The sequence below is a fragment of the Streptomyces acidiscabies genome, assembly GCF_020010905.1.
In the GTDB taxonomy this organism is placed as follows: domain Bacteria; phylum Actinomycetota; class Actinomycetes; order Streptomycetales; family Streptomycetaceae; genus Streptomyces; species Streptomyces acidiscabies.
On sequence record NZ_JAGJBY010000002.1, the window covers coordinates 4,711,876 to 4,769,546 of the forward strand.

At 73.7% G+C, this 57,671-nt stretch carries 42 protein-coding genes and 2 pseudogenes (2 of these 44 only partly in view); 25 read left to right on the plus strand and 19 right to left on the minus strand.

Annotated elements, in window-relative coordinates; genetic code table 11:
* Nucleotides 1-575, minus strand: partial view of a DUF4389 domain-containing protein gene (locus J8M50_RS47105; RefSeq protein WP_010360442.1) — the 5' portion only. 109 nt of this gene lie to the left of the window's left edge; 575 of the gene's 684 nt are visible here — the first part of the coding sequence; it begins with the start codon at nt 573-575; the stop codon falls past the left edge of the window.
* 284 nt (nt 576-859) lie between these two features.
* Nucleotides 860-1,423 (minus strand): annotated as a pseudogene (locus J8M50_RS47110) (ATP-binding cassette domain-containing protein); the annotation flags it as partial.
* Between the two features lie 663 nt (nt 1,424-2,086).
* On the opposite strand from J8M50_RS47110, the gene J8M50_RS47115 reads away from it, so the two are divergent.
* On the plus strand, nt 2,087-4,348 hold the full coding sequence (locus tag J8M50_RS47115) for a PAS domain S-box protein (protein WP_079076179.1): 2,262 nt from the start codon (nt 2,087-2,089) through the stop codon (nt 4,346-4,348).
* Nucleotides 4,349-4,382: 34 nt separating this feature from the next.
* Here J8M50_RS47115 and J8M50_RS47120 read toward each other — a convergent pair whose 3' ends face one another.
* Complete coding sequence (locus tag J8M50_RS47120; protein ID WP_010360439.1) at nt 4,383-6,692, minus strand: heavy metal translocating P-type ATPase; 2,310 nt, start codon at nt 6,690-6,692, stop codon at nt 4,383-4,385.
* Between the two features lie 367 nt (nt 6,693-7,059).
* On the opposite strand from J8M50_RS47120, the gene J8M50_RS47125 reads away from it, so the two are divergent.
* From J8M50_RS47125 to hypE, 10 genes are read left to right on the plus strand one after another with little or no spacing between them, the layout of a single operon-like run.
* Nucleotides 7,060-7,566, plus strand: a complete 507-nt coding sequence (locus tag J8M50_RS47125; protein ID WP_040838715.1) for a hydrogenase maturation protease — start codon at nt 7,060-7,062, stop codon at nt 7,564-7,566.
* On the plus strand, nt 7,563-9,845 hold the full coding sequence (hypF, locus tag J8M50_RS47130) for a carbamoyltransferase HypF (RefSeq protein ID WP_010360437.1): 2,283 nt from the start codon (nt 7,563-7,565) through the stop codon (nt 9,843-9,845). Before J8M50_RS47125 ends, hypF begins: the two co-directional genes overlap by 4 nt.
* A gap of 7 nt (nt 9,846-9,852) precedes the next feature.
* Complete coding sequence (locus J8M50_RS50360; protein ID WP_010360436.1) at nt 9,853-10,245, plus strand: HypC/HybG/HupF family hydrogenase formation chaperone; 393 nt, start codon at nt 9,853-9,855, stop codon at nt 10,243-10,245.
* Nucleotides 10,242-11,381 (plus strand): 4Fe-4S dicluster domain-containing protein, encoded by a 1,140-nt coding sequence (locus J8M50_RS47140; protein ID WP_010360434.1) that lies wholly within the window; start codon nt 10,242-10,244, stop codon nt 11,379-11,381. Before J8M50_RS50360 ends, J8M50_RS47140 begins: the two co-directional genes overlap by 4 nt.
* Nucleotides 11,378-11,845 (plus strand): Crp/Fnr family transcriptional regulator, encoded by a 468-nt coding sequence (locus tag J8M50_RS47145; protein WP_010360433.1) that lies wholly within the window; start codon nt 11,378-11,380, stop codon nt 11,843-11,845. The genes J8M50_RS47140 and J8M50_RS47145 overlap by 4 nt, the downstream gene beginning before the upstream one ends.
* Entirely contained in the window at nt 11,842-12,648 is an 807-nt protein-coding gene (locus J8M50_RS47150) for an FAD/NAD(P)-binding protein (RefSeq protein WP_029184665.1), read from the plus strand. The genes J8M50_RS47145 and J8M50_RS47150 overlap by 4 nt, the downstream gene beginning before the upstream one ends.
* Nucleotide 12,649: 1 nt before the next feature.
* A complete protein-coding gene (locus tag J8M50_RS47155; protein ID WP_010360430.1) occupies nt 12,650-13,414 on the plus strand; it encodes an NADH-quinone oxidoreductase subunit B family protein in 765 nt (254 codons plus the stop codon).
* Nucleotides 13,411-14,754, plus strand: coding sequence for a Ni/Fe hydrogenase subunit alpha (locus tag J8M50_RS47160; protein WP_010360429.1), 1,344 nt, complete (start codon nt 13,411-13,413; stop codon nt 14,752-14,754). The genes J8M50_RS47155 and J8M50_RS47160 overlap by 4 nt, the downstream gene beginning before the upstream one ends.
* Nucleotides 14,751-15,848 (plus strand): hydrogenase formation protein HypD, encoded by a 1,098-nt coding sequence (hypD, locus tag J8M50_RS47165; RefSeq protein ID WP_010360428.1) that lies wholly within the window; start codon nt 14,751-14,753, stop codon nt 15,846-15,848. The genes J8M50_RS47160 and hypD overlap by 4 nt, the downstream gene beginning before the upstream one ends.
* Complete coding sequence (gene hypE, locus J8M50_RS47170; protein ID WP_010360427.1) at nt 15,845-16,876, plus strand: hydrogenase expression/formation protein HypE; 1,032 nt, start codon at nt 15,845-15,847, stop codon at nt 16,874-16,876. Before hypD ends, hypE begins: the two co-directional genes overlap by 4 nt.
* A gap of 47 nt (nt 16,877-16,923) precedes the next feature.
* Here hypE and J8M50_RS47175 read toward each other — a convergent pair whose 3' ends face one another.
* The 9 genes from J8M50_RS47175 to J8M50_RS47215 all read right to left on the minus strand — a co-directional run bounded on the left by J8M50_RS47175 (nt 16,924) and on the right by J8M50_RS47215 (nt 32,058).
* The gene (locus J8M50_RS47175; protein WP_010360426.1) at nt 16,924-18,162 is read right to left on the minus strand and encodes a TIGR02679 family protein; all 1,239 of its coding nucleotides are present in this window, start codon (nt 18,160-18,162) and stop codon (nt 16,924-16,926) included.
* Nucleotides 18,159-18,350 carry a hypothetical protein gene (locus J8M50_RS47180; RefSeq protein WP_141655668.1) on the minus strand — a complete coding sequence of 64 codons (192 nt, stop codon included), beginning with the start codon at nt 18,348-18,350 and terminating at the stop codon, nt 18,159-18,161. Before J8M50_RS47180 ends, J8M50_RS47175 begins: the two co-directional genes overlap by 4 nt.
* Nucleotides 18,347-22,435 (minus strand): TIGR02680 family protein, encoded by a 4,089-nt coding sequence (locus J8M50_RS47185; RefSeq protein ID WP_223786448.1) that lies wholly within the window; start codon nt 22,433-22,435, stop codon nt 18,347-18,349. The genes J8M50_RS47180 and J8M50_RS47185 overlap by 4 nt, the downstream gene beginning before the upstream one ends.
* Nucleotides 22,432-23,646: a TIGR02678 family protein gene (locus J8M50_RS47190; RefSeq protein WP_010359451.1), complete on the minus strand. Its 1,215-nt coding sequence runs from the start codon at nt 23,644-23,646 to the stop codon at nt 22,432-22,434. The genes J8M50_RS47185 and J8M50_RS47190 overlap by 4 nt, the downstream gene beginning before the upstream one ends.
* Nucleotides 23,643-25,184, minus strand: coding sequence for a TIGR02677 family protein (locus J8M50_RS47195; RefSeq protein ID WP_010359452.1), 1,542 nt, complete (start codon nt 25,182-25,184; stop codon nt 23,643-23,645). The genes J8M50_RS47190 and J8M50_RS47195 overlap by 4 nt, the downstream gene beginning before the upstream one ends.
* 69 nt (nt 25,185-25,253) lie before the next feature.
* Nucleotides 25,254-28,580, minus strand: a complete 3,327-nt coding sequence (locus J8M50_RS47200) for an SAV_2336 N-terminal domain-related protein (RefSeq protein WP_050987396.1) — start codon at nt 28,578-28,580, stop codon at nt 25,254-25,256.
* Between the two features lie 2 nt (nt 28,581-28,582).
* The gene (locus tag J8M50_RS47205) at nt 28,583-29,539 is read right to left on the minus strand and encodes an AAA family ATPase (RefSeq protein ID WP_010359455.1); all 957 of its coding nucleotides are present in this window, start codon (nt 29,537-29,539) and stop codon (nt 28,583-28,585) included.
* Entirely contained in the window at nt 29,536-31,674 is a 2,139-nt protein-coding gene (locus tag J8M50_RS47210; RefSeq protein ID WP_010359456.1) for a VMAP-C domain-containing protein, read from the minus strand. Before J8M50_RS47210 ends, J8M50_RS47205 begins: the two co-directional genes overlap by 4 nt.
* Nucleotides 31,675-31,677: 3 nt before the next feature.
* Nucleotides 31,678-32,058 (minus strand): CU044_2847 family protein, encoded by a 381-nt coding sequence (locus J8M50_RS47215; RefSeq protein WP_029184550.1) that lies wholly within the window; start codon nt 32,056-32,058, stop codon nt 31,678-31,680.
* Nucleotides 32,059-32,550: 492 nt separating this feature from the next.
* Here J8M50_RS47215 and pflB point away from each other — a divergent pair, with 492 nt between their 5' ends.
* Together pflB and pflA are read left to right on the plus strand one after the other, a co-directional pair.
* On the plus strand, nt 32,551-34,803 hold the full coding sequence (gene pflB, locus J8M50_RS47220) for a formate C-acetyltransferase (protein ID WP_010359460.1): 2,253 nt from the start codon (nt 32,551-32,553) through the stop codon (nt 34,801-34,803).
* On the plus strand, nt 34,800-35,534 hold the full coding sequence (pflA, locus tag J8M50_RS47225) for a pyruvate formate-lyase-activating protein (protein ID WP_010359461.1): 735 nt from the start codon (nt 34,800-34,802) through the stop codon (nt 35,532-35,534). The genes pflB and pflA overlap by 4 nt, the downstream gene beginning before the upstream one ends.
* Here pflA and J8M50_RS47230 read toward each other — a convergent pair.
* Nucleotides 35,528-37,216: a SulP family inorganic anion transporter gene (locus J8M50_RS47230; protein ID WP_010359462.1), complete on the minus strand. Its 1,689-nt coding sequence runs from the start codon at nt 37,214-37,216 to the stop codon at nt 35,528-35,530. The two genes, pflA and J8M50_RS47230, sit on opposite strands and share 7 nt — an antisense overlap.
* Before the next feature lie 197 nt (nt 37,217-37,413).
* On the opposite strand from J8M50_RS47230, the gene J8M50_RS47235 reads away from it, so the two are divergent.
* The 4 genes from J8M50_RS47235 to J8M50_RS47250 all read left to right on the plus strand — a co-directional run bounded on the left by J8M50_RS47235 (nt 37,414) and on the right by J8M50_RS47250 (nt 40,808).
* Entirely contained in the window at nt 37,414-38,001 is a 588-nt protein-coding gene (locus J8M50_RS47235; protein ID WP_010359463.1) for a DoxX family membrane protein, read from the plus strand.
* A gap of 71 nt (nt 38,002-38,072) precedes the next feature.
* Nucleotides 38,073-38,918 carry a universal stress protein gene (locus tag J8M50_RS47240; protein ID WP_010359464.1) on the plus strand — a complete coding sequence of 282 codons (846 nt, stop codon included), beginning with the start codon at nt 38,073-38,075 and terminating at the stop codon, nt 38,916-38,918.
* Between the two features lie 22 nt (nt 38,919-38,940).
* Nucleotides 38,941-39,963: a zinc-dependent alcohol dehydrogenase gene (locus J8M50_RS47245; protein WP_010359465.1), complete on the plus strand. Its 1,023-nt coding sequence runs from the start codon at nt 38,941-38,943 to the stop codon at nt 39,961-39,963.
* 5 nt (nt 39,964-39,968) lie between these two features.
* Nucleotides 39,969-40,808 carry a universal stress protein gene (locus J8M50_RS47250; protein ID WP_010359466.1) on the plus strand — a complete coding sequence of 280 codons (840 nt, stop codon included), beginning with the start codon at nt 39,969-39,971 and terminating at the stop codon, nt 40,806-40,808.
* 50 nt (nt 40,809-40,858) lie between these two features.
* On the opposite strand, the gene J8M50_RS47255 is transcribed toward J8M50_RS47250, so the two are convergent.
* The 3 genes from J8M50_RS47255 to J8M50_RS47265 form a co-directional block, all read right to left on the minus strand.
* Nucleotides 40,859-42,430, minus strand: a complete 1,572-nt coding sequence (locus J8M50_RS47255) for an oleate hydratase (RefSeq protein WP_010359467.1) — start codon at nt 42,428-42,430, stop codon at nt 40,859-40,861.
* 114 nt (nt 42,431-42,544) lie between these two features.
* On the minus strand, nt 42,545-42,934 hold the full coding sequence (locus J8M50_RS47260; RefSeq protein ID WP_010359468.1) for an FMN-binding protein: 390 nt from the start codon (nt 42,932-42,934) through the stop codon (nt 42,545-42,547).
* 43 nt (nt 42,935-42,977) lie between these two features.
* Nucleotides 42,978-44,315, minus strand: coding sequence for a ferredoxin reductase family protein (locus tag J8M50_RS47265; protein ID WP_010359469.1), 1,338 nt, complete (start codon nt 44,313-44,315; stop codon nt 42,978-42,980).
* A gap of 204 nt (nt 44,316-44,519) precedes the next feature.
* On the opposite strand from J8M50_RS47265, the gene J8M50_RS47270 reads away from it, so the two are divergent.
* From J8M50_RS47270 to J8M50_RS47280, 3 genes and pseudogenes are all read left to right on the plus strand, one after another.
* A complete protein-coding gene (locus tag J8M50_RS47270) occupies nt 44,520-45,269 on the plus strand; it encodes a response regulator transcription factor (RefSeq protein ID WP_010359470.1) in 750 nt (249 codons plus the stop codon).
* Nucleotides 45,266-46,723, plus strand: coding sequence for a sensor histidine kinase (locus tag J8M50_RS47275; RefSeq protein WP_010359471.1), 1,458 nt, complete (start codon nt 45,266-45,268; stop codon nt 46,721-46,723). Before J8M50_RS47270 ends, J8M50_RS47275 begins: the two co-directional genes overlap by 4 nt.
* 61 nt (nt 46,724-46,784) lie before the next feature.
* Nucleotides 46,785-47,459: pseudogene (locus J8M50_RS47280) on the plus strand (barstar family protein); the annotation flags it as partial.
* Nucleotides 47,460-47,600: 141 nt separating this feature from the next.
* On the opposite strand, the gene J8M50_RS47285 reads toward J8M50_RS47280, so the two are convergent.
* Complete coding sequence (locus J8M50_RS47285; protein ID WP_010359473.1) at nt 47,601-48,566, minus strand: glycoside hydrolase family 6 protein; 966 nt, start codon at nt 48,564-48,566, stop codon at nt 47,601-47,603.
* Between the two features lie 328 nt (nt 48,567-48,894).
* Here J8M50_RS47285 and J8M50_RS47290 point away from each other — a divergent pair, with 328 nt between their 5' ends.
* The 3 genes from J8M50_RS47290 (at nt 48,895) to J8M50_RS47300 (ending at nt 52,466) form a co-directional block, all read left to right on the plus strand.
* Entirely contained in the window at nt 48,895-49,908 is a 1,014-nt protein-coding gene (locus tag J8M50_RS47290) for a LacI family DNA-binding transcriptional regulator (RefSeq protein ID WP_010359474.1), read from the plus strand.
* A 235-nt stretch (nt 49,909-50,143) separates the two neighbouring features.
* Nucleotides 50,144-51,559, plus strand: a complete 1,416-nt coding sequence (locus J8M50_RS47295; protein WP_010359476.1) for a non-reducing end alpha-L-arabinofuranosidase family hydrolase — start codon at nt 50,144-50,146, stop codon at nt 51,557-51,559.
* A gap of 139 nt (nt 51,560-51,698) precedes the next feature.
* Nucleotides 51,699-52,466, plus strand: coding sequence for a class I SAM-dependent methyltransferase (locus tag J8M50_RS47300; RefSeq protein WP_040838370.1), 768 nt, complete (start codon nt 51,699-51,701; stop codon nt 52,464-52,466).
* Nucleotides 52,467-52,731: 265 nt separating this feature from the next.
* Here J8M50_RS47300 and J8M50_RS47305 read toward each other — a convergent pair whose 3' ends face one another.
* Nucleotides 52,732-53,580, minus strand: a complete 849-nt coding sequence (locus tag J8M50_RS47305; RefSeq protein WP_029184552.1) for an oxidoreductase — start codon at nt 53,578-53,580, stop codon at nt 52,732-52,734.
* 67 nt (nt 53,581-53,647) lie between these two features.
* Here J8M50_RS47305 and J8M50_RS47310 point away from each other — a divergent pair, with 67 nt between their 5' ends.
* Both J8M50_RS47310 and ppdK read left to right on the plus strand, forming a co-directional pair.
* A complete protein-coding gene (locus J8M50_RS47310; protein WP_029184553.1) occupies nt 53,648-54,313 on the plus strand; it encodes a helix-turn-helix domain-containing protein in 666 nt (221 codons plus the stop codon).
* A 281-nt stretch (nt 54,314-54,594) separates the two neighbouring features.
* On the plus strand, nt 54,595-57,252 hold the full coding sequence (gene ppdK / locus J8M50_RS47315) for a pyruvate, phosphate dikinase (RefSeq protein ID WP_010359481.1): 2,658 nt from the start codon (nt 54,595-54,597) through the stop codon (nt 57,250-57,252).
* A gap of 4 nt (nt 57,253-57,256) precedes the next feature.
* On the opposite strand, the gene J8M50_RS47320 is transcribed toward ppdK, so the two are convergent.
* Nucleotides 57,257-57,671 carry the 3' portion of an alpha/beta fold hydrolase gene (locus J8M50_RS47320; protein ID WP_010359483.1) on the minus strand. Its footprint extends 722 nt past the window's final position, so 415 of the gene's 1,137 nt are visible here — the last part of the coding sequence; its start codon lies beyond the right edge, outside the window; the stop codon is at nt 57,257-57,259.

Below are 57,671 nucleotides of genomic sequence, written 5' to 3' on the forward strand. Positions count from 1 at the left end.
CACCTGTTGAGGCCGGTCACCAGCTCGAAGATGCCGCGCGGATAGACACCGGTGAACAGGAGGGCGACCCCGGCGAAGAACACCAGGACCGAGATGAGGCCGCCCGAGGCCCACAGCACCCTCGGACCGCCGCACAGGAAGCCCAGGACCACGTAATGGGGAAGGGCGAGGAGCCACCACTTCACCAGGACCAGGCCGCGGGAGAGCTCCTTGGGGTAGGCCACCTCCAGGTGCGCGGGGTAGTCGGGGACATCGGCGAGCGTGAAGGGCGGGTAGCGGTCGGTGCCCAGGGCGGCGCCCGCGTAGTAGCCCACCCGCCAGCTCCAGCGCAGGACACCGGCGGTGAAGTCGAACAGGGCCCGCGGATAGCGGCCGGTGAACAGGACGGCGAAGAACGCCACCACGCTCACCAGGGCGCAGGCCACCCACAGCAGGACGAGGACGAGGTAGTGCGGGAGGGCCAGCAGCCACTTGACCAGCCACAGCCAGCGCGACAGCCGGGTGTCGAGGACGGCCGTGAGCCGGACCGGATGTACCGGAGGCGGGGCCGCTTGCGGGGATGCGTGCGATGTCATGGTTGTCGTTCTCCTCGGGATCGGGATCGGAACTGGATGAGAAACGGGACGAGGAACAGGTTCGGCGGACGGCGCGTCACGAGACGGCCCTGAGTCGCCGAGCCGGACGGCCACCCGGGGCCCGCGCGGCTGCGAGGGCGACACTCGCACGGTCACGTCACGCGCCTTCGGCCACGTCACGCGCCCACCGGCCGCTGACGGAAGGCGATCCGGCCCGGCGTCCGGCCGGCGACCTGGACGGCCTCCCGGCCCGACTCGGCCGTCGTGTGCAGGCAGGTGACCGCACCGGTGTCCTCCACGGCACCGACCACCACTCCCCGCCCCGGCGTCCCCAGGTCCTCGCGGGGCAGGACGGCGAACGGCTCGGACCGGACCCTCAGGGGGACCACCTGCTGCGGCTCGCCGTCCCTGAGGACCGCCACCCGGTCGCCCATGGTGAGGGCCTCGACCTGGTCGTGGGTGACATGGACGGTGGTCGTGCCGAGCGGCCGTCGCAGCGCCGCGATCTGGGTACGGGTCCGCACCCGCAGCTTGGCGTCCAGGTTGGACAGCGGCTCGTCCATGAGGACACCGGCCTCCTCGGCGACCCGGTGCCGGACGTCGGCCTTGCGCGGCTTGGCGATCCGCAGGGCGAAGCCCGTGTTGTCCGCGGCCGTCATGTGCGGATGGAGGGCGTGGTTCTGGAACACCATCGCGATGTCGCGGTCCTTCGGCGGCAGCCGGGTCATGTCCCGGTCACCGATGAGGACGGCACCGGAGTCGACGTCCTCCAGTTCGAGATCGTGGACGGCGGGCCGGTCCGTCTTCGGGAAGCGGCGGGTGACCTTGTCGAAGGCGGCCCTTGCCATGAGCCCTCCCTCTCCGTGCCGTGACCCGGGGCGCGGGCGTGCCCCGGGTCACGGCACGGCTCCAGTGTCGTACGCCCGGCCCGGCCGGCAGCAGAGGCCGGACGGCCCCTGCCCCCGGCCGAACGGCTCCCGAAACCTGCGGCCCTTCGCACCGTGCGTGGTCGGGGTGATGGTGCGGCAGGGGCGGAGGCCGGAGGGGGACGGCGGGGCCGCGGGCTGGGCGCGCCTGCTGTGGTGGCTCGTGCCGCGGGGCGAGCCACCGACCGACGGCGGCGTCCGGGTGTTCCGGGCCGCCGCCCCTCTCTGATCCCTGCGCGTCCACCTGCTGTCACCGCCGCTACAGGTGCGTGGACGAGCGTGGCGGGGTTCCTCGCGGCGCCGTCCCGCGGAAATCCTGGCGCGGACGGCCGGACCCGAGCCGCAGCAGTCGAGTGAGAGGACGACGCGGGTGTCGCTGGGAACGCGGAAGGCGGACACGCCTCGAAGCCCTCTCCCGCCCTGCCGGCCCGGTGCGGCGGATCTCCAGAAAACGATGCCCTGCCGAAGCGAAGCGGACAGGTTCGGCAGCCGGGGAACCAGTAGAGGGCATGCGGGAACGCGGGGCCCGCCGATGCGCTGTGATGGCCCGATTCACCGTAGATGTGCCAGCCGGTTGGGATCGACATGGACGACAAGGTCAGGACAGCGTCAGCGGGCGAGGAGCGGTTTCGGGGGCTGTTGGAGGCGGCGCCGGATGCGATGGTGATCGTGGATGACATGGGTCAGATCCGGCTGGTGAACGCGCAGACGGAGTCGTTGTTCGGGTATCGGCGGGCGGAACTGCTGGGTCAGCCGGTGGAGTTGTTGATTCCGGGGCGGTTTCGGGTGCAGCATGCCGGGCATCGGGAGGCGTATGCGGGGGCGCGGCAGGTGCGGCCGATGGGTGCGGGTCTGGAGTTGCACGGGCTGCGCAAGGACGGTACCGAGTTCCCGGTCGAGATCAGTCTCAGTCCGCTGGAGACCGCCGACGGGCTTCTGGTCTCCGCCGCCGTCCGCGACGTCAGCGACCGCAAAGCCGCCGAACAGCGGTTTCGGGGGCTGTTGGAGGCGGCGCCGGATGCGATGGTGATCGTGGATGACATGGGTCAGATCCGGCTGGTGAACGCGCAGACGGAGTCGTTGTTCGGGTATCGGCGGGCGGAACTGCTGGGTCAGCCGGTGGAGTTGTTGATTCCGGGGCGGTTTCGGGTGCAGCATGCCGGGCATCGGGAGGCGTATGCGGGGGCGCGGCAGGTGCGGCCGATGGGTGCGGGTCTGGAGTTGCACGGGCTGCGCAAGGACGGTACCGAGTTCCCGGTCGAGATCAGTCTCAGTCCGCTGGAGACCGCCGACGGGCTTCTGGTCTCCGCCGCCGTCCGCGACGTCAGCGACCGCAAAGCCGCCGAACAGCACATCAACCAGCTCGCCGCCCTGGTCGAGTCCTCCCAGGACGCGATCCTCGCCAAGACCCTCGACGGATACATCACCTACTGGAACGCCGCCGCCCAGCGGCTCTACGGCTACAGCGCCGAGGAGGCACTCGGCCACCACGTCGACATGCTCGCCCTGCCCGACCACACCCACGAGATCACCACGCTCCTGGAACGCCTGGCCCACGGCGAGAAGATCGAGCACTTCGAGACCCTCCGTGTCACCCGCGACGGGCAGTTGCTCGACGTCGATGTGACGCTGTGGCCCACGCGCGCCGCCGACGGCACGGTCGAGGGCGCGTGCGCCATCGTGCGTGACATCAGCGACCGCAAGCGGGCCGAGGACGAACTCCAGGCCCTGTACGAGCAGCAACGGCACATCGCCCTCACCCTCCAGCGCAGCCTGATGGGCACCCCGCCCGCCATCCCCGGCCTGGCCACCGCCAGCCGCTACCTGCCCGCCACCCAGGGCGCCGGCGTCGGCGGCGACTGGTTCGACCTCATCCCGCTGGGGGCGGGCCGGGTGGGCATCCTGATCGGCGATGTCATGGGACGCGGTCTGGAGGCCGCCGCCGTCATGGGCCAGCTGCGGGCCGCCGCCCACGCACTGGCCAAGACCGGCATGGAGCCGCGCCAGCTGATGCAGGACCTCGACGCGATCGTCGCCGACCTCGGCCAGCCCGAACAACTGGTCACCTGCTGCTACCTCGTCCTGGCACCGGACACCGGCGAGGTGACCCTCTGCTCAGCCGGCCACCTGCCCGCCCTGCTGGCCGACCCCGCGGGCGGGGTACGGGAGCTGGAGGCCCCCACCAGCGCGCCGCTCGGCGTCGGCGGCGTCCCGCACGAGCAGACCCGCACCGCGGTACCCCCGGGCGCCGCGCTCGTCCTCTACACCGACGGCTTGATCGAGACCCCCGGCAGCGACATCGGCTACCGGCTCGCCGAACTCACCCGCACCCTCGACGCCGCCTTCGCCACCGTCAGCGGCCTGGAAACCATCGCCGACGGCGTCCTGGCCGCCCTGCTGCCCGACGTCGAGGACCACAACGACGACGTCACCCTGCTCCTGGCCAGGCTGCCCGACGCACCACTGGCCAGCGCCACCACCGCCCTGCCCGCCCTCGCCTCCTCCATCGGTGACGGACGCAGTTTCCTCACCAAGACCCTCACCGTGTGGAACTGCGCCCACCTCGCCGACGACGCCCGGCTCCTGGTCTCCGAAGTACTCACCAACGCCCTTCAGCACGCCCAGGGCCCCCTCGGCCTCCACCTGCGCCGCACGACCGCCGACGTCACCATCGAGATCAGCGACCACAGCCCCCACCTGCCCCAGCCCCGCCTGGCTGCCCCCGACGACGAATCCGGCCGCGGACTCCTGCTCGTCGACACCCTGGCCGACAGCTGGGGCGTGCGCCCCACCGACGACGGCAAGACCACCTGGTTCACCCTCCAGACCCGCCGCGGAGCTCAGTGAGGGGCACTCGTCGCACGGCGTGTGCCTCCTGGCCTCAGGGCGCGAGGGAGAAGTAGTTCTCCTCCTCCTGCGTGAAGTGCAGACGCAACACCGTGTACAGCCCGTACAGGCAGGCCCGCAGGTCGTCGAGCTGCTCCGGCAGCGGGGCGCCGCCCGGCGCGGCGAGCGCGACGTGGGTGGCGAGGCGGCCGGTGAGACGTTCGATCTCGGCGTGGGCGCGGCTCATCGTGGCGGTCGACTCGGGCCCGCCGAGCGCGGGGGCGAGCGCCGGGTAGAGCTGGTGCTCCTCGGCGTACTCGTGCGGCAGCAGCCGCTCGGTGAGCAGCCGGTGGGTCCGGGCCAGCGCGGCGTACGACTTCGGGCCGGGGTCGTCGCACAGGAGGTCCGCGGCCGACCGGACGGCCTCCAGCACGTCCTGGAGGTCGTCGTGCTCGGTGGCGAAGCGCCGGACCAGGGCCTGGGCCGAGGGGCGCAGCGCCGGGCGCGCCGCTTGGCCGCCGCCCAGCGCGCGCAGCGCGTTGAGGATCACCACGACGTCGATCCCCTCCTGGAGGAGGGCCCCGGCGGCCGGCGGGAGCAGCCCGAGGCCGGCCGCCGCCATCGCGGCCAGCGACAGCGCCATCCCGCCGAGCGCGCTCTGCACCGCGATGCGCCGCGACCGCACGGCGACGCCGACCGTGTCGGCCAGGCGGTCCACCCGGTCCGTGGTCAGCACCACGTCGGCGGCCTCCGAGGACGCCGTGGAACCCCGCGCCCCCATCGCCACCCCGACGTCGGCGGCGGCGAGCGCGGGCGCGTCGTTGACCCCGTCGCCCACCATGACCGTGACCGCCCGTCCGCGTTCCGCGCGCACCGCGGCGACCTTCCCGGCCGGATCGAGCCCGGCTCGCACCTCGTCCAGTCCGAGCACGGCGCCGACCTCCGCGGCGGCCTCGGCCCGGTCGCCGGTGAGGAGCGCGATCCGTGTGACGCCCACCGCGCGCAGCCGGCGCACGGTGCGCGCCGCGTCGGAGCGCAGCGGATCACGCAGCAGGACGGCGCCGACGGGCTCCCCGTCCACGGTGAGCCAGGCCACGGCGGCCCCGTCGAGGACGGCCCGGTTGGCCGCCGTGCGGGCCCAGCCGGGCCACCGTGCCGACGGGTCGAGGCGGCCGACGGCCGTGCGGTGCCCCGCGAGGGTCCCGGCGGCGCCGCGTCCGGGCAGCTCCGACATGTCCTCGGGTACGGACAGCCGCAGTCCCCGCCGGCGGGCCGCCTCCACGATCGCGCGGGCCAGCACGTGCGGCGAGAACTGGTCCAGGGAGGCCGCCAGCCGCAGCACCTCGGCCGGGCTGCGGCCCGGCGCGGCGACCACGTCCAGGACCTCGGGCCGGCCCCGGGTGAGGGTGCCCGTCTTGTCCAACAGCAGGGTCCGGGCCCGTCCGAGCGTCTCCAGCGCACCGCCGTCGCGCACCACCACGCCGAGCCGCGAGGCCCGCGACAGTCCGGAGACGACGGCCACCGGCGCCGCCAGCAGCAGCGGACAGGGCGTCGCCACCACCAGCACCGCCACCGCGCGCACCACGGAACCGGTCACCGCCCAGGCCAGCGCGGCGGCGCCCACCGACAGCGGCAGGAACCAGGCCGCGTACCGGTCGGCCAGCCGCACCACGGGCGCCGCCTCGGCCCCCGCCTCCCGGGCCAGCCGGACGATCCCCGCGTAGGTGCTGTCCCGCTCGGCAGCCGTGGCCCGCAGCTCGAACGCGTCGCCCGCGTTGACCACACCGCTGCGCACGCCGTCGCCGGGCGGGCGGCGGACCGTCGCCGCCTCGCCGGTGAGCGCCGACTCGTCCAGCACGGCCGCCGCGCCGCTCACCCGCCCGTCCACGGGGACGACCTCGCCGGGACCCACCACGACCAGGTCACCGACCACCAGTTCGGCGGACGGCACGACCCGCACCTCGGAGCCGGTGCGGCGCCGCGCGGTACGGGGCGCGCGCTCCAGCAGCGCCCGCAGATCACGGGAGGCCCTGCGCTGAGCCGCGGACTCCAGGGTGCGGCCGGAGGCGAGCATCACCGCGACCAGCGCCCCGGCCAGGTACTCGCCCACGGCCAGCGTGCCGGCGAGGGCCAGCACCGCGATCACGTCCACCCCCGCCCGCCCCCGGCGCAGGGTGCCCAGCACCCAGCCGACGGCCGGAACGACGGCGACGGCCGTGCCCAGCGCCCAGCACAGGTCGGCCGGGCCGCGGGAGCCGGACAGCCAGGCCGCGCCGCCGGCCGACAGCGCGGCGGTGGTGACGACGAGGAGGGCGGGTTCGGCGCCCGGAAGCCGGAGCCGCCGGGCCTGCGTGGGGTGCTGCATGAGGGACCTCGCTCGGGCGACGAGGGCGACCGGACACGCGCGGCGACCCGGACGAACGGACCGACGCCCGCCGCGCGAACGCCCTCCCGGCCCAGCCTGTTCGTGCCCCGGCTCCAGGGCGAGGGCCGACCGGTGCGCTCCCGAGGGCCGTACGGCCCTCGGGCCGGAGCGAACCGGATCGAAGTCGAGAGAACCGGCACCCGGAACGGCGGCCCCGGGCACAGATGCGGCGGGAGCAGGACCCGCCCGAGGCCGACGGGAGGGACCCGCTCGCCCCGGCACCGGCGCGCCCCCGGGACCCTCGGCCGGCCTCCGGGGGCCGTTCGGCCCCTGGAGGGGTCCCGCGCCGCCGCCCACTGTGGAGGTCATGACACAGAGTCGGCCCGTCGTCGTCATCGGCGTCGGCAACGAGTTCCGCCACGACGACGGCGTGGGCTGGGCCGTGATCGCCCGGCTGCGCGAGCGGGCGAAGCAGCGGCCCCTGCCCCCGGGCACCGCGCTCGCCACCTGCGACGGAGACCCCGGCCGGCTGATCGGCCTGTGGGACGGCGCCACCCTCGCCGTCGTCGTCGACGCCGCCCACGCCCACCCCGGCACACCCGGCCGCGTGCACCGCCTCGAACTCGACGGGGGCCGCCTGGCGCCGCCGTCGGCCACCAGCTCCCACGGACTGGGCCTCGGCGAGGCCGTCGAGCTCGCCCGGATCCTGGACCGCCTGCCCGAGCATGTGATCGTGTACGCGGTGGAAGGCGCCGACGGCTCCTTCGGCACGGGCCTGTCGCCCGCCGTGGCCGCCGCCGTCCCGGTGGTCGCGCGGGCGGTCGAGGAGGACATCGCCCGCCACCACGCCCCGGCGAGCGGACAGCGGCCGTGACCGTACGCCGCTTCCACGTCGAGGGCACCGTCCAGGGCGTCGGCTTCCGCCCCTTCGTCCACCGCACCGCCGCCGAACTCGGCCTGGACGGCTGGGTCGCGAACGTCGACGGCCACGTCGAGGGCGAGGTCGCCGGGCCGGAGGACGCCGTCCGCTCCTTCGCCGCCCGCCTGCGAGGCGACGCACCCCCGCTCGCCCGGGTCCGCCGGGTACGGCTGACCGACGGCACCACGAGCCCCGCGCCCGGTTTCGAGGTGCGCCCCAGCACCGTCGCCGGCCGAGGCCCCGGCAGCCGCGAGATCCCGCCCGACGCCGCGATCTGCGCCGCCTGCCTGCGCGACCTGCGCGACCCCGCCGACCGCCGCCACCGCTACCCGTTCATCAACTGCGCGGACTGCGGACCGCGCGCCACGATCATCGAGGACCTGCCCTACGACCGGATCCGCACCACCATGGCCCGCTTCCCGATGTGCCCGGACTGCGCGGCCGAGTACGCGGACCCCGCCGACCGGCGCTTCCACGCCGAACCCGTCGCCTGCCCCGCCTGCGGCCCCTGCCTGGCCTGGGACGCACTGCGCGGCGAGGCCGCCCTGGACGCGGCGGTGAAAACGGTCGCCGACGGCGGCATCGTCGCCCTCAAAGGGCTCGGCGGCTACCAGCTCGTGTGCGACGCGGGCGACCCGCGCGCCGTCGCCGCACTGCGCCGTCGCAAACACCGGCCGGCGAAACCGTTCGCGGTGATGGTGCGCGACCTCCATGCCGCAGCCCGGCTGGCACGCATCTCCCGCGGCGAACGCGTCGCCCTCACCTCCCCGGAACGCCCCGTCGTCCTGCTCGCCCGCCGCCACCTGCACGGCACGCCGCACCTGGCACCCGGCGTGCACCCCGGACTGTCCCGCATCGGCCTGTTCCTGCCCACCACGGGCCTGCACCACCTCCTCCTGGACGGACTCGACCGCCCCCTCGTCGTCACCAGCGGCAACCTCGGCGACGACCCCATCGCCATCGACGACGCCACCGCCCGGGCCACCCTGGAGGGGATCGCGGACGGCTTCCTCACCCACGACCGCCCCATCCGCGCCCGCCACGACGACTCCGTCGTCCAGTTCGCGGGCCGCACCCGCGTCACCCTGCGGCGCGCCCGGGGCCTGGCCCCCGCCCCCCTCCCGAGCGCCGCCCAGCAACCGGTGGCGGGCCTGGGCGCCCACCTGAAACACACGGTCACCCTCGCCGCCGACGGCCGCGCCCACCTCGGCCCGCACACCGGCGACCTCTCCGGCCCGGCCACCTACGAGGCGTTCCTGTCGGCCTACGACCGGCTGCGCCACCTCACCGGCATCGAACCCGGCCTCCTCGCCCACGACCCGCACCCCGGCTACCTGTCCACCCAGTGGGCGCTGCGCCAGCCCCTGCCCCGCACGGCCGTCCAGCACCACCACGCCCACGTCGCCGCCTGCGCCGCCGAGCACGAGGTGCGCGGCCCCTTCCTCGGCGTCGCCTACGACGGCCTGGGCCTCGGCGACGACGGCACCCTGTGGGGCGGCGAGATCCTCGTCGCCGACCTGCACGGCTACCGCCGCGTGGGCCGCTTCGCGACCGCCCCGCTGCCCGGCGGCGACGCCGCCGTACGCCACCCCTCCCGCACCGCGCTCGGCCACCTCCTCGGCGCCGAGGCGCTCGGCTCCCCGCTCCCGCCCGACCGGCTCACCGCGAGCCTCACCGGCCGGCTCGACCCGAGGGAGACCGCCACCGTCCGCGCCATGGTCGCCCGGGACGTCAACTGCCCGCGCGCCTCCAGCGCCGGCCGCCTCTTCGACACCGCGGCCTGCCTCCTCGGCCTCGCCGACCGGGTCACCTACGAGGGCGAGGCCGCCGCCCTGCTGGAGACGGCGGCCGGCGACACGCACGCGGCGCCCCTCGCCCACCGGGTCGTACACGTCGGCGGACTGTGGGTGTACGACTCCACCGCCACCCTCACCGACCTGCTGCGCCGCCGCCTGGACGGGGAACCGGTGGACCGGCTGGCCGCCGCGTTCCACCTGACGCTGGCCGCCGCCACCGCCGACCTCGTCGCCCGCGCCGTCGCCGAGGGCGCGCCGCGCACGGTGTGCCTGGGCGGCGGCTGCTTCGCCAACCGGCTGCTGCTGACCGGCGTCCGGCGCCGCCTGCACGCCCAGGGCCTGCGGGTCCTGGTCGGCTCCCAGGTCCCCGTCGGGGACGGCGGCATCAGCTACGGCCAGGCCGCGGTCGCCGCCGCCCGGCTCACCGACAGGAGATGAGGAACCCATGTGCCTGGGTATCCCGGGACGCGTCCTGGAGATCCACGACGACGCCGGACTGCGTATGGCCACCGTCGACTTCGGCGGGGTGCGGCGCGAGGCGTGCCTGAGCTGCGTCCCCGAGGCGGACGTCGGTTCGTATGTCGTCGTGCACGTCGGCTTCGCGATCACCCTGGTCGACGAGGCCGAGGCGCACCGCACGCTCGACGTGTTGCGCGCCATGGCGGGCGCGGTCGAGGGCGAACTGGGCGAGGAACTGCCCCCGAGGTCCGTCAGGCCCGCCCCGCAGGGCCGGTCGGCCCCTGCCCCGGGCGCCCGGCGAGGCCGCAGGCTGGCAGCGCAGGAGCACGGCACCATCCCGACGACGAAACCCGACGACGAAAGGTGTGGACCGTCATGACCGTCACCGTGCCCCCGGCCGTGATCGACGAGGACGGACTGGAGGTGCTCGTCGCGACCCTGGTGGCCCAGGACCGCACCGTCGTCGGACCGACCGTGCGCGACGGCGCGATCGTGCTCGCCGAACTGACCTCCGCGGCCGAACTCCCCTACGGCCAGGGCGTCGAACTCGACGCCGGCCGCTACCGCCTCGTCCCCCGCGCGGACCGCGCCGCCTTCGCGCACAGCGCCGGACCCCAGTCCTGGAAGTCCTGGCTGCACCCGGCCCGCGAACGCCTGTGGAGCGCCGACCGGACCTCCGGGGGAGACGTCACCTTCACCCCCGCCGACCCCGAACCCCCCGCGTACGCGTTCCTCGGTGTACGCCCCTGCGACCTGCGGGCCATCGCCATCCAGGACCGGGTCCTGACCGGCGGCCGGTACCAGGACACCGGGTACGGCCGGCGCAGGCGGCGCGCCCTGCTGATCGCCGCCGAGTGCACCGAACCCGGCGCGACCTGCTTCTGCGTCTCCACCGGCGGCGGCCCCGCGGCCGACCCCGGCTACGACCTGGCGCTCACCGAGATCGTGGACGACGACGGGCACCGCTTCCTGGCGCGCGTCGGCAGCGAAGAGGGCGCCCGGCTGCTGGACGCCGTACCCCACCGCCGGGCCGACACCGTCACCGAGGCCACCGCCCGGGGCGCCGTGGACGCCGCCCGCGACCGGATGGGCCGCGCCCTGCCCGCGGCGGACCTGCGTTCCCTGCTGAGCGGGAACCTGGACGCCGAGCGCTGGGACGACGTCGCCGCCCGCTGCCTGACCTGCGGCAACTGCACCATGGTCTGCCCCACCTGCTTCTGCGTCACCACCGAGGAGGTCACCGACCTCACCGGCGACCACACCGAACGGTGGCAGCGCTGGGACTCCTGCTTCGACCTGGACTTCTCCCACCTGCACGAAGGACCGGTCCGCGCCTCGGGCCGTTCCCGCTACCGGCAGTGGCTCACCCACAAACTGTCCACCTGGCACGACCAGTTCGACAGCTCCGGCTGCGTCGGCTGCGGCCGGTGCATCGCCTGGTGCCCGGTCGGCATCGACCTCACCGAAGAGGTCGCGGCTCTGGACGCCGAACGCGGGACGGAGCCCCCCCGATGACCGTCGCGAGCAGGCTGCGCATGGCGAAGGCGCTGGGCGAGGCGCACCGGGAGCGCCTCCTCAAGGCCGCCCGCGAAACAGACCTGCGCCTGGGAACCAGGCTCTTCGACGAGGGCGAGTACGCGGACCGCTTCTGGGTCCTGCGCGAGGGCACCGTCGCCCTGGACGTGCACGTTCCCGGCCGCCGCGCGGCCGTCGTCGAGACCCTCGGCGCCGGGGACCTGACCGGCTGCTCCTGGCTCTTCGAGCCGTACGTGTGGCAACTGGGCGCCACCGCCACCACCCCGGTGCGCGCGTACGCCTTCGACGCCGTCGCCGTGCGCCGGATGTGCGACGAGGACGCCGACTTCGGGCGGGCGGTCGGCCAGTGGGTCGGCCAGGTGCTGGCCGGGCGCCTCGCCGCCGCCCGCACCCGCCTCGTCGACCTGTACGGCACCACCACCGGCGCGGGCGGCACCCCATGAACGGACTGCCCGTACCGCACGTGGTGACCGACCGGCGCGCCGAGACCGCGGACACGGTCACCCTGCGGATCGAACCCGTCGGCAAGACGCTCGCCGGGTTCACGCCCGGCCAGTTCGCGATGGTGCACTGCTTCGGCCGCGGCGAGATCCCCCTGTCGGTCAGCTCCGTCCAGTCCACCGGCGGCCTGGCGCACACCGTGCGCGCCGTCGGCGCGGTCTCCGCCGGACTGTGCGAGGCCCGCGTCGGGGACGTCCTCGGCGTGCACGGCCCCTACGGCACCGGCTGGGAGCTGGAACGGGCGCGCGGCCGGGACGTCCTCGTGGTGGCCGGCGGCATCGGACTCGCCCCGCTGCGCCCCCTGGTCCTCGAAGTCCTCGCCGAACCCGGCCGCTACGGCCGGATCAGCGTGCTCGCCGGGGCCCGCACCCCCGCCGACCTCATCGTCCGCGACGACCTGGAGAAATGGCGCACGGCGTACACCGGGGTGACCGTCGACCGGCCCGACCCGGACTGGGACGGCGACGTCGGCGTCGTCACCCGCCTCCTCGACCGCGCCCCCTTCGACCCCGCCCGCACCTGGGCGTTCGTCTGCGGACCCGAGCCGATGATCCGCGCCACCGCCCGCGACCTCGTCCACCTCGGCGTGCCCCCGCAGCGCGTCCGCGTCTCCCTGGAGCGCAACATGCGCTGCGCGACCGGCCACTGCGGCCACTGCCAGCTCGGCCCCCTCCTGGTGTGCCGGGACGGTCCCGTCGTCGGCTGGGACCGGGCCGAACCCCTGCTGTCGGTGAGGGAGCTGTGAGATGAGCACACGGAACACCCCGACGCTCGCCGTCTTCAAACTGGCCTCCTGCGACGGCTGCCAGCTCACCCTGCTGGACTGCGAGGACGAACTCCTGGGCCTCGCCGGCCAGGTGCGGATCGCGCACTTCCTGGAGGCGACCAGCGCGGTCGAGCCGGGCCCCTACGACCTGACCCTCGTCGAGGGTTCCGTCACCACCCCCGGGGACGCCGAACGCGTCCACGCCATCCGCGCCGCCTCCCGCCGGCTCGTCACGATCGGCGCGTGCGCGACCGCCGGAGGCATCCAGGCACTGCGCAACTTCGCCGACGTCGACGCCTACCGGCGCGTGGTCTACGCCCACCCCGAATACATCTCCACCCTGGCCACCTCCACCCCCGTCTCGGCCCACGTGGACGTCGACTTCGAACTGCGCGGCTGCCCTGTCGACCGGCGCCAGCTCCTCGAAGTGATCACCGCCCACCTCGCCGGCCGCAAGCCCGACATCCCCGAACACAGCGTCTGCTTCGAGTGCAAGCGGCGCGGCACGGTCTGCGTCACCGTCGCCGACGGCACCCCCTGCCTCGGCCCCGTCACCCACGCCGGCTGCGGCGCCCTGTGCCCCGCCTACCGGCGCGGCTGCTTCGGCTGCTTCGGGCCGTCCGGGTCGGTGAACCTGCCCGCGCTGATCCCGCTGCTGCGCCGCGACGGCCTCGACGAGGACGCCGTCGGACGCTTCCTGCACACCTTCAACGCCGCCGCCTTCGACAAGGAGCTGAACCCGTGACCCACCGAGGTTCCCGCGTCCTGCACGTCGGCGCCCTCTCCCGCGTCGAGGGCGAGGGCGCGCTGAGCCTGCGCGTCCACGACGGCACGGTCACCGAGGCACGCCTGGAGATCTACGAACCGCCCCGCTACTTCGAGGCGTTCCTGCGCGGCCGGTCGTACACCGAGCCGCCCGACATCACCGCCCGGGTCTGCGGGATCTGCCCGGTGGCCTACCAGATGAGCGCGTGCGCGGCGATCGAGGACGCCTGCGGAGTACGCGTCGACCCGGCGATCGGCGCCCTGCGCAGACTGCTGTACTGCGGCGAGTGGATCGAGAGCCAGACCCTGCACATCTACCTGCTGCACGCCCCCGACTTCCTCGGCCGAGCCGGCGCGATCGAACTGGCCCGCACCCACCGCGCCGAGGTGGAGCGCGGCCTCAGACTGAAGAAGGCCGGGAACTCCCTGCTGGAACTGCTCGGCGGACGCGCCATCCACCCGGTGAACGTCCGCCTCGGCGGATTCCACCGGACCCCGGCGCGCGGGGAACTGCGCTCCCTGGAACCGGAGCTGAAGCGCGCCCTCGACGACGCCTGGGAGACCGTGCGCTGGGTGGCCGGATTCGACTTCCCCGACGCCCGCACCGACGCCGACCTCCTCGCCCTGGCCGCCCCCGACACGTACGCCATCGAGAGCGGCACCCCGACCGTCCTGCGCGCCGACGGCACCACCGGCTCCTTCCCGCTGCGGGACTTCACCCAGCGCGTCCGCGAGACGCACGTGGCGCACTCGACCGCTCTGCACTCCCGGCTCGACGGCCGCACCCACCTCACCGGCGCCCTCGCCCGCTTCGCGGTCAACGGCCGCAGCCTGTCCCCGCTGGCCCGGCAGGCCGCCGTCGAGGCCGGACTCGGGGACCCCCGCGACGGCGGGGTGTGCCGCAACCCGTACCGCTCGATCCTGGTGCGGGCCGTGGAGGTCGTGTACGCGCTGGAGGAGGCCCTCAGGATCATCGCCGCGTACGAGCCTCCCGCGCACCCGTACACGGAGGTCCCGCCCGCCGCCGGCGTCGGACACGGCGCCACCGAGGCCCCGCGCGGCCTCCTCTACCACCGCTACGAACTCGACGCCCGCGGCATCGTCACCGACGCCGTCATGGTTCCGCCGACCGCCCAGAACCAGGGCGCCATCGAGGCCGATCTGCGCCGCCTCGCCCAGCGGGCCGTGAGCGAACAGAACCTCGGCGACGAGGAGCTGACGGACCTGTGCGAGCGGGCGATCCGCAACCACGATCCGTGCATCTCCTGCTCCACCCACTTCCTCGACCTGAGGATCGTGCGCACCCCGGGGGAGAGGTGAAGTACCTCGACGAGTACCGCGACCCCGTCCTCGCCCGCCGCCTGCTCGACGCGCTGCGGGCCACCGCCACCCGCCCCTGGCGGATCATGGAGGTGTGCGGCGGCCAGACCCACACCCTGGTCCGCCAGGGCATCGACGAACTCCTGCCCGCCGGCATGCGGATGATCCACGGCCCCGGCTGCCCGGTCTGCGTCACCCCGCTGGAGACCCTCGACCGGGCCATGGCGATCGCCGCCCGCCCCGGCGTCACCTTCACCAGCTTCGGCGACATGCTGCGCGTCCCCGGCACCTCCACCGACCTGCTGTCCCTGCGGGCACGCGGCGCCGACGTCCGCGTCGTGTACGCCCCCATGGACGCCGTACGCCTCGCCGCCCGCCACCCCGACCGCGAGGTGGTCTTCCTCGCCGTCGGCTTCGAGACGACGGCGCCCGCCGCCGCGACCGCCGTCCTGCACGCGGCCCGCCTGGGCCTCACCAACTTCACGATGCTGGTCAGCCACGTCCTCGTCCCCCCGGCGATGACCACGCTGCTCGACGACCCCGACTGCGAGGTCCAGGCGTTCCTCGCCGCCGGGCACGTGTGCGCGGTGACCGGCTGGCGCGCCTACGAACCCATCGCCGAGCACTACCGGGTGCCGATCGTCGTCACCGGCTTCGAACCGCTGGACCTCCTGGAGGGCGTCCTGATGGCCGTGGAACAGCTGGAGTCCGGCCGGCACGAGGTGACCAACCAGTACGCGCGCGCCGTGCGCCGCACCGGCAACACCGCCGCCCAGGACGCCGTCAGCACCGTCTTCCAGGTCACCGACCGCGCCTGGCGCGGCCTGGGCGCGCTGCCCGACAGCGGACTCGAACTCGCCGCCCCGTACGTCCGGTTCGACGCGGTGAGCCGCTTCGACGTGGGCGACCTGAACCCCGTCGAGGACGCGGCCTGCATCGCGGGTGCCATCCTCACCGGAGCCCGCGTCCCCACGGACTGCCCCGCCTACGGCACCCGCTGCACACCCCGCCACCCCCTCGGCGCGCCCATGGTGTCGTCCGAGGGGACCTGCGCCGCCTACCACGCGGCCGGACGCGCAAGGAGCGCCCCATGACCATCGAGTGCCCGGCACCCCTGCGCGAGGACGAGGTCGTGCTCCTCGGCCACGGCGCCGGCGGACGCCTCACCGCCGAACTCCTCGACGAGGTGATCCTCCCCGCGACCGGCGGCCACGGCCCTCTGGAGGACGCCGCCCTGCTGCCCGGCCACCGCGACCTGGTGATCAGCACGGACAGCTACGTCGTCAGCCCGCTGTTCTTCCCCGGCGGGGACATCGGCTGCCTCGCCGTCCACGGCACCGTCAACGACCTCGCCATGCGCGGCGCGCAGCCCATCGCGCTGTCCGTCTCCCTCATCGTCGAGGAAGGGCTCCCGCTGGCCGACCTGCGGGCCGTCATGCAGTCGCTCGGAAAGGCGGCCCGCGAGGCCGGTGTCCCCGTGGTCACCGGCGACACCAAGGTCGTCGGCCGGGGCGCCGCCGACAAGTTGTTCGTCAACACCACCGGCGTCGGACAGCGCCACCGCACACTGCACCCGTCCGCCGCCCTGGCCCGGCCCGGTGACGCGGTCCTGCTCTCCGGGCCGATCGGACTGCACGGCACGACCGTCCTCAGCACCCGCGAGGGACTCGGCTTCGAGAGCGACATCGCCTCCGACACCCGGCCCCTGCACCGGCTGGTGGCCGCCCTGGCCCCGCTGGGCCCCGCGGTCCACACCCTGCGCGACCCCACCAGGGGCGGGCTCGCCGCCGTCCTGAACGAGATCGCCCGCGACTCCTCGGTCGCCGTCGAGATCGAGGAACACACCGTCCCCGTCCCCGAGGCGGTCGCCTCCGCCTGCGACCTCCTGGGCCTCGACCCCCTCGTCGTCGCCAACGAGGGCTGCCTGGTCGCCTTCGTCGCCCCCACCGAGGCCGAGGCAGCCCTGACCGCCCTGCGCTCCCTGCCGGAAGGCGCCGAGGCCACCCGCATCGGCGAGGTCCTGCCGGACGGTCCCGCAGGTCGGGTCACCCTGCGCACCCTGGTGGGCGCCCGCCGCATCGTCGACATGCCGCTCGGGGAGCAACTCCCGCGGATCTGCTGACGCGGGTCATGGACATGGGCCGCCGGGGTGTGCGGCGGCCCGCTGCGTCAGGGTGCGAGGTCGGCCAGCAGGACGTCCAGGACGGTCTCCTCCTCGACGCGCACACCGAGTTCGGCGAGGGCCGGGGCCAGGTCAGGGTCCCAGGGGGCGGTCGTGGGGGTGCCGGTCAGGGGTGGGGCCAGGGGAGCGGCGGCGGCTGCGGCGCGGTAGGCGGCGGCGGTGTAGCGCCAGGGGCTCCAGGGGACGCGGCTCAGCAGCGCGCCGGCGATGCGCAGGCCGCCCCAGTCGAAGTCGCCGTGGTAGCGCAGCCGGGATCCTCGGGTGTGGAGGTGGCGCAGCAGGGCGAGGGCGGCGGCCGAGGGCTGGCCCTGGAGGCAGACCAGGGGCGGGCATGCCGGGCCGTGGGTGTCGGCGGCGGTGGCGAGGACGGCCGGGTTCTCGCAGACGTGGACGACCGCGGGTGCCGTCCTCGGCGGGGTGCGGGTGAGCTGGCGCAGGGTCAGGACGGCCGGTTCGCCCGCGTCGGTCATCCAGTCGAGGGCGGGCGTGCCGCGCAGGCCCACGGTGAGGACGGTCGAGGAGAGGGCGTCCCGCAGCAGACCGGCCGACGCCCACGCCTCGCGGCGCCACTCGGCTCCGGCGCCGTCCGGGAAACCGGTCAGGGCACGGACGCCGGACAGGACGAGCGTGGCGAGCGGGGTCCCGTCGTCGAGGGCGTGGGCGTCACCGAGCGTGCCGGCGGCGAAGGCGGCCAGGGACACGGCGGGGTCGGCGGGCAGCGCCCGCAGGGCTGTCGCGGTGCCGGCGAGGAGGCTCTTCGCCGTGGGCGGGGTGCGGGCGAGACGGCGTACGAGACCGTCGCCGCGCAGCCGGTCCGCCCAGTCGGCGAGTTCGGACGGGAGCGCGGCGAGCGGCGTGTACGCGTCCCGCCAGGCGTTCGCCTCCTGCGCGCGGACGTCGGCGAGACGCGGGACGGGGCCGGTGAGCGCGGTCACGGCCGGGGTGAGTCCCCCGGGGCTGATGCCGGAGCGGCGCAGGACGGCGTCCACCGCGTCGAGGCGCACGGTCAGCGAGCCTCCGGCGCGCGGGGCACGGCCCAGCAGGCGCTCGGCGGCGGCCCGCTCGGCGGCGCTGGGAGCGGCCAGGGTGACCGGGCCGGTGAGAGGTTCGTCCCGCTCCAGACGGCGGCGTACGCGCTCGACCAGCCAGCCGAGGCCGGGGTCGCCCAGCAGGCGGGTGAGGCGGCCGTGGTCGATGTGCGGGCCGGGGAGGTCGGGCGTGCTCATGCGGACCGCGCTTCCTGGCCGGGGGCGGCCGGCAGCCGGCCGGGGCGGTCGCGGTCCACATGCGGGCCGGGAGAGCCGGGGGTGCTCATGCCCGCCACCGCTGCGGGCTCGCCGACCGTGAACCTGTGCTCCGACCCGGTGCCGGGGACGCGCTCGACCACAGGGCCGCAGCCGTCGCAAGCGCTCACGCCCACAGCGCCTCCTGGTCGGCATCGGACTCCTCACCGGCCATGAGCCGGTGCTCCGGTTCCGCGCCGCGCAGCCGCTCGCTGCCGTCCCACTCCCAGCGGGTCACCAGGACCGCGGCGATCTCGTCGACCCGGGAGAGCTGGGCGATGGCGATCCCGGGGACCTGCGGATAGCAGGCCCATTCGCGCTCGGACGTCATCACCACGTCCAGGTCGAAGGCGTGCAACAGCCCCAGGCACTTGGCACGCGAGTCGTCGTCCACCCCCGCGAACGCCTCGTCCAGGGTCACCAGGCGCGGGGCGTCGGGGGCGGCGGTGGCGTAGTGGGAGGAGGCGGCGGCGAACAGCGGTACGGACATGGCGAGGACGCGCTCGCCGCCGGAGGCGGGCCCGGTGGCCGGGACCCAGCTGCCGTGCTGGTCGCGCTCGACACCGAACTCGTGCCAGGACCGGTAGTCGAGCGCCGCGGTGAGCACCTCCAGCCAGCCGCCCGCCGCGTCGTCACTCTGCCGACGGGCGATCTCGGCCTGGAGGAACTCCCCGACCGCCGCCCGCTCCTCGGGCGCCCACGCGTCCGCCGACTGCCGCAGCCGCCCCCGGGCCTGCTCAAGACCGGCCGGCGCCTTGCGAGAAGGACGCCACACCAGCCGCAGCCGCATGCCGGTGGACGTGGGCCGCTCCTTCAGCTCGGCGTTCATCGCCCCCACCTGCCGCTCGGCCGCCTGGATCAGCTCCTGCAAGGTCCCCGCGACCTCGGTCAGCAGGTGGGTCTCGAGGATCTCGCGTTCGTGAGCGGACAGGATGCGCGCCAGCTCGGCCACCTCCGTGGCGAGGGCCCCGGCCAGCTCGGGGACCGTCCGCCTGCGGCCCTGGTAGACGATGTCGACGACCATGCCGTCCTCCACCATGGTCGCGGTCGCGGTGTGGCCGCCGCGCGAGAGGGCGTCCTGGAGCTTCTTGTACTCCTCGCTCAGCCGCTTCTGCACCCGCTCCCAGGCCCCGTCGGAGTCGTCGGTGGACGAGAGGTCCGCCTCGACGGCGCGGGCGAGCGCGATCGCCGGGGTCGCCGCCCACGGCCCGCCGTCCGACGCGGGCACGGCCGCCTCGGGCAGGGCGACGGCCAGCAGACCGGTGCCCGCGAACCGCTGGAGCGCGGCGACGGCCTCCGCGCGGGCGGCGGCGGCCTCCCGCACGTCCTTGGCCAACTGCTCGATACGGCCCTCGGCGTGGCCGACGCGGCGGCCGGCCGCGGCGTGTTCCTCGCGGGAGCGGCGCTGGTCGCGCTCGCACCCTGCCAGCGCCTCCGCGGTGGCGGCCAGGAGCCGTTCGAGTTCGGCGACGGCGGTGCCGACCGTGGCCCGCAACGTGGTGTGCCGTTCGTCGGCGGCGGTCGCGAGGCGGGCCGACTCCTCGGCACGCAGCGCCAGTTCGGCCACCCGGGTACCCGCGCTCTCGGCCTCCGCGCGCTCCTCGGCGACGGCGCGTCCGGCGTCGGCCCGCTCGCGCAGGGCGGGCCACAGAGCGGCGAGGACGGCGGTGTAGTCGGCCAGCGCCCGGCGCACAGCCGTCAGTCCCGGCCGGTCGGCCGGCAGATTCACGGCGGCGGCCGTGTCGGTGAGTTCGGCAGTGGCTTCGGCCTCCACGCCGGCCGCTTCGGCCAGTTCCCCGGCGCGTTCGTCCTGGCGGGCGCGTGCCCGGTGGGCGGCGTCCACGGCGGCACCGGCCAGCGCGTGCGCGTGCCGCAGGGCGGCGTCGTCGGGGACGGCGGCCAGCTCGGCGTCCAGGGTCCGGCGACTGCGGGCCACCTCGGCCCGCTCGGCCTCCACCGCCTCCAACCGGCCCGCGACAACGCCGAGTTCCTCGCCCAGGACGGCGATCCGGGACCGGCGCGCCTCCTCGCGGGCGCCCTCACCGACGTACGCGGCACTCTCCTTCGACCAACTGCCCCGCAGCGCGCCGACGCGGAAACGGCCGTCCGCCGCGACCCAGGTGTCGCCCGAACTGTCGGAACCGAGGCCCACGGCAGCCAGAAGACGGGCCACCGTCCGCTCACCGACCTCCAACGCCCGCGCGTCACCGTGGTCCACCGCCGGACGCAGCACCTCGGCGAGCGTGCTCCCGGGAAGCGGGTCACCCGGCGACACCAGCACGTCGTGCCCGTCCCCGCGCAGGGCGGTGCCGTCCGGGCACACCCAGGCGTCCAGCAGCCCGGACGCCTCCAACGCCGCCTCCAGGCCCGCGCGTTCACCGGCACCGACCTGGGCGCGGAAGTCGACAAGGCGCCACAGCGCAGCGCCCGGAGCCCGGTCGCGCACACCGGGGGTACGGGTGTCAGGCGCCGTAGGGCCGCGCTGGCCGCCCGCCTCCAGGTCGCCCAGCTCACGCTCGGCCTCGGCGCGCCGGGCCTCCAGGACGGCCAGCCGCTGCCCGAGCGAGGCCGCCGCATCGGCCAGGTGCGCGGCCCGCGTGCGATGGGCGTCGGCGGTGTGCACGCGTGCGGGGGAGGGGCCGCGCAGGTGCGTGACCCAGTCCTGGAGCGAGTCCAGCAGGCCCGCCGGGTCGGCGGGCTTCAACTCCTCGCAGACATCGAGGTGTTCGCGGACCGAGGCGACCAGCTCCCGGCCCGCCTCGGCAGCGGCCGACTCCGCCTCGGCCTGCCGCCGCGCGGTGTGCCCCGCCTCGCTCTGCGCCTCGTCCAGGCGGCGGGCGGCGGCGCGCCGCTCGGCTGCGGCCTCCTCGGCACGCGCAGCCAACTCCTCCACGTGGTCGAGGGTGCGCCGCCTGCGCGCCACCGACTCCTCGGCCGCGCGCCGCAGTTCGGGCTCCGGCGCCCCCTCGGTGCGGACCTCGCCGTCGAGGCGGGCGGCCGAGGCCGCCTCCCGCGCACGGCCCAGAGTGTCCGCCACCTGCTGTTCGGCCGCCGTCAGGCGCCTTCCGGCCGTCTCGGAGCGGCCCAGCGCCCGCGTGTGCACCTGGGCCGCCTGCTCCCGGTCCGCCTCGGCACGGCGCAGCTCACCGGCCGTACGGCGGGCTCCGGCCGCCGCCTGCTCCAGCTCCCGGGCACTGCGCATCTCGGGGCCCTCGCGCAGCGCGGCGTCCTGCGCCTTGAGGCGGGTGGCGCTCTCCTCCAGGTCCGCGATCCGCCCGGCGATCAGCTCCCGCTCCTCCTCGGCCGCCGCCCTGTCGGTCTGGGCCTGGGCGAGATCGCGGCCCAACTGCTCGTAGCGGGCGTGCTCGTGACGGGGCAGCCGGGCACGGCGGCGGGCGGCGACCCGGGCGTAACGGCGGTAGTGGTCCAGGAAGGCGGAGGCCGCCCGCTCGGCCTCACCGGCCGCCCGCAGCTCCTCCTTCTCCTCGTCCAGGGAACGGAACGCCTCGGCGACGTCGGCGATCACCGCCTGGTCCATCGGCGGCAGCGCCTCGGTCAGGGCCCGCGACAGCGCCGCCTCGTTGGGCCGCTTCGACAACTGCGGCTGGCGCAACTGCACCAACAGGTCCACCAGAGCCGCGTACCGGCGCTCACCCAGCCCGAAGAGGGCCTCGTCCACCGCCCTGCGGTACGCCGTGGCCGTGTCGTACACCATGCCGCGTCCGGCGAGCGCCTCCGCGAGCCGGTCGCGCGACAACGCGGTGCCGGTCGCGTCGAGCAGGCTGAGGTCCGCGCCGATCCGCTGGTCGGTGACGGCGTACCAGTGGCGGGCTATGCCACGCCCCTCCACCGCCTTGAGGCCGCAGGCGAGGGTGAGGAAGTGTTCTTGTCCGTCGGTCTCGTCGCGGCGGCCGAACTCGATCCAGGTGTAGCCGAGCCGCTCGGGGTGCGGATGCTGCCCGCCCAGCAGCAGGTTCCACTCCATGCGCTTGCCCGGGTCCGCGTCGGGCTCCACGCGCCGCGCGGACAGATCGCCGTCCAGCAGGAACGGCAGGGTCAGCGCCAGGACCTTCGACTTGCCGGTGCCGTTGTTGCCCCGCAACAGCAGCCGCCCGTCGCGGAACCAGAACTCCTCGGTGTCGTAGTAGAAGAGGTCCACAAGGCCGATGCGCAACGGCCGCCACCGGCCGGGCGCGGGGGAGGGCAGGGCGGTCACGATCGTTGCGCCTTTCGTACGGATTCCTTGACGACGGTCTCACCGACCGCGTACCGGGCCAGCGCCGGCAGCGGGGAGACACCCCCGGGGACGAGGGCGACGAGGCCGAGCGCGGTCAGCTTGGCCAGCGCCAGCTCCACCAACTCGCCCTCCGCGCCCGGCTGCCGGGCACTCTTGGACCAGAACCCGCCGTGTTCGACGGCCAGTTCCCGCACCCGGCGCTCCAGCTCGGCGCGGCTCACCGCGCTGTTCGAGGCCGCCAGGTGCTCGGCGAGCAGCAGGGTGACATGGCCGTGGGTGCCCTGCTCGGGCATCCGGACGTCGGTCAGGTCGTCCAGCGGGTCGACCATGGCGATCCCCTCGGCCCGCACCTCGGCGACCAGGCCGGTCAGTTCGGTGATCCGGGCGGCGATGAAGGCCCGCTGACGGGTCAGGTAGGCGAGCTCCTCGTCGGTGAGGCCGGCGTAGTACAGCACAGGGTCGTCCAACAGACGCCTGGTCAGGCGCTGGCGGACGGCGCGGAAGCGCAGTTCGTCGCTGTCCAGGGCGCTCTCGGCGGTCAGTTCGGCCAGCCGGTCCTCGAAACCGCCGGCGCCGATCAGGGACGGGCCGCGGCGGGCGGCGAGCAGACCGGCCAGGACGCGGCGCTGGACGTCGTAGAGCACGTCGCCCGCCCCGCTGACGTAGGCGTCCTCGTCCCCGGCCACCCGCCGCAGTACCCCGTAGTGCATGAGGAGCCGGACCACCGCCGCCAGGTCGAGGCGTTCGTCGCGGCGCTCCAGCGTGAACGCGATACCGGCCGCGGCCAGATGAGGATCGGCGGCGTCCAGGACCACCTGTTCGGCGAGCCGCCCCAGCGCGATCTGCGCCTCGCCCCGCTCCAGCGCGGCCAGCGCCAGGCACAACAGCACATAGCGGCGCCGGGTGAAGGGGACGCGGGCACGGGACGCCTCGCGCGCCGGATGCGTCGGGTCGGCCAGCGTGCCGGGCGTCCGGCCGAGACGCGCCGCCTCCGCGTCCACCCGCAGCGGCCAGCCGGTGTTGCGGTCGAACCAGTCGCGCAGGTCGGCGGCGTGCCGGCGCACCAGCCGGAACTCGTCGGCGTGCGGGCCGTGCGCGAGCAGCAGCGGCTCCTTGAGCAGGGCGCGGGCGGCCTTGTGGAACTCGGCGGTGCGCCGGTTCTCCAGTACCTCGCCCAACGGTGTGGTCATGGCCGCCCTTCTCCAGTGATGATCTCGACGGTGTGGTCAGGGCCGCGGAAGACACCGCCGGGCGTCCGTATTTCGGCCGTCGTCCCGTCCGCCAGGGCGGTGAGCCGGATCTCCATCGTGCCGTCGTTGCTGGTCGCCACGGTCGTCGTCATGCCGGGCCGCCAGGTGGCGAGGGCGTCACCCAGCAACTGGAGGAAGAGGCGGAAGGAGAGTGGGTCCAGTTCGCCGAGCGCGGACAGCCGGGTGACGCCGCCGGTCGCCAGGCGGGCGCGGGCCGCCGCGATCTCCTGCGTCTGCTTCGCGGCGATCTCGGCCAGGCGGCGCCGCTGCTCGGAGCGGTCCTGCACCCGGCGGGCCTTGCCGCGCCGCTCGTAGCTGCCCGTACGGCGCAACTGCGGGCTGATGCGCAGCGGTTCGGCCTCGGCCCACGGGGTGGATGCGGCCACCGGGCGGGCCGTGCGCCGGTCGAGGGTGGCGGCGTCGACGGTGAGGTGGCGTGCCGGGTACAGGCCGAACGCGGCCCGCCACAGGCGGTGGCGTGCCGCGTCGTCGGGGGCCTCGGCGAACCAGCGGGCCAGCGCGCGGAAGTCCGCCGAGCGGTCCGAGCGCCCGGCCCGCCGCTCGTTCAACTGCCGGACCACCGCCAGGAGTTGCGGGATCGCCCCGAGGGCACGGCCCCGCAGCAGCCGGGCCTGCGACTCGCGGCCGTCCGCCGACACGAACCAGGCGGCCAGCCCCGACCACTTCGCCGACCACCGCTCGTACGCCCGCGCCTCGGCATCGACGGCCTCGTCCGGAGCGGCGTCGGCCGCCTCCCGCGCCGCCGCCAGGCGCAGCAGCGCGTCCACCCGGCCCCGCTCCTCCAACTCGCCGATGAGCAGGGCGATCCGGCCGCCCAGGGTGATCAGGTCCTGGATGAAGCGTTCCAGGTACTGGATCAGCCGGTCCTTGTAGGCGAGGAAGACCTCGACGTCCACCTCGTGCAGGTCGATCGTGCGCTGGAGGGAACCCATGAACGCCCGCGCGTTCTCCGCCAGCGCCTCGAACCGGGCGGTCAGCGCGGACAGCGCCAGGTGCGCCTTGGCCGCGTCCGGATCACCGGTGAGCACCAGCAGGGCCCGCAGCTGCGTGACGATGTCGTGCAGGGCCACCGCCTGGAGCGCGCCGCGCCGTCCCAGCGCCTCGTCGTACACGGACAGCGCCTGCTCGGTGGCCTCGCCGGCTCGGGTGAGCTGGTAGATGAAGCGCTTGCGGTAGAAGTCCTCGACCGCCGTCACCCGGGACGTGTCCGGGTCCGCCCGCAGATTGCCCCAGCCGACGAGGCTGTCGAGGGCCTTGGCCACGGTGTCCTGGTCGGCGGGGCGGTGTTCCGGCTCCAGCGCCGCGTGCACGTCCTCGGGCCGCAGGTGCACCGCGAAGCGCTCCTTGGCCGTGAGGAACACGCGCATCACCCGGCGGTAGAGGGCCGCGTTGGGCGCGCTGAGATGGGCGAAGGGGGCGTACTCGGCTCGGGTGGGTTCGGAGGGCGTCGACGTCATCGTCCGGCCATTGTTCCTGATGTGCACCCCACTTCCGTAACCATGGCCATGGGGTCACTCAAGGTGATTTCAGGGTCGAGGGGACGCGACGACCAGTTCCGCGAGGTCCAGGAAGGCGCGCGTCGTCGACGCCCGCAGCCGGTCCGGCGCCCAGTGGGTCGAGCGCAGCGCGTTGTCGAAGGGAACCCGGACCGTCCGGGCGGGACCGATGCCCAGCTCCTGGACGAAGCCCGGGGACAACCGGGTGCGCACAGAGCTGTCGAGAAGCGTGGTCACCACAACGGCCTCGTCGACCAGACGCTGGTGTCCGCTGTCGCGCAGCGCGTCGAGCGTGCGCAATGCCCCGTCGAGGGACAGGTAGTGGGAGCCGCAGCACAGGATCAGCCGGTCCGTGTGATTCAGGACGGCGTCGGCCGGCCAGCCCAGGAGGCGGGGCGACCAGTCGGCGAGCACGAAGGAGTAGTACGGCGCCGTGTGCTCCAGCACGCGCGTGTACTCCTGCGCGTGCAACGGGTTGGGGGTGTAGCGGCCCGGACGATGGGCGGCGATCTGGAGGCCGGACGTGAGCCGTGTGGTGAGGGCGCGGACGTCCGCGTACGCCGGACCGGTCCGCAGGGCGGCGAGATCCCGCAGGGTGGCCGGGTTGCGGTCGGTGAGGAATCCGTCGAGCGCCCCCTCCGAGGGAGCGCCGTCGAGGGCCAGGACCGGCTCACCCCGCACGGTGGCGAGGACGGAGCCCAGCATCACCGTCGTCGTGGCCCGCCCGCTGTGCGGGCCCGCGCCGACCAGAGTCAGCCGCCTGCTGTACGGCAGCGGAACCCGCAGTCTCCCCATACGGGCCTCCGCCTCCCGGCGTCCCGGGCCGAGACGCGGCAACCGCAGCGGGAGATCACCGGGGGTCTCCCGAGGCAGGGCGAGCGGAACCCGGGCGAGGGCGTCGCCGCGGCCGACGGTGTGGGCCTGAGCGGCGCCGGGACGGTGCAGGGCGACGTACCGGGCCAGCGCGTCGGCGATCTCGCTCGCGGCCGGCCGCAGCCCGGGATCCGTCTCCTGGCAGCGCAGCACCAGCCTCCTGAGCGGCTCCCAGGTATCGCCCTGCCACAGGTGCATCCCCTCGGGCAGCCCCGGCACCCGCAGCCCCGCCTTGGTGCTGATGAGCTGGAGCAGCCCGCCCAGCGAGCGCACGTTGTCCGCGGCCGTGGGGACGGGTCCAGCGCCCAGATGGTGCCCGTCGACGACGCAGTCCGAGAGGCCACCCAGCACGACGGTCCGGCGCAGCACGTAAACGGTGTCGGCGCCGAGGTCCGCGAGGACCAGACCCGAAGCGTGGCACTGGGCGAGGGCGCTGGCCAGGTGGTACCCGACCAGGAGACCGCGGAGCGTGTCGAAGGGGGCGGCTCTGCGGCGGAACGCCTCGTCGACGAACTCACCGAGGTGGACGGGGCGTGCCCGGGGCGACTCGCTGTCCACGACCGGTGTCATCGCGAGCCACGGCGGGGAGTCCTCGAACCCGGTCCCGAGCAGCGCCGGAGCGTACGGTCCCTGGAGCCGGGTCAGCGCCTGCGCCTCCACCTCCAGCAACCGCGCGTTCGAGGCGGGCCGGTCCGGCCGCGGGACCCGCAGCACGGCATCCGCACCACCGTCGGCGACCGCCCGGTAGAGCAGCGTGCGCCTCCCTGGACGCCGGCCGCGCAGCGCGTACGGGCCCAGTCGGACGGGATCCTGGCCGGTGAGCGGTCCCCAGTCGTCGGCCGCTTCGGGGACCGCCTGCTCCGGGTCCGCGCCCGGCAGCGGTGAGCCGCGTTCGAAGGACACCCCGAACCGGCTGAGCAGCCGCCGCTCGACGCTGGTGAACGGCTGGTGTGCGGCGGGCAGTTGGGCGGAGCCCTCGGGGTGGGCCAGCCAGGAGGGGAAGTCGGGGGACCGGCCGGCCAGCTCCTCCAGTCGGCGGCCGATCAGGCGGTTGGTGCGCAGGAGCTCGGCCTGCGGCACCGCGTGCAGCAGGACCGCCTTGGCGTCCTCGGAGAAGTCGAACACCCGGTGTTTCGCGGGCAACGGCCCCGGCACGGGTGCGGGATGCGGCCGGATCAGGCCGCCGAGGAATACTTCCGCCAGGTGCGAGGGCCGTGCCGCGGGCACCTCGCGCTGCACCAGTCGCATCACCGGCACCGACAGCGGGGTCACCGCCGCGAGGTGGGCCGCCAGGCGGTACGCCTCCGGGGTGGCCGCGTCCCGGAAGTGCTGGGCGCTGCCGGCCTCGCGCGGCGCGGCGACGGCCCCGTCCCGGTCGGAACGGTCGAGCAGCGGCAACTCCGCGGTGGCGCCGGGTGAGGCGAGCAGCCGTGCCCAGCGGTGCAGGGACGCGACGGTCGGCTCCAGGACGGCTACCGGTACCCCCTCGAAGACGGCCAGCTCAGGAGGGAGCACCGGATCGGTGATCCCCCAGAACGCGCCGGGGCTGCCGATCCGCCGGGTGGTGACCTGCCAGTGCCCGGCGGCGATACCGGACGCCTCCCACAGCTCGGGCGGCAGGGTGTGCAGGACCGCGACCGGTCCGTGCGCCGCCCGCCCGGCCAGCAGGCTGTGCAGGGTGCCGGTGCGCCATGCGGCTCCCATGCCGTCGCTGACGACCAGGACGAGAGTCCGGCCCGACGGGTCGTTGATCGCGGAGAGCGGCAGTCCGGGACTGTCGGGCTCGAACGCGCCCGCGTGCAGGCGCGGCTCGCGGCCCCGCGTGTCGAGGCCGAACACCCGGGTGCTGGCGAAGGCGCCCAGCCGCTCCAGCAGGACCCGCAGTTCGGTACCGAGCCGGTGCCACAACAGCATGGACAGGCCGTCGTCCACGAGCAGAGCGAGGCGCAGCCGGCGCTCTCGCACCGGGCGCTGCACCACGTCCGGCAAGCCGGTCTCGGCGAATCGGGCGGCGGTGCGCTTCTCGTCGATCTCCACACGATGGCGGCTGTCGCTGCGAAGCCTCAGCGGTCTCAGCGCGCGGCCCACGGCGAGTTCGTCGCCGAGTGCCTTGTCCTCGGGGACGCGGACCGGCATCGCCCTGCGGGATTCGGGCCGCGACCCCGGCGACGGGACCGGCGGTGCCTGGCGAGCGGCTCCGTACAGGGCCGAGGGGATGAGGTCGGGCAGGTCCGGATCGTCCGGGTCGGGCTGCCGGGGCTCGACGGCGGTCCGGTCCGGCTCGGGAGCGGGAGCGGGTGGGGGCGGGGGCTGCGGGAGCGGCGAGGCCGGTCGTGGAGACAGGGGGGCGTCCGTGTTCGCGGTCAGCCGGCGGGCCAGCCACAGGACGTCGAGGATCTGGTCGGCATCCAGTTCCCGCATGCCGTACCCGCACGCCCGCAGGATCCGCAGGACCTCGTCCAGCCGCTCCCCGCCACCCGTCATCGTCACAGAGCTCCGGTCAGCTGGTGCAGCACGGCGTCGAGCAGCCCTTCCGCGTCCAGGTCGACCCCGCCCGTGCGCAGGAAGACGGCGTTGAGCAGTTGGTCGGTGGCGAGCTCACCAGGCGCGCGGCGGCCCAGGAACGCCTCGATCAGGTCGTCCGCCTCGCGCATGACCTCCTCACCCAGATGCGCCGCGACGATGGCCCGCAACCGATCCGCGTCCGGCACCGGCAGGGCGAGCCGGACACACCGGCGGAGGAACGCGGGCGGGAAGTCCCGCTCACCGTTGCTGGTGATGACGACGACGGGGAACTCCGTGCACTGGACGCGCCCCCGGTGCACCCGGACCGTGCCGCCGTGGTCGTGGGTCTGCACCTCGACGTCGGCCATGTCCTCCGGGAGCCTGGAGAGTTCCCCGATCTCGAAGACGCCCTCCTCGAAGACGGTGAGCAGGTCGTTGGGCAGGTCGACATCTCCTTTGTCCATCTCGTCGATGAGCAGACAGCGCGGCGCGGCCGTCGGCACGAGCGCGGTGCCGAGCGGGCCGAGGCGGACGAACGTGCCGATGGACGGCTCGCGTTCGCCGCGGTCCCGACTGAGCGCCGCCTCGTGCAGACGGCCGATCGCGTCGTAGCCGTAGAGGGCCTCCTCCACGGTGGAGCGGCTGTTGACCGGCCAGCGCAGCAGCTCGCCCAGACCCAGCTCGTACGTGATCGCGTGGGCCAGGGACGACTTGCCGGTCCCGGCCGGTCCGGTGACCAGCAGCGGGCGGCGCAGATGGAGCGCGGCACTGACGACGTCGGCGTGCCGGGGCTCGATGAGGTACGGCCGTTTCGGGCCCGGCCCCGGGACCGGCGAGAAACGGCGCCACGGCGGGGCGGGCGGGAGGGCGACGGACCTCGGAATGCTGTCGCCCCGGAAGAGGCGCCAGTCCGCCTCGGAACCGGACGCGGATGTCATGCGCTCTCCTGTGGCTCGCTCAGCTGTAATCGGGGCACGGCACGGTCGGCGTCGGCCCAGGCGAGGACCGGACGGCCGGGGAACCCGGGCCGTCCGGCCAGAACGTTCGCGCGGTAGCCGCGCACTTCGTCCGGCAGCTCCCGCGTGGCGACCTCGGCCATCCACTTGACGACATGCGACCTCCCGTTCGAGCCGCGGTCCCACACCACCACAGGGATACCCAGGACGAGGCAGGTCTGCACGATCCTGCGTCGTGACGGACCGGGCGGTACATCCACGAAGACGCAGACCGTGTCGAGCCGGTTGACCAGTTCCGGGTAGACCGTGTCAGGACTGACGGACTCGTCGACCGTGAACGGTCCACCCGAGTCGAGCCGACTCCATCTGGTGCGCCAGTGGGACAGGAAACGCCCGTGCCGGCGCAGCAGTTCGGGACAGTGCACGACCACCGGGAACTCCACCCCGAGCACCCCGGGCACGAGTTCTCCCGGCAGCCGCGCCGCCCACTCGTCCACGGGCAGGTCGAGGCTGTCCCGGTCCACGAGCACCTCGACCATCGGTGGCGGGGCGCCCTCGGCGGCGGGCGAGAGGGAGGTGACGACCCGCAACACCTCCCGGGCCGCCTCCGACGGCGTGTACGACACGACGCTCTCGGTCGACACCCGCCGCGGCCCGGACCCCTCGTCGCACCAGATCCCCAGCCGATGCCGGCCCGGCCGGGCCCGGGTGACCTCCACCAGCACCCGCACGCGCACGGAACGCTCCCGCGCCGAGCGGGCCCACACCAAGGCGTCCTCCCGCCGCTCGCTCAGGGCGCCCCGCGCGACGCCGAGCCGCGCGGCCACCCCCTTCGTCCACAGCCGCAGTTCCGCCCGCAGAGGCTCCGCGCACAGCTCGGCGACGTACTCCATGGCACGCAGCAGCGCCGGAACCCTTCGTTCCCCTTCGGTGAGGCGGCCGTCCCCGGGCAGCGCCTCCAACTGTCCGACCAGACTGTCGAGATCCTTGCCGTCGGGGTAGACGGCCAGGTGAGGGAGAGCGGCGCGCACCGCCTCGGCCAGTCGCCCGCGCTCCGCGCGGCCCATGAGCAACAGATGCCCGCGGAGTTCGGCGTACTCCTGTGGGGTCAGCAGCAGGGCGGCCGGCACGAGACCGGCCGCTGCCAGGACGCGGTCGGCGCCGCTGCCGGCTTCACCTCGCAGAAGAGCGGTGAGGGCGGGCAGGGCGCGTGGGTGCGTGAAGAGGAACGCGGCGAACTCCTCGGGCGTCGGCGGGGTGACGTCGCTCGCGTACCGGACACCGCAGGCCCGGGCCAGCCGCCGGCCGTACTCGACGCGTCCGTTGCCCGGGGGCAGCAACTCCGCCAGGAGATCCGCCAGCACCCCGAGGGCGGGCTCGTCGGGGTCGAGCACATCGGTCGCCGCGACGTCCAGCACACCCAGCGGGCGCAGTTCGTCCTCGATGCGCTGCCAGGGGATGACCATGCTGCGCCGGATCGTGTCCTGAGGGCTGTACGACCCGGAGACCGGGTCCCGGTCCGGCACGGTGTTAGCGGCGACCAGGCCGACCACGGCGTGGTGGTCCACGGACCACAAGGGGCTGCCGCTGTAAGCGGGACCCACGGCCTTCCCGGTGGGTGCCCCGTCGACGTAGCCCACGGGGCCCGCGATCAGGGTGACGGTGACCTCGGCGACCGACTCCTGGAGGGCGCTGCCGTGCCAGGCCAGCGCCCGCTGCCGGAGCGCCATCGCGGTCCTGCGCGGTGGCGCGGGCAGGTCGTGCGACGTCCCTTCGAGCCGCAGCACCGCCAGGTCACCGAGCCAGGTGCGGGCGCCCGTGCGGACCCTCTCGCCGTTCGCGGAACGCGGCGGGATCCAGTGCTCGACACGCGCGTAGTACCGACGGGAGCCGAGCGTGCCGTGCAGGTCCACCGGAATCATCCTGAGGTCCGGATCGCGGGGGTCGGACCAAGCGCGGCCCAGCGCGTCGTTGACGACATGGGCGCAGGTCAGGACGGTGCCGGCGCCGACCACCATGCCCGCACCCGCGATCCGGTCGGTGTCCGCGCGGCGCACCGAGACCACATGGTGGGCCGGATCCTCGTCCGAGGCCGTCTCGTCCAGGAACCAGCTCACCGCTCACTCCGCCGCAGTCGGGACCGTTGTCCAGGTGGCGGTCACGGTGAGATGAGCCTGCCCGCTTCCGCCGACGATCCCGAGCCTCAGGTCCTGCCCGACCTGCACTCCGAAAGTCACACTCAGCTCGCCGGGCGGCTCGGGCACAGCCCGCACGGCGTCGTGCACCTCTTGCAGAAGCGGCCCCAGCGGGCGCAGCGCCAGACGCAGAGCACCCGCCGTGAACTCGGCGGCGACCCGCCTCCCGGAGGCCACCGGGACGACGGTCCCCATGCCCTCGGGAAGGTCGTCGTCCTGCTCGGACGCGTATCCGTCCGGAGTCGCGGTCAGCAGGAACCTCACGGGCGTTCCGTCGATGAACTCCCCATCCAAAACCGTGGACATGACCACATTGTGACCCAACTCGCCCAGTCTGGCAGCCCGTTCACCAGGACGACCGCGACCTGCCGCAAAGAAGAAGGTCTTGCGCGCATGGCTGTGCCGGTGCCCTGCGCATCAGGGTCTCAGGTGGGGATGTCATGGACTTCTCGGCGACCGTGACCCGCGGCGTGGACGTCTGGATGCCCGTGGCCGCACCCCACAACAGGGCCCGGGCCACGGCGACCGAGGCGGTGTCGGTGAACCCCAGCCCCGTGAGCGGCGCCCTCGCCGTCGAGCCGTCCACGACGGACTGCCGACTGATGGCCCTGGCGAACCTTCACACCAACGCGACCACCTTCTGGGACCCGCTGACAACGGTCAGTCCTGCGGTCCCGCCACCGTCACCGTGCTCAGGGCCGAACGGCCCCCATCCGGACCCTGTCCGGCACTCCCTCCTGGTGATCACGGCCGCGAGCATCGAAGAGCCGGACACGAGGCACGAGGAGAGGAACGGCGATGACCGTGACCACGGCGGCGGACAGCCGTACGGCCTGGCGGGGCTTCGAGGGGAGCGGCTGGCGGGAGCGGATCGACGTGCGCGACTTCATCCAGGCCAACTACACCCCGTACGAGGGCGACGCGGACTTTCTGGCCGGCCCCACCGACCGCACCCGCGCCGTCTGGGAGAAGGTCAGCGCGCTGTTCCCCGAGGAGCGCGCCCGCGGCGTCCTCGACGTCGACACCGCCACCCCCTCCACGATCACCTCCCACGCCCCCGGCTGGATCGACCGCGACCGCGAGCTGATCGTCGGCCTCCAGACCGACGCCCCGCTCAAGCGCGCGATCATGCCGGGCGGCGGCCTGCGCATGGTGGAGAGCGGCCTGCGCGCGTACGGCTACGAACCCGACCCGTTCGTGACGAGGGTCTTCGGGACGTACCGCAAGACCCACAACGACGGCGTGTTCGACGCGTACACCCCCGAGATGCGCGCCGCCCGCCGGGCCGGCGTCATCACCGGCCTCCCGGACGCCTACGGACGCGGACGGATCATCGGCGACTACCGGCGCGTGGCCCTGTACGGCACGGACCGGCTGACCGAGGCCAAGAAGGCGGAGCGGGCCCTGCTGGACGCCCGCCCCTCCAGCCCCGACGTCATCCGCGACCGGGAGGAACTCGCCGAGCAGATCAAGGCGCTGGGCGAACTCACCACGATGGCCGCCTCCTACGGCTGCGACGTCTCCCGCCCCGCAGCCACCGCCCACGAGGCCGTCCAGTGGCTCTACCTCGGCTACCTCGCGGCGGTGAAGGAGCAGAACGGCGCCGCGATGTCGCTCGGCCGCACCTCCACCTTCCTCGACGTCCACCTCCAGCGCGACCTCGCGGACGGCGTCCTCGACGAGACCCGCGCCCAGGAACTGATCGACGACTTCGTCATCAAGCTCCGCATCGTCCGCTTCCTGCGCACCCCCGAGTACGACGCCCTCTTCTCCGGCGACCCGACCTGGGTGACGGAGTCGATCGGTGGCATGGGCGCCGACGGCCGCACCCTGGTCACCCGCACCTCCTTCCGCTTCCTCCAGACCCTGTACAACCTCGGCCCCGCCCCGGAACCCAACCTCACCGTGCTGTGGTCGCCCCGACTGCCCGCCGGGTTCAAGGAGTTCTGCGCGCGGGTCTCCATCGACACCAGCGCCGTCCAGTACGAGTCCGACGACCTGACCCGTCCGCGCACCGGCGACGACACCGCGATCGCCTGCTGCGTCTCCGCGATGGCGGTCGGCCGCCAGATGCAGTTCTTCGGCGCCCGCGTCAACCTCGCCAAGGCCCTGCTGTACGCCGTCAACGGCGGCCGGGACGAGATGACCGGCGACCAGATCGCACCCCCGGCGCCCCCGCTGACGGGGGAGTACCTGGAGTACGAGGAACTGTTCGCGGCGTACGACAAGGTCCTCGACTGGCTGGCGCAGACCTACGTCAACACCCTGAACGTCATCCACTACATGCACGACAAGTACGCCTACGAACGCCTGGAGATGGCCCTGCACAACCACCCCGTGCACCGCTTCATGGCGTGCGGCATCGCGGGCCTGTCGGTCGCCGCGGACAGCCTCTCGGCCGTCAAACACGCACGCGTGAAGGTGTTCCGGGACGCCACCGGCCTCGCCGTCGACTTCCGCACCGAGGGCGACTTCCCCGCGTACGGCAACAACGACGACCGCGTCGACCGGATCGCCGTCGGCCTCGTCGAGTCGTTCATGGCGAAGGTGCGCCGCCACCCCACGTACCGGAACGCCGAGCACACCCAGTCCGTCCTGACGATCACCTCGAACGTCGTCTACGGCAAGCACACCGGCAACACCCCCGACGGCCGCCGCGCCGGACAGCCCTTCGCGCCCGGCGCCAACCCGATGAACGGCCGCGACCGGCACGGCGTCGTCGCCTCCGCGCTGTCGGTGGCGAAACTGCCGTACGAACAGGCCCGCGACGGCATCTCCCTCACCACGACCATCACCCCGGAGGGCCTGGGCCACAACCCCGCCGAACGCGCCGGGAACCTGGTCGGCATCCTCGACGCCTACACAGCCACCGGCGGCTTCCACATGAACGTCAACGTTATCGACCGCGCCACCCTCCAGGACGCCATGGACCACCCGGAGAAGTACCCGGACCTGACCATCCGCGTCTCCGGATACGCCGTCAACTTCGTCCGCCTGACCCGCGAGCAGCAGCTCGACGTCATCAGCCGCACCTTCCACGGAACGCTGTGACCGCCACGACCGGCCGGATCCACTCCTGGGACCTGTCCACCGGCGTGGACGGCCCCGGGACCCGGTTCGTCCTGTTCGTGTCCGGCTGCCCGCTGCGCTGCCTGTACTGCGCCAACCCCGACACCTGGCACCTGCGCGACGGCCGGGAGACGACCGTCGACGAGGTGATGGCCAGGATCGAACAGCACCGCCCCTTCCTCACCGCCTCGGGCGGCGGCGTCACCCTCACCGGCGGCGAACCACTCCTCCAGCCCGCCTTCACCGGCGAGATCCTGCGCCGCTGCAAGGCGCTCGGCCTGCACACCGCCCTCGACACGTCCGGCTTCCCCGGCGCCCGCGCCGACGACACCCTCCTCGCCCGCACCGACCTCGTCCTGCTGGACATCAAGTCCTTCGACATCCGGGCCTACCGGCGCCTGACCGGCGCCCACCTCGCCCCCACCCTCACCTTCGCGACCCGCCTCGACCGCCTCGGCGTCCCGATGTGGATCCGCTACGTCCTGGTCCCCGGCTGGACCGACGACCCCGACGCCGTCGACGGCCTGGCCCGCTTCGTCGCCGGCCTCGGCTCCGTGGACCGCGTCGACGTCCTGCCCTTCCACAAGCTCGGCGCCCACAAGTACGACACCCTCGGCATCCCCTTCCCGCTGCGCGACACCCCGACCCCGTCCCCGGACCTCACCGAGAGCGTCCGCGCCCGCTTCCGGGACCACGGAGTGCCCGCCTACTGACGCCCCTCCCAGGCCCTGTACGCCGCCACCGCCGTCGGCAGAGTCGGGAAGATCCGCTCCTCCCCGACCGACTCCACCAGCCCGTACGCCCGCAGGTCGGCCAGCAGATCCTGCTTCACCCGCGCGAGCGCGAACACCACACCCCGGCGCCCGAGTTCACGGCGCAGCTCGTCGACGGCGTCCAGCGCCGTGATGTCGACCTCGACGTTGGCCTCCGTGTTGAGGACGAACCAGCGCACGGGAGTGGTCTGTCCGTCGACGGCGGCCAGCGCCCGGTGCCTGAAGTTCTCCGCGTTCGCGAAGAACAGGGGCGAGTCGTAGCGGTACACCAGCAACCCGGGGACCGTACGCGCCTGCGGATAGTCGTCGACGTCGTGCATGCCGGCCACCCCCGGCACCAGCCCCTCGACCGCGTCGTGCGGACGCGCCACCCGGCTCAGCAGCTCCGCCACCGACAGGCCGACGGCCACGATCACCCCGTAAAGGATGTCCAGCGCCAGCACCCCGGCCAGACAGCCCAGCGCGAGGAGCAGTTCGCGGCGGCGGAAGGACGCCAGGCGCCGGAAACCCGCGAGGTCGATCATCCGGGTCGCCGCGTACACGACGAGCGCGCCGAGGACCGCCGAGGGCATCCGGGTCAGCAGCGGGCTCAGGAACAGCAGGACGGCCAGCACCAGCGCGCCCGCGACCAGCGAGTACGCCTGGCTGCGGGCGTGCGCCGAGGCGGCCAGCGCGGTACGGCTCGCGCTGCTCGACACCGGGAAGCCGTGCAGGACGCCCGCGCCGAGGTTGGCCGCGCCCAGCGCCAGGAACTCCTGGTCGGCGTCGATCCCGGGACCGTCGCTGAACGCCCGCGCGGTGAGCACGAAATCCGTGTAGGCGACCAGCAGCACGCCCAGCGCGGGCAGGACCAGGTGCGGCAGCTCGCCGAGATCGGGGAGGGCCGCGCTCGGCAGGCCGGACGGGACCTCGCCGATCACCTTCAGGCCGTACCGCCCGTCGAGGTCGAACACCGCGACGGCGGCCGTGGACAGGACGACCACGAGCAGCGGGCCGGGCACGGACCGTGTGGCCGTCAGGAGGAGGAACGCCAGGGCGACGGCGGACAGGATCGCGGTCGCCGGGTGGACGTCCGGGACGTGGCGGACGAAGGACCACAGCTGGGGGAGGAACTCCTCGCCGGACGTGCGGACGCCCGTCAGCTTCGGCAGCTGGTCCACCATCATGATCAGGGCCACGCCGGTCAGATAGCCGACGAGGACCGGGCGCGACAGCAGGTCCGCGAGGAAGCCCAGCCGTACCGCACGCGCGGCCAGGCACAGCAGGCCGACCGTCACCGCGAGGGCCGCCGCGAGCGACGCGTACCTCCCGGGGTCACCGGCCGCGAGCGGCGCGACCACCGTGGCCGTCATCAGCGCGGTCGTCGACTCCGGGCCCACCGACAGCAGCCGCGAGGAACCGAACACGGCGTACAGCCCGAGCGCCGGCAGGATCGCCCACAGCCCGGCGACCGGCGGCAGCCCCGCCACCCCCGAATACGCCATGACCTGCGGCACCAGGTACGCGGCCACCGTCACCCCGGCGAGCAGGTCGCCGGTCAGCCACGTACGCCGGTAGCCCCGCAGCGTGACGAGACCGGGCGCCAGCCGGTGCCATCGGGGGGCGTGCCTGTCCTCGGGCATCTCCTGCCTTCCGCCGGGGTTCCTCATGATCCACCTCGGTACGACCGGACGCGAGCATCGCGCTGAACGGTCCCGGGGGACAGGGCCGTTCGGCCCCTCGGCGGCGGACCTTCGGCATCCGGCGGTGGTGAGGCCGGGGGAGAAGGGTGAGGGGTGTCGGGCAACGACCTGACCATCCTCGAAGGGAAACCACCGCCATGGCCGTGCACGAGCACTTCCACCGTCTCCCGCTCCTCCGTACCCGCGCGGGCGAGGCCGTGCGCACGCACAGTGCATCGGCGTACGCGTTCGCGTCGTTGCGGCTGGTCACCGGGTTCGTGTTCCTGTGGGCGTTCCTGGACAAGACGTTCGGGTTCGGTTACGCCACCGCGTCCGGCAAGGGCTGGATCGACGGCGGCTCACCCACCAAGGGCTTCCTGTCCCACGTCGCCGCCGGACCGATGGAGTCGACGTTCCACTCCTGGGCCGGGGACGCCTGGGCGGACTGGCTGTTCATGCTCGCCCTCCTCGGTATCGGCCTCGCGCTGGCCGCCGGGGTCGCGCTGCGGATCGCCGCCGTCGCCGGGACCGCGCTGATGGCGTTCATGTGGATCGCCGAATGGCCGCCCGCCAAGCACCTCTCCGACGGCACCGCGAGCATGTCGACGAACCCGTTCGCCGACTACCACCTCGTCTACGCGATCGTCCTGATCGCCCTCGCGGCCGTCGCCGCCGGCGACGCACTCGGCCTCGGGCGCGCATGGGCCCGCCTCCCGGTCGTCCGCGACCACGCCTGGCTCCGCTGACCAGCCGAACCCCGGACGCGCGGTGGGCCCGCTCCCTCGGCCCACCGCGCCCATCCAAGGAGACGACCACCGTGCCCCGTACCGTGACCGTCGGTCTCGACGGCTCCCCCGAAAGCCTCGCCGCCGCCGAATGGGCCGCCGCGCTCGGCCTCCCGCTCGACCTCGTCCAGGTCTGGGAACCGGTCCCCGCGCCGATGGCCCAGGCCCCGCTCCTGGGCCCCGAGACCCACCAGCACTGGACCGACCGCATCCCCCGCGAAGCAGCCGCCGGCCTCCGGCTGAGCCACCCCGGCATCGAGGTGACCACCACGCAGGTCACCGGCCACCCCGCCGACGCCCTGATCGAGGCGGCGAAGGACACCGAACTCCTCGTCCTGGGCTCACGCGGCCTCGGCGGGACCGTCGGTTTCCTGCTCGGCTCCGTCGGCCTCAGCGTCCTGGCCCACGTCCAGCACCCCGTGGTCTTCGTCAAGAAGGACGCGCGGATCTCCACCGGCCCCGTCGTCCTCGGCCTGGACACGGACCACCCGGACGCCACCCTGATCACCTTCGCCTTCGAGACCGCCGCCCGCCGCGCCGCACCCCTGCGCGTGGTGCACGCCTGGAACCCGCCCCCGTACATCGCGTACGGCACCCCCGCCGACCCGGCCCTGCACGAAGCGCTCCTCCAGGGCGAGGCCGAGAGGCTGGCCGAGACCCTGCGGCCCTGGCGCCGCGAGCACCCCGGCGTGGAGGTCACCGAGCAGGTCCGCTTCGGCAACCCCGCCGTCCGGCTCGTGGACGCCGCCCGTGACGCGTCCCTGGTCGTCGTCGGACGCCGTACCCGCCACAACCCGTTCGGCATCCACATCGGCCACGTCACCCACGCCGTCCTGCACCACTGCGCGGCCCCCGTCGCCGTCGTCCCCCACGACTGACCCCCGGAGAAGAGGAACAGACATGAAGGCAGCGGTCGTACGAGCTTTCGGCGAGCCCCTGGTCATCGAGGAACGCCCCGACCCGCAGCCCGGTCCCGGCCAGGTCCGCGTCCTGGTCGAGGCGTCCGGGCTGTGCCACACCGACATCCACGCCGCGCGCGGCGACTGGCCCGTGAAGCCGGCTCCGCCGTTCGTCCCCGGGCACGAGGGCGTCGGGCTGGTCGAGGCGCTCGGTGAGGGCGTCACCACGCTCGCCGTCGGGCAGCGGGTCGCCGTACCGTGGCTCGGCCGGACGTGCGGGCGGTGCGAGCACTGCCTGTCCGGGTGGGAGACGCTGTGCGAGGCGCAGGTCAACACCGGGTACGGCTGCGACGGCGGGTACGCGGAGAAGATGCTCGCCTGGGCCGACTTCGCGCAGCCGGTGCCCCAGGGGGTCTCCCCGTTCGACGCCGCGCCGCTGACCTGCGCCGGCGTCACCACGTACAAGGCTCTCAAGGTCGCGGGGGTACGGCCCGCGCAGCTCGTCGCCGTCTCCGGCGTCGGCGGGCTCGGGCACCTCGCCGTGCAGTACGCCAAGCTCGCCGGGGCCACCGTCGCCGCGATCGACGTCACCGACGACAAGCTCGACCTCGCCGCACGCCTCGGCGCCGACCTCGTCATCGACGCCCGCAAGGAGAACGTCGGCGAGGTCCTGAAACGGCACGGCGGGGCCCACGCGGCGATCGCCCTCGCGGTGGACGACGCCGCCTTCGAGGCCGTCAACGCCGGGCTGCGGCGCGGCGGCAAGCTCGTCATGGTCGCCCTGCCCGCGCACGGCACGGTCCGGCTGCCGATCTTCGACACGGTCCTCAACGGCACCAGCGTGATCGGCTCGATCGTCGGCACCCGGCAGGACCTCGCCGAGGTCTTCCGGCTGCACGCGGCCGGCCGCACCGAGGTCCGCTACGAGACCCGCCCGCTCGACGCCGTCAACGACGCGATGGACGAGGTGCTGCGCGGCGAGGTCAGGGCGCGGATCGTGTTCGACCTGGGCGCGGGGCGGTGAGGGCGATGACACCTCCGGTCGTCGTCGGTGTGGACGGCTCCGAATCCAGCCTGCGTGCCGTCGACTTCGCGGCCGACGAAGCCGCTTTGCGCGGCGCCCCGCTGCGGTTGGTCCACGCCTCACTGTGGGAGCGCTACGAAGGCTCCTCCCTCGCAGAGAACCTCGGCAGGCCCGCCGAACGGGTCACTGCCGAGGACATCCTGCGCACGGCCGAACAGCGGGCGACGCTGCGCGGGCCCGGCCTTGAGGTCTCCCTCGACGTCCTGCCCGAGGAACCCGAGTACGCGCTGATCCGCGAGGGCCGCGACGCGTCCCTCCTGGTGGTCGGCACCCGGGGGCGCGGCGGGCTGGCGGAACTGCTGCTCGGCTCGGTCAGCCTGGCCGTCGCCGCCCGCGCCGCCTGTCCGGTGATCGTCGTACGCGGCGACCACGACCCGCAGAGACGGGTGGTCGTCGGCATCGGCGAGCGAGAAGCGGCCCTGGACTTCGCCGTCCAGGAAGCACGGCTGCGGCACGCCACCCTGGACGCCGTACGCGCCTGGCGCTGCCCGGCCCGCGAGTCCACCGACCACCCGCTGCTCGCCGGGGAACCGGCCCGGCTGCACGAACAGCACGCGGTCGAAGCCCTGGACCGGGCGCTGAAGAACGCGCCCGCGACCGTGAACCGGCGCACCGCCGAGGGCCCCGCCCGCACGGTCCTGCTGGCCGCCTCCCACGGGGCCGACCTCCTGGTCGTGGGCGCCCGCAGGCACCCGGGCCACCTCGGCCTCCAGCTCGGGCGCGTCGCCCACGCCGTCCTGCACCACAGCTCCTGCGCCGTCGCGGTGGTGCCCGAACCGGCGTGAGGGAAAGACAAGAACAGCCGGTCCGGGCCCGTGCCCGGACCGGCTGTTCGTCACCGCCGGTGCATGGTCTCCAGCGCGGCGGCCAGGACACGCGGGTCGTGGTGCCCCTTGTAGACCTTCGGCGGCCGGCTCTCCAGGTTCAGCAGGCGCGACACCGCCGTCCACGCCGTGCGCACCGAGTACTCGACCGTGAAGACGACGTCGTCGGGGACCTCGGCGAACTGGCCGATGAAGGCGAGGTTGACCGAGCCCTCGGGGACGACCTCGGGCCGGTCCCCGTGTCGGCGGACCAGGAACTGGCTGGTGATGTACGGCATCACGCAGGGGACGACCGTGGAGGTGGCGAGGATCCGCTCGCGGGTGCCGGCGTCGAACGGCAGGTGGTGCAGGACCTCGTCGAGGATCTCCTGGCCCGTGCACATCGTCATCGGCTTGGGGGTGTGGTTGCCGGCCCGGCCGGGGAACAGGGCGTAGCCCCACCAGACGGTGGTGTCCTCGGGCTGGTCGCGGTAGACGGGCTGGCGGTGGACGACGACGCTGAGCAGCCAGTTCGACGCGGTGAAGGTCATCAGCCCGCCCCGGCCCGCCGGCCGGCCGCTGAACTTCTCGAACGCCTCCAGGAAGTCGGTGCCCTTCGAGGTGACCGTGAACGACTCCCAGCGGGAGTCCTTGACGTGCTTGTCGAAGACGGCGGGCCGCCCGAAGTTCTCCCGGCCCCGGGCCAGCCGGTGCCACAGCAGCCAGGCGTCCGAACGCTCCGGCGCGGGCGGCGGCGCCGAGGTGTGCGTACCGAGGCTGGAGGCGTCGGTCATCGACCCGTTGGTGACGAACACCAGGTCCTCGGGGGCCACCGCGATCCGCTCCGTACGGCCGTGCCGGCTCAGGTGGATCGCGTCCACCGTGCCGCTGCGCACGCCCGGCGCGAACCCGAGGTCGGTGACCCGGCAGCCCGTGTGCACGGTGACGCCCTGCTCGCCGAGCCACGCGGTGAGCGGCCGGACGAGGGAGTCGTACTGGTGGCGGCGGGTGCGGTGGATGCCCGCCATGGACGCGAACTCGGGGAACAGGTGCACGAACCGCAGCAGGTAGCGGCGGAACTCGACCGCGCTGTGCCAGGGCTGGAAGGCGAACGTCGTGCACCACATCAGCCAGAACGAGGTGGTGAAGAAGTGCTCGCCGAAACAGTCGGTGATCCGCTTGTCGTCCAGGCGCCCCTCGGGCGTGGCCAGACACCGCACCAGCTCCAGCCGGTCCCGCTCGCCGAACCCCATCGAGGCCGGGTCGAGCACCTGGCCGTCCCCGTCGACGAGCCGGGCCACGTCGTCCCACGCGAACTCCTCGTGCCCGGCCAGGATCTCCTCCGTCACGCTGACCGAGGGATCGTCGAGCGTGGGTATCCCGGACAGCAGGTCGTACGTACAGCGGAACTCCGCCTCGAACATCCGCCCGCCGCGCATCGAGTAACCGGTCGCCGGCGTGCCGCCCGCGTCCAGACTCCCGCCGAGTAGCCGCTGCTGCTCGAACACCTGGATGTCCGGCCCGGCGAAGCCGCCGTCCCGGATCAGGTACGTCGCGGCGGCCAGCGCCGCGATTCCACCGCCCACCAGATATGCCTTCGCCATGGCACCACTTTCCGCGAGATCGTTCACGACGCCGCCGAGCCTCGTTCCGCGGGACCCTCCCGCACCAGGTTCCGTCGGCCCCTTCCCCCGGGCCGACCGGCCCTGGTCCGCGGATCAGCCGGCCAGGGAGTCCAGCGCCGACTGGAGGGACCGGCGGTAGCCCCCGCTGGTGTAGGTGGCCCCGGAGACCGTGTCGACGCGGGCGCTCTGCGCGGTCAGCGTCTCCCGGGTGAGCAGGGGGACGGCGTACGCGTTGATCTGCTCGTCGCGGGGGTTGCCGTCCGGGTGGGCCAGGACGGTCACGCCGGTGATGCGTCCGGCGCTGACGGTGACCCGGACCTGGACGGGCCCGTAACGGGTCGGCGCCGGGGCGCCGGTGGCCGTGCCCGTCGTGGTGGACGGCAGAGGAACGGCCCGGGCAGCGGCGGCGCCCGGCGTCGTGTGCGGCTTCAGGGACAGCAGCAGGACCAGCCCGGACACGGTCGCTGCGCTCGTCAGGACCACACGGCGCAGGGGGTGACGCCTTCTCAGCGGATGCACGGCGGCCTCACAGTTCGAACGACTCGTGGTGGATACGGCGGTCGGGGACCCCGGCGGCCCGCAGCGCCTCGTACAGGTCCTGGGCGAAACCGTGCGGCCCGCACAGGTACACGTCGTGGCCGGCCAGACCGGGCACGGCCGCGATCAGGGCGGGCGCCGACAGGTCGGGGCGCCGGCCGTCCGGCCCGTCCAGCGCGTACAGCACCCGCGCGCCACGCCACCGCGCGATCTCCTCCAACTCGCCGCGCAGCGCCAGGTCTTCGGCCGTGCGGGCGCGGTACAGGAAGGTGACCTCGCCGGGCAGCGTCTCGAACAGGGCCCGCAGCGGGGTGACGCCGACACCGCCCGCGACGAGCAGCGACCTCGGCGAGGTCCCCCGGCCGGCGGTCATCGCGCCGTAGGGGCCCTCCGCCCACACCCGGGTCCCGGGCCGCAGCCGCGCGACGGCCGCGCTGTGGTCGCCGAGCGCCTTGACGGTGATCCGCAGCAGCTCCGGGCGCGGCGGCGCCGACAGGGAGTACGGCGTGGACGTCCAGCGCAGCCCCCCGGTCAGAAACCGCCAGCGCAGGAACTGGCCCGGCAGCGCGCCCAGTTCGTCCAGCCGCCGGCCCCGGACGAGGACCGAGTGCACGCCGGGCGCCTCGGGGCGCACCGAGTCGACGCGCAGCCGGTGGCGCAGGTTGAGCCGTACGGGAGTGAGGACCCGGAACCACACCACCAGCGCCGCGACACCCCCGTACAGCAGGTACCAGGCGATCTGCGCGGGACGGTGGCCGACGAAGTCGGCGCCCAGGGCGAGCTGGTGGCCGAAGGACAGGAACACGGCGGCGTACGTCAGCAGGTGGGTGACGTACCAGAACTCGTGGCCGACCCGGCGCCGCACCGCCCGCGCCGAGACGACGCCGACCGCGACGAGGACGGCCGCCCCGGCGGTGGCCTTGAGCATCTCCGGGTAGTTCAGCACCACCGTGATCGTCTCCTGGACCAGCGGGATGCCGTCCTGGGCGGCGTACCCGGGCAGGATCAGCACGATGTGCGCCACCAGCAGGGACACCGTGAGGCGGCCCGCCATCGCGTGCCAGCGCGACACCCGGTCCGTGCCGACCCGCCGCTCCAGGAGCGGGACGCGCGCCATCAGGCCGACGAGGACGGCACAGCCGTACCCGCACAGCAGGCCCGCGATCCGGCCCGCCCCTGTCAGCCAGCCCGCCGCTCCGACGACCGGGCCGGTGTCCTGCCACCACAGGGCGAGCACGGCGGCGGCCCCGGCCCACAGGGCGGCGAGAACGGGGCCGGCGGGGGAGATCCGGGGGGCCGTCCTGTGCCGTGGGTACACCGTCGTCATCCTGGATCCTTCCGCCGGTCCGTACGGCTCGGGGCCGTCCGGGTGCCACCCTCGCGGCCCGACCTCTGCGTCCGCTCTGAGCGGCGCCCCTCCACGGGCAAGGAACCCAGGCCGGACGGGCCGGCGGCGGCCGGGGACTCAGAGCGAACTCAGAGGAACCGGCTGAGGCACGGGCGGCGCCGAGGGCGCATCCTGGAGGGCGAGATGAACACTTCCCGCTCCCGGGGCTTCGGCCGCCCCGCCCTGACCCGCCCCGACGGCACCCCGCTGCGCGTCCTCGTCGTCGACGACGACCCCGACCTCGCGGAGGTCCTGAGCGGCGCCCTGCGCTACGAGGGATGGGAGGTCCGTACGGCGGGCGACGCCGCCTCGGCCGCCGCACAGGCCCGCGCGCTGCTGCCGGACGCCGTCGTCCTGGACGTCATGCTCCCCGACGCCGACGGCTTCGCCGTCCTGCGCGACCTGCACACCGTGCGGCCCGACGTGTGCGTGCTGTTCCTCACCGCGCGCGACGCCGTCGAGGACCGCATCGCCGGGATCACGGCCGGCGGCGACGACTACGTGACGAAACCCTTCAGCCTCGACGAGGTCGTCGCCCGGCTGCGCGGACTGCTGCGCCGGGCCGGCATGGCCCGCCAGCGGGAGGACGGGCCGCGCCTGACCGTCGGCGACCTCGTCATGGACGAGGAGGCCCGCGAGGTCACGCGCGGCGGCGACCTCGTCGAGCTGTCCCCGACGGAGTTCGCGCTGCTGCGGCTGCTCATGCACAATCCGCGCCGGGTGCTCAGCAAGGCGCAGATCATGGACCGCGTGTGGTCCTACGACTTCGGCGGCCAGGCCCACGTCGTCGAGCTGTACATCTCCTACCTGCGCAAGAAGGTCGACGCGGGCCGCCCGCCCATGATCCACACGGTGCGCGGCGCCGGATACGTCCTCAAACCGGTGGCTCCGTGAGACGGCGCCCGTCCTGGCCGCGCACCCTGCGCGCCCGCCTCACCGCCGGGCTCGTCGTCCTCCTCGCGATCAGTTGCGCGGCCGTGGGCGTCGCCGCCGTCCTGGAACTGGGCGGCTTCCTCACCGGCCGCCTCGACCAGCAACTGCGCGACGCGGGCGCGCGGTTCCCGGCGAGCCTGGAACACGGGGGCACCTCTCCCTCGGACCACGACGGCGACGAGGACGGCGACACCCGCCTCCAGCCCGCCGGGACCTTCGGCGCCCGCCTGGTCGACGGGGCTGTCACCCACGCCGCCGTGGTCGCCTCCGGCGGCGGCACCCGCACCGTCACCCTCGGCGCGCGCGACCTGCGCGACCTCGCCGGCCTGCCCGCCGACGGCCGGGGACACACCGTCGGCCTGTCGGCGCTGGGCGGCTACCGGATGCTGGCGAGCGCGGGCCGGGACGGCGACGTCCTGGTCACCGGACTGCCGACCGAGCCCGTCGAGGCCGCCGTCCACCGCCTCGAACTCGTCTGCGCCGTCGTCTTCGGCGCCGCCCTCGCCGCCGCCGGAGTCGCGGGCGCCCTGTGGGTGCGCTGGTCGCTGCGACCGCTCGGCAAGGTCGCCGCCACCGCCACCCGGGTCAGCGAACTCCCGCTGGCCGGCGGCGAGACGGACCGGTGGCCGCGCCCGCCCGAGGCGGACCCGCGCAGCGAGGTCGGACGGCTCGCCGCCGCCTTCGCCACCATGCTGCGCCACGTCGAGAACGCGCTGAGCGAACGGCACGCGAGCCAGGAGCGGCTGCGCGGCTTCGCCGCCGACGCCAGCCACGAACTGCGCACCCCGGTCGCCTCCGTACGCGGCCACGCGGAACTCGCACTGCTGCACCCGGGACCGGTCCCGCCGGAGGTGACGCGGGCCCTGGAGCGCATCGAGGCCGAGGCCGCCCGCATGGGGGAGATGGTCGACGACCTGCTCCTGCTCGCCCGCCTCGACGCCGGCCGCCCCCTCGAACACCACCCCGTCGACCTCACCCGGCTCGTCCTGGACGCCGTCACGGACGCCCAGGCCGCCGGGCCCGGACACCGCTGGGCCCTCGAACTCCCCGAGGAACCGGTCACCGTGACCGGCGACGCCCACCGCCTCCACCAGATCCCCGCGAACCTCCTGGCCAACGCCCGCCTGCACACGCCCCCCGGCACCACGGTCACCGTCTCTCTGACCACCGACGGCACTCGGACGCTCCTCACGGTCCACGACGACGGCCCCGGCATCCCCGAGGACATGCGTCCCCGCGTCTTCGAACGCTTCACCCACGGAGAACGCCACCGCACCGAGGACGCCCAGGGCGGCACGGGGCTCGGCCTGTCGATCGTCGCGGCGCTGGCCCAGGCCCACGGGGGAGACGTCACCCTCGAAAGCCGCCCGGGAGCGACGACGTTCACCGTACGGCTCCCCGCCGGACGTCCTTGAGCCGGGAGGCCGCGGGAGAAAAGCCTTCGCCGTCGGGGCCCGGCCCCGGCATGATCCGACCGTGCACGAGGACGGGAATCACGCCGGGCGTGCCCGGTACGCGCTGACCGGGACGGGGAGCGGACACGTCCGGGGAACCTGCGGCGAGGCGGAAGGGCTGTTCGGGGAACCCCGGCGCGGGACCTATGGGCTGTTCGGCTGGGTTCCCCGAGCGGAGGTGCGGGGCTGGGTCGGCAACCGGGTGTGGCTCGTGCCGGACGACGACGCGAGCGAACCGTGGCTTCTGGAGGACGCGGAGAGCCTGGGCCGGTTCGGGGGGACGGACAGCCTCGTCCTCACCGGCGTGGACGACTGCGAAGGTCCGCCCGAGGGGTACAGGGGCCGCGTCCTGGTGCACGACGGGCAGCGATGGCTGGGCTCCTGCCGGGAGTTCACCCGCATCCTGCCGCCCGAGCGGTCCGCGCCCCCGCTCGTTCTGCGGGGGCTCACCCCGGGCGATCAACTGCGGGCGGCGCTGTCGAAGGGCACCCGGCGGGCGCTGGACCTGGACCAAGCCGCTCTGGAGATCCGGGACGACCGGGGCGAGCCGCTCACCGAACGCCCGCTGTGGGGCAGGATCACCGCCTAGCGCCCGTCCGCCTCCGGGGCGGATCTGATCGACCTCGAACTCGACGAAGACTCCTTCACTCCCGTTCCCGCCGCTGTGCGGCCCGTCTGGGAACGATGGTTCGCCGGACTCCTCGACGCCCTGGCGGAGGGCGGCATGCGCGTCGTCCTGGCGTGAGCTGCTGATCAGCGGGCGGTTCCTGACGTACGGACAGGTGCGCCGTGGCCCGGTCACGCGGTGCGGGCGTGCCGGGCCACGGCCGTCTCCGGGTCAGTAGCCGTAGATCATCTTGTAGGCGACCTCGGGGAGGAACTGGCCCGCCGAAGAGCCGCTTCCCACGCCGCAGTTGCCGTCCGACTCGCCGGGGGTCTTGATCCACAGGAGCATCTCGGCGCCGCCGCCCATCTGGGTGGGGGTGCCGATCTTGCGGCCGGAGGGGTTGCACCACTGGCCGTTGGAGCCGTTGCCGTTGCGGCTGGTGTCGACGACGAACGGCTTGGTGTAGCCGTAGCGGGCGCTGAGTTCACGGTTGACGGCGTTGCCGTAGTTGGTGTTCTCGGCGGTGGTGAAGTAGTTGGAGATGTTGAGGGAGAAGCCGTGGGCCTGGCGCAGGCCGGCGTTGTTCAGGCGCTGGGCCATCGTGCCGGCGTCGGCCCAGCCCGGGTTGCCGGAGTCGAGGTAGACCCACGCGTTGGGGGCCTGGCGGCTGAACGTGGAGAGCGCCCCGGTCAGCATGTTCTGGCGCTCGGTGATCTGCGCCTGGTTCATGCAGCCGTAGTCGCCGAGGGAGTCCGGTTCGAGGATCACGACGGCCTGGCGGCTCCCGATCCCGCCGGCGAACTGGGAGACCCAGGTCGAGTAGGCGGAGGGCGAGGAGGCCCCGCCTGCGGAGTGGCCGCCGCAGTAGTCCCGGTTGTAGACGTTGTAGGCGACCATGATCGGCAGCTTGTTCGCGTTCGCCGCCGCCCCCGCGTACGAGCCCGCTGCGGTGCCGATGGAGCCGCTCCAGGAGCCGAACCAGCGGGCTGCGGGGGTGTTGGCGAGGGAGTTGTTGATGGCGGAGGCGCGGCCGTCGTTGGGGTTGGCGGTGACCCACTGCTTCGCGCTGGAGTTGGGGTCCACGTAGAACCCGTTGGCTTTCAGGGCCGGGCCCGCCGCGTGGCCGGACGGAGCGACGGCGAGCGCCAGCGGCAGGGCGAGCAGAGCCGCCGTCAGGGCGCGGAGCTTTCGGCGCATGGATGTACCTCGGTTTCCAGGTGGGGGAGCGCCGCCCGCCCTCGTCCAGGACGGGCGGCGCAGTGAGGAAGTGCGGCGGTACACGTCCCTCGATGCCGGCGGCTCTCCGGCGGGACGACCCCCGGGACGACCGGCGACGTGGTGTGGGAGCGCTCCCAAATGGAAGCGTTCCCAGCGGCGTCAGGGCCATCCGGGTGTGGTGGATATCGTGTGGGGAGCCGTGGGGACTGTCAAGAGTGAACGTACGACGCACCCTTCACACGGCCGGGGACCAGGTTCTACAGTCCTGTTTCTGGAAGCGCTTCCAGTCACAGGAGGTCCACGGTTCATGGCAGCAGACGGAGCCCGCCGCCGGCCGACGCTCGAAGCGGTGGCCGAACTCGCGGGAGTCTCCCGCTCCGTGGCCTCCCGCGTCCTCAACGACGCCCCGTACGTCAGCCGCGTCAAGCGTCAGGCGGTCGAACGGGCCGTCAGGCAACTCGGTTACGTCCCCAATCCGCGCGCCCGGGCGCTGGCCACCCGGCAGACGGGAGCGGCTGCCCTGGTCGTCTCGGGAGAGGACCCGTCGATCTTCGCGGACCCCTTCTTCGCCCAGGTGATCGTGGGGGCGTCGGCCGCGCTGGAGGAGGCGGACCTGCATCTGATGCTGTGTCTGGCCGCCTCAGGACGGGGCCGTGAACGGGTGGCGGCGCTGCTGCGTTCCCACGGCGTCGACGGCGTCATGCTGATGGCGCTGCGCGAGGGCGACCCCTTGGTGCGCATGGCCGAGGAGGCGGAGCTGCCCGTCGTGTACGGCGGACGTCCGGTAGGGCCCGTCCCCCGCTGGTACGTGGACGTCGACAACGTGGGCGGTGCCCGTGAAGCGACCGAGTACCTGATCGCCCGGGGGCGGACGCGGGTCGCCGTGATCTGCGGACGCCTGGACACCGAGGCCGGGCGAGCCCGCCACCGGGGCTACCGGGATGCGATGCTGGCCGCCGGCCTGACCCCGCTTCCCCCGCAGGAGGGGGACTTCACCGAGTCCGGCGGCGCCGCTGCCATGGCCGCGCTCCTTGCCGACCACCCCGACCTGGACAGCGTGTTCGCCGCCAACGACAACATGGCGGCAGGGGCGCTGCGCACCCTGCGGGGGAGTGGACGCCTGGTGCCCGCCGACGTCGCGGTGGTCGGGTTCGACGACCTCGCCGTCGCCCGGATCGCCGACCCGCCGCTGACCACCGTCCACCAGCCCATCACGGCTCTCGGGCGGGAGACGGCCCGCATGCTCGTCGCGCTGATCGACGGCCAGGACCCCACCCCGCTGATCCTCCCGGCCCGCCTGGTCACCCGCGCGAGCGCCTGACGGCTCATACGGCTGCGGAGACGCGAAGTCGGCCGGTTCCGGCTCGTGAACGTTCCCGTTCGCGAATCCTGTGAGAAGTCTTGACGCTGATCATGACAACTCTATCATCCAATTGACCGACACGTCGACCATTGGTCGATATGTCGAACGATTTGAGCCGTGCACCACAACCCCCACTCGGACAGCCTCTGACCGGGCTGACCGGAGCCGCTTGCTCAAGGATGACGAGGTCCTTATGCGCAGCCGCAGTTTCAGCCGTACGCATCTGTCCGCAGCGCTCGCCGCCGCTCTCGCGGTGCTGGCCGCACTGGCGGCGATGCTCGTCGCCGCCCCGGCCCAGGCGGCCACCACAGGCGCCGTACGCGCAGTCGCCTCCGGCCGATGTCTCGACGTACCGGGCGCCTCCCAGACCGACGGCACGAACCTCCAGGTCTGGGACTGCAACGGCGCGGCCAACCAGCAGTGGACGCTGACGGACAGCAGCCAGTTGACCGTGTACGGCAACAAGTGCCTGGACGTTCCGGGTTCGGCCACGTCCGGTACCCGGGTGGTGATCTGGGCCTGCAACGGCGGCGCCAACCAGCAGTGGCGGGTCAACGCCGACGGCACGATCACCGCCGTGCAGTCCGGGCTGTGTCTGGACGTCAGCGGCGGCGCCACGGCCAACGGCACGGCCGTACAGCTCTGGTCGTGCAGCGGCAGCGGCAACCAGAAGTGGACGGGCCTGTCCGGGACGGGCAACTCCTGTGCTCTTCCGTCGGCCTACCGGTGGTCCTCGACGGGCCCGCTGGCGCAGCCGGCCAACGGCCAGCTCGCGCTGAAGGACTTCACCACCGTCACGTACAACGGCAAGCACCTGGTCTACGGGACCACCTCCGACGGGTCGTGGCACTCGGCGGGGTTCAGTCCCTTCACGAACTGGTCGGACATGGCGACGGCCACCCAGACCAACATGAGCCAGCTCGCGGTGGCGCCCAAGCTGTTCTACCTCTCGACCAAGAACATCTGGGTGCTGGCCTCGAACGGGTGGGGCACCCCCTGGACCTTCGTCTACCGCACGTCCAGCGACCCCACCAACGCCAACAGCTGGTCCGCCGCACAGCCGCTGTTCACCGGCAGCCTCCCCGTCGGCGGCCCGATCGACCCGACCATGATCGCCGACGGCCAGAACATGTACCTGTTCTTCGCCGACGACAACGGCAGCATCTACAAGTCGACCATGCCGCTCGGGAACTTCCCGGCCAGCTTCGGCTCGTCGTACACGACGGTCCTGCGGGACACGAAGGAGCGGCTGTTCGAGGCGCCGGAGGTCTACAAGGTCCAGGGCCAGAACCAGTACCTGATGATCGTCGAGGCGATGGGCGGGAACGGGCGCTACTTCCGCTCGTTCACCGCCACCGACCTCAACGGCGGGTGGACCGAGCAGGCCGGCGGCGAGAGCAGCCCCTTCGCGGGCAAGGCCAACAGCGGTGCCACCTGGACCAACGACGTCAGCCACGGTGACCTGGTCCGCAACAACCCCGACCAGACCATGACGGTCGACCCCTGCAACCTGCAGTTCCTCTACCAGGGGTACGCCCCCGGGGTCCCGCAGGGCACCCCCTACGAGAGGCTGCCGTACCGGCCGGCGCTGCTCACTCTTCAGCGCTGACCGCCTTGAGGAACCCCGGCCGCGCGTCGGCCGGGGTTCGCTTTTGAGCGAGGGGTGGCGCCGACACGGAACCGCGGCGGGCGCGGCTAGTGTCTGCCGCGTGAACACGGACGACGCGAACCGGCGGTGGACCCGGTCCATGCCCGACGCCTACGAACGCCACCTGGTGCCGGTCTTCTTCCGGCCCTTCGCCGAGGACCTGGCCGCGAGGGCGGCGGCGCTGCGCCCCGGCCGGATCCTGGAACTCGCGGCCGGAACGGGGGCGTTGACCTCGGCGCTGCTCGCCGCGCTGCCCGGGGCCTCGGTGGTGGCGACCGACCTCAACGAGGCCATGGTCGGCGCCGGGTCGGTACGGGAGCCGCGGGCCGTGTGGCGGCAGGCGGACGCCCAGCGACTGCCGTTCGGGGACGGGGAGTTCGACCTCGTCGTGTGCCAGTTCGGGGTGATGTTCTTCCCCGACCGGCCCGCCGCCTACGCCGAGGTGCGCAGGGTTCTGGCGCCGCGCGGACGGTTCCTGTTCAACAGCTGGGGGCCGCTGGCCTCGCACGGCTTCGGGTCCGCTTTCCAGACCGCCCTCGAAGAGTCGATGCCGGACGGCGCGCCCTCGTTCCTCGCGGACGTGCCCCACGGTTACGCCGATCCGGCCGTCGTCGCCGCGGACCTCACGGCCGCCGGGTTGTTCCCGGCCGGCGCCGAGGAGGTCACGCTGGACGGCGTCGCGGAGTCGGCCGCTTCCGTGGCCACCGGCTTCCTCACGGGCACGCCGGTGAGTGCCACGGTGGGGGTTCGCGAAGACGCGCAGACCATTCAGGACGCCGTCACGCGGAGGATGACGCAACGCCTCGGTGCGGGGCCGGTGACGGCGGCGATGACTGCGACCGTCTATACGGCGCACCGGGAGGGGTGAGCACGAGGGGGCGCTCCGAGCCGGATACGCGCGGAAGCGTGATCGTCCGTGCATCGCGTGAGGGCGGTGTTCACGGCGTCGCGGTCTCGTTGCAGGCCTCGGGCGAAGGCATGCGGGTGTCCCCGGCCCGGGCAAGGTTGGGTCTGGCCGGGGGCCGGGGTGGGATGGCAGAGGGCGTCCCGCGCGAGCCGGCGGCGCGTCCGTCGATATCGGGCGGGCGGCGGCGATGGGCATGGCAGCCGAACTGGCCTTTGGAGTCGGCCAGTCAGCCTCGCAGGTCGGACAGGTCCTCGTCACGGAGGCTGAGGTCGTTCGCCGCGAGGTTCTCCTCCAGGTGGTCGAGAGAGCCGGTGCCCGGAATCGCCAGCACCGACGGCGACTTGGCCAGCAGCGAGGCGAGCGCGACCTGCGCGGTGGTCGCGCCCAGGCGTGCCGCGACCTTGCCGAGCCGTTCGGTGTCGAGCGGGCCGTCGCCGACGCCGCCGCCGAGCGGAAAGTACGGCACGTACGCGATGCCCGCTTCCTCGCTCTCCGCCAGCAGGGACGAGTCACCGCTGTGCCGGTTCTGCACCGCCGCGACGGGCGCGATCCTCCGGGCCGCTGCCAGCTGGGCGGCGTCGACGTTGCTGACGCCCAGGTGCCGGATCAGCCCTTCCGCGCGGAGCCCGGCCAGGACCGCGAACCGTTCGGCGATCGACTCGTCACCCGGTCCGGTCACCCCGCCGACCCGCAGATAGACCAGGTCGAGCCGGTCGAGACCCAGGGCGCGCAGATCCGCCTCGACCAGGCCGCGCAGCTGACCAGGCGTCGCCTGCCCGCTCGGCACACCGTTCGGTCCGGGCAGCGGCCCGACCTTCGTCGCGATCACCAGGCCGTCACGGTAGGGGGTCAGTGCCGTACGGATCAGCTCGTTGGCCCACACCGCGTCCCTGCCGTAGAAGCCGGCCGTGTCGATGTGGTTCACGCTCAGCTCCACGGCCCGGCGGAGCACCGCGATTCCGGTCCCGGGATCTCGTGCCGGACCGGCGAAGGTGCCCATCGCCAGGCGCATCGCGCCGAAGCCGAGCCGGTTGACCGTCAGCTCTCCGCCGAGGGAGAAAGTCTTGATCGTCATGACGTTCATGGTGTCCGCCGCCACGAGCTCGCTGGGCCTCGTGGCAGCTTGCTGCCAGACTGGCGGGATGCGGAACGAAGAGGTGTTCTCAGTGCGTGGAGACGCGGAGCTGATCACGCGCGCAGGTCATCTCTTCGAGTCCGCGCGGACCGAGTTCCTGTGCGCCGCCCGGGATCTCAGGACCTGGTCGCGACCGGGGGCCAGGGCGGCGGTCCGGAACCGGATGCGCGCTGCGGATCCCGCCGGCTTCACCCCTCGGAAGCTGCTCAGCCCGGTGGCACTCGCCGACGAGGAGGCCCGCGCGCACCTGCGGCTGGTGCGGAGCAAGGGCGCTCTCGTCCGGATCAGCCGTTCGCCCTTGCCGCACGAGACCATCCTCATAGACCGGCGGGTGATGATCCTCGCCGACCAGGAGACCCCCACCGGCCGCGAGTACACCGTGACGACGTCACAGACCCTGGTCGACGGCGTTCACTCGCTGTTCCGGGCGATCTGGGACGCCGCCGTCGATCTCGAAACCTATCTGCGCGGCGACGTACCGCACCTCGATGCCGACGGCCGCATGATCCTCGAAGCCCTCGGTTCGGGCCTCACCGACGCATCGGCGGCAAAACGGCTCGGCGTCTCTCTGCGTACCTACCGGCGGCGTGTGGCCGAGCTGATGGCCGAACTCGAAGCCGACTCCCGTTTCCAGGCCGGGCTGCGAGCAGGCGAGCTGAGGCTTCCCCGCTAAGACCACGGTGATCGCGGCCCTTCAGCGCCTGAGCACCCCGGATCACATGACCAACCGTCACGTCGATCCCCGAAGAACTTCCCATCGGACGTCGCGCCAGGAGGCGGGCGGAGGGGCTGTGCAATGTCGACGGGGCCGACCGGCCCCCCGGTGCGCCCCGGGCGGCCCTGCCGGACAGGGGCCGGGCGGCGTGACGCTGGCGGGGACGAGCGGACCGGAGGAGAGCCCGCGCTCCGTGCTCGTCGCCCAGGCACCCGGCATCGAGAGGTGGAACGACCGCGATGGACAAGCCGACCACGTACGTCCGCACATTCGCCGAGGGCGACCGGACCATGGCCGCCCTCCTGGGCGGGAAGGGGGCCGGGCTCGCGGAGATGACACGGCTCGGGCTGCCGGTGCCGCCCGGGTTCACCGTCACCACCGAAGCGTGCGCCGCCTACCTGGCCACCGGCCGGGAACCGGAGGGCCTCGGCATCGAGGTGGCCCGCGCGCTCGCCGCGCTGGAACGGGCGACGGGACGCACCCTGGGCGCCGCCGAGGACCCGCTGCTCGTGTCCGTGCGCTCCGGTGCCCGCTTCTCCATGCCGGGAATGATGGACACCGTCCTCGACATCGGGCTGAACGACATGTCGGTCACCGCTCTGGCCAAGGCGTCCGGCCGGGAGCGCTTCGCCTGGGACTCCTACCGGCGGCTGGTGCAGATGTTCGGTCACACGGTACTGGGCGTGGACGCCGCCCTGTTCGAGGCGGCCCTCCCGGCACACGAACCGGACGCGGCCGAACTCGCCGCCCTGGTCGAGGAGTTCAAGGCGATCGTCCGCGAGGCGACGGGCCAGGAGTTCCCCCAGGACCCCGGCGAGCAACTGGTCCGCGCGATCCGCGCCGTCTTCGCATCCTGGAACGGCGAGCGCGCCCGCGTCTACCGGCACCGCGAGCACATCCCCGACGACCTCGGGACCGCCGTCAACATCCAGGCGATGGTCTACGGCAACCTCGGCCCCGACTCCGGCACCGGCGTCGCCTTCACCCGCGACCCCGCGACCGGCGCACGCGGCCTGTACGGCGACTACCTGCCCGACGCGCAGGGCGAGGACGTCGTCTCCGGTGTCCGTGACGCGATCCCGCTCGCCGAGCTGGAGCACCACGTCCCCCGCGCCCACGCCGAACTCGTCGGACACCTGCGGACGCTGGAGCGCCATTACCGGGACCTGTGCGACGTCGAGTTCACCGTCGAGCGCGGCCGGCTGTGGATCCTGCAGACCCGGGTCGGCAAGCGCACCGCCGAGGCCGCGTTCCGCATCGCCCACGACCTGCGCGAGGAGCGGACGATCAGTGCCGACGAGGCCCTGGCCCGCGTGGACGGCGCCGAACTGACCCGGCTGATGTTCCCCCGTTTCGCGGCCGACCCCGGCGCCGTCCCCCTCGCCCACGGCGTACCCGCCTCACCCGGCGCGGCCGTCGGGATCGCCGTCTTCGACTCCGCCGAGGCCGTCCGCCGGGCCGCCGCGGGCGAGCGCACCGTCCTGGTCCGCCCCGAGACCGTCCCCGACGACCTGCCCGGCATGATCGCCGCCGAGGCGGTTCTCACCAGCAGGGGCGGCAAGACCAGCCACGCCGCCGTCGTCGCGCGCGGCATGGGAAAGGTCTGCGTGTGCGGCGCCGAGTCCCTCACCGTCGACCCGGTCGCCCGCCTCGCGACCACCGCCTCCGGGACCGTCGTCCGCGAGGGCGACACCCTCTCCGTCGATGGCACCGCGGGCACCGTCCACCTCGGCGCGCTCCCGCTCACCGACTCCGACGTCGCCCGCGCCCTGGAGACCAACGCCGCGACCGGACCGCTCACCGAGGCGGTCCTCGGAGCCCTCGCGCACGCCGACTCCGTACGCCGCCTTCAGGTGCGCGCCAACGCGGACACCCCCGAGGACGCCGTCCGCGCCCGCGCGCTCGGGGCTCAGGGGGTCGGACTGTGCCGTACCGAGCACATGTTCCTCGGCGCGCGGCGCGCCCTGGTCGAGGCGATGATCCTCGCCCGCGACGACGACACCGCCCGCGCGCAGGCCCTGGACGCGCTGCTGCCGCTCCAGCGGGACGACTTCACCGGCATCCTCAAGGCCATGGACGGGCTGCCGGTGACGATCCGGCTGCTCGACCCGCCGCTGCACGAGTTCCTGCCCGACCGCACCGCCCTCGCCGTCCGCCTGGCCACCGCCGCCCACCCCGACCCCCGCGACCGTGAACTCCTCGGCGCCGTCGAGCACCTGCGCGAACAGAACCCGATGCTCGGCCTGCGCGGCGTGCGGCTGGGCCTGGCCGTGCCCGGTCTCATGGCCATGCAGGTACGGGCCGTCGCCGAGGCCGTGGCACGGCGGCTGCGCGACGGCGGCACACCCCGCGCGGAGATCATGGTCCCGCTCGTCGGCACCGCCGAGGAACTGCGGCTGGCCTGCGCGGAGACCGCGCGCGTCCTCGCCGAGGTCGCCGCCGAGACCGGCGAACCCATGGACCTGCCCGTCGGCACGATGATCGAGCTGCCGCGCGCCGCCCTCGTCGCCGGACAACTCGCCAAGGCGGCCGACTTCTTCTCCTTCGGCACCAACGACCTGACCCAGACGACCTGGGGACTGTCCCGCGACGACGCCGAGGCGTCCTTCTTCCCCCTCTACCTGGAGAAGGGCGTCTTCGCCGAGTCGCCCTTCGAGACGATCGACGAGGAAGGGGTCGGCCGGCTGGTCGAGCTGGCCGTCACGGCCGGCCGCGCCGCCAACGCCCGCCTGGAGACCGGCGTCTGCGGCGAACACGGCGGCGACCCCGCGTCCGTCCACTTCTTCCACCGAGCCGGACTGGACTACGTCTCCTGCTCCCCGTTCCGCATCCCCGTCGCCCGGCTCGAAGCGGGGCGCGCGGCGCTGGAGGGGGTGGAGGCCAGCGACAGCAGGTGACGCCTCAGCCGCCTCGGATCAGCGCGCTCACCTCGTGTTTGAGGAAGGAGTCCTGGCAGAACTCGAAGTGGTCCACTCTGCGGAGATCGAAGACCTGTCTGATGCCGCGCTGACGGGCCTGGGCGACGACGTCGTTGAAGCGCTGTTCGAAGTGGATGGAGAAGAACACGCGCGTTCTGTCGCTGATCGCCCTGACACGGTCGACGCGCTGGAAGAAGAGCTCGTACCGGCCGTCCGGTTCCCAGTAGTCCCACAGGTCGGCCGCGTGCCGCTGGATCTGCGCCAGATCCTTTCCGCTGATCTTGTGGAGGTATTCGCAGACGTTCTGGAGTTCGATGAGCGACGCGGGGATCTGGGCGATGCGCTTCAGTTCCGCCAGCGGCTGCTCCGGATCGAGGTGGGCCACTTTCTCCGAGATC

Excerpts from the sequence above, each read along its gene's own strand:
- J8M50_RS47115 (WP_079076179.1), top strand. The coding sequence starts at position 2,087 with ATGGACGACAAGGTCAGGACAGCGTCAGCGGGCGAGGAGCGGTTTCGG.
- J8M50_RS47120 (WP_010360439.1), bottom strand. The coding sequence starts at position 6,692 with ATGCAGCACCCCACGCAGGCCCGGCGGCTCCGGCTTCCGGGCGCCGAA.
- J8M50_RS47125 (WP_040838715.1), top strand. The coding sequence starts at position 7,060 with ATGACACAGAGTCGGCCCGTCGTCGTCATCGGCGTCGGCAACGAGTTC.
- J8M50_RS50360 (WP_010360436.1), top strand. The coding sequence starts at position 9,853 with ATGTGCCTGGGTATCCCGGGACGCGTCCTGGAGATCCACGACGACGCC.
- J8M50_RS47140 (WP_010360434.1), top strand. The coding sequence starts at position 10,242 with ATGACCGTCACCGTGCCCCCGGCCGTGATCGACGAGGACGGACTGGAG.
- J8M50_RS47145 (WP_010360433.1), top strand. The coding sequence starts at position 11,378 with ATGACCGTCGCGAGCAGGCTGCGCATGGCGAAGGCGCTGGGCGAGGCG.
- J8M50_RS47150 (WP_029184665.1), top strand. The coding sequence starts at position 11,842 with ATGAACGGACTGCCCGTACCGCACGTGGTGACCGACCGGCGCGCCGAG.
- J8M50_RS47155 (WP_010360430.1), top strand. The coding sequence starts at position 12,650 with ATGAGCACACGGAACACCCCGACGCTCGCCGTCTTCAAACTGGCCTCC.
- hypE (WP_010360427.1), top strand. The coding sequence starts at position 15,845 with ATGACCATCGAGTGCCCGGCACCCCTGCGCGAGGACGAGGTCGTGCTC.
- J8M50_RS47175 (WP_010360426.1), bottom strand. The coding sequence starts at position 18,162 with ATGAGCACGCCCGACCTCCCCGGCCCGCACATCGACCACGGCCGCCTC.
- J8M50_RS47190 (WP_010359451.1), bottom strand. The coding sequence starts at position 23,646 with ATGACCACACCGTTGGGCGAGGTACTGGAGAACCGGCGCACCGCCGAG.
- J8M50_RS47195 (WP_010359452.1), bottom strand. The coding sequence starts at position 25,184 with ATGACGTCGACGCCCTCCGAACCCACCCGAGCCGAGTACGCCCCCTTC.
- J8M50_RS47200 (WP_050987396.1), bottom strand. The coding sequence starts at position 28,580 with ATGACGGGTGGCGGGGAGCGGCTGGACGAGGTCCTGCGGATCCTGCGG.
- J8M50_RS47205 (WP_010359455.1), bottom strand. The coding sequence starts at position 29,539 with ATGACATCCGCGTCCGGTTCCGAGGCGGACTGGCGCCTCTTCCGGGGC.
- J8M50_RS47215 (WP_029184550.1), bottom strand. The coding sequence starts at position 32,058 with ATGTCCACGGTTTTGGATGGGGAGTTCATCGACGGAACGCCCGTGAGG.
- pflB (WP_010359460.1), top strand. The coding sequence starts at position 32,551 with ATGACCGTGACCACGGCGGCGGACAGCCGTACGGCCTGGCGGGGCTTC.
- J8M50_RS47230 (WP_010359462.1), bottom strand. The coding sequence starts at position 37,216 with ATGCCCGAGGACAGGCACGCCCCCCGATGGCACCGGCTGGCGCCCGGT.
- J8M50_RS47235 (WP_010359463.1), top strand. The coding sequence starts at position 37,414 with ATGGCCGTGCACGAGCACTTCCACCGTCTCCCGCTCCTCCGTACCCGC.
- J8M50_RS47245 (WP_010359465.1), top strand. The coding sequence starts at position 38,941 with ATGAAGGCAGCGGTCGTACGAGCTTTCGGCGAGCCCCTGGTCATCGAG.
- J8M50_RS47250 (WP_010359466.1), top strand. The coding sequence starts at position 39,969 with ATGACACCTCCGGTCGTCGTCGGTGTGGACGGCTCCGAATCCAGCCTG.
- J8M50_RS47255 (WP_010359467.1), bottom strand. The coding sequence starts at position 42,430 with ATGGCGAAGGCATATCTGGTGGGCGGTGGAATCGCGGCGCTGGCCGCC.
- J8M50_RS47265 (WP_010359469.1), bottom strand. The coding sequence starts at position 44,315 with ATGACGACGGTGTACCCACGGCACAGGACGGCCCCCCGGATCTCCCCC.
- J8M50_RS47270 (WP_010359470.1), top strand. The coding sequence starts at position 44,520 with ATGAACACTTCCCGCTCCCGGGGCTTCGGCCGCCCCGCCCTGACCCGC.
- J8M50_RS47285 (WP_010359473.1), bottom strand. The coding sequence starts at position 48,566 with ATGCGCCGAAAGCTCCGCGCCCTGACGGCGGCTCTGCTCGCCCTGCCG.
- J8M50_RS47290 (WP_010359474.1), top strand. The coding sequence starts at position 48,895 with ATGGCAGCAGACGGAGCCCGCCGCCGGCCGACGCTCGAAGCGGTGGCC.
- J8M50_RS47295 (WP_010359476.1), top strand. The coding sequence starts at position 50,144 with ATGCGCAGCCGCAGTTTCAGCCGTACGCATCTGTCCGCAGCGCTCGCC.
- J8M50_RS47300 (WP_040838370.1), top strand. The coding sequence starts at position 51,699 with ATGCCCGACGCCTACGAACGCCACCTGGTGCCGGTCTTCTTCCGGCCC.
- J8M50_RS47305 (WP_029184552.1), bottom strand. The coding sequence starts at position 53,580 with ATGACGATCAAGACTTTCTCCCTCGGCGGAGAGCTGACGGTCAACCGG.
- J8M50_RS47310 (WP_029184553.1), top strand. The coding sequence starts at position 53,648 with ATGCGGAACGAAGAGGTGTTCTCAGTGCGTGGAGACGCGGAGCTGATC.
- ppdK (WP_010359481.1), top strand. The coding sequence starts at position 54,595 with ATGGACAAGCCGACCACGTACGTCCGCACATTCGCCGAGGGCGACCGG.